The sequence below is a fragment of the Cytobacillus purgationiresistens genome, from assembly GCF_030813235.1.
Classification (GTDB): Bacteria; Bacillota; Bacilli; order Bacillales; family Cytobacillaceae; genus Cytobacillus; species Cytobacillus purgationiresistens.
Window position 1 is genome coordinate 1 of sequence record NZ_JAUSUB010000032.1, and the last position, 55,991, is coordinate 55,991.

Sequence of the window (55,991 nt, forward strand, 5' to 3'; positions counted from 1 at the left end):
ACACCCGTTCCCATACCGAACACGGAAGTTAAGCTTCTCAGCGCCGATGGTAGTTAGGGGCTGTCCCCTTGTGAGAGTAGGACGTTGCCGGGCAATATACCCCATTAAATTGGGGTTATTTTTTCATGATATTTTATAATGTGGCCCCTTGGTCAAGCGGTTAAGACACCGCCCTTTCACGGCGGTAACACGGGTTCGAATCCCGTAGGGGTCATCATTAGTGGAGGATTAGCTCAGCTGGGAGAGCATCTGCCTTACAAGCAGAGGGTCGGCGGTTCGATCCCGTCATCCTCCACCATCTTTATTTTTCATTAAGTTTTTCAGGCCGGGGTAGCTCAATTGGTAGAGCAACTGACTTGTAATCAGTAGGTTGGGGGTTCAAGTCCTCTCGCCGGCACCATCTTACTTATTTAGAGCCATTAGCTCAGTTGGTAGAGCATCTGACTTTTAATCAGAGGGTCGAAGGTTCGAGTCCTTCATGGCTCACCATATTTATATTTGCGGGTGTGGCGGAATTGGCAGACGCACTAGACTTAGGATCTAGCGCCGCAAGGCGTGGGGGTTCGACTCCCTTCACCCGCATCATATTTTTTTCGCGGAAGTAGTTCAGTGGTAGAACATCACCTTGCCAAGGTGGGGGTCGCGGGTTCGAATCCCGTCTTCCGCTCCAATAGTTTATGCGCCCGTAGCTCAATTGGATAGAGCGTTTGACTACGGATCAAAAGGTTAGGGGTTCGACTCCTCTCGGGCGCGCCATATAACGGGAAGTAGCTCAGCTTGGTAGAGCACTTGGTTTGGGACCAAGGGGTCGCAGGTTCGAATCCTGTCTTCCCGACCATTTCATTTATCCCATATTGGGGCCTTAGCTCAGCTGGGAGAGCGCCTGCTTTGCACGCAGGAGGTCAGCGGTTCGATCCCGCTAGGCTCCACCATAAGTTTTATAAATGAAGAAATTTTGGCGGTGTAGCTCAGCTGGCTAGAGCGTACGGTTCATACCCGTGAGGTCGGGGGTTCGATCCCCTCCGCCGCTATTGTTATATTGGAGGAATACCCAAGTCTGGCTGAAGGGATCGGTCTTGAAAACCGACAGGGGTGTAACAGCCCGCGGGGGTTCGAATCCCTCTTCCTCCTCCATTTTTTAAAACTATGCATGGAGCATAGACAAAACTCCATAAAATACTATTATCGCGGGGTGGAGCAACGAGCGAATCATCAGAGAATTTGCTGCGAGTTGTTTCGACGCATAAGCTTCCTTGAGGTACTTGCAGAGGAAGAAACAGTAATGCTATGCATGGAGCATAAACAAAACTCCATAAAATACTATTATCGCGGGGTGGAGCAACGAGCGAATCATCAGAAAATTTGCTGCGAGTTGTTTCGACGCATAAGCTTCCTTGAGGTACTTGCAGAGGAAGAAACAGTAATGCTATGCATGGAGCATAGACAAAACTCCATAAAATACTATTATCGCGGGGTGGAGCAGTCCGGTAGCTCGTCGGGCTCATAACCCGAAGGTCGCAGGTTCAAATCCTGCCCCCGCAATTTGGTCCGGTAGTTCAGTTGGTTAGAATGCCTGCCTGTCACGCAGGAGGTCGCGGGTTCGAGTCCCGTCCGGACCGCCATTTTATTTGCTTATGTATTATAGCATGTGGCTCAGTAGCTCAGTCGGTAGAGCAAAGGACTGAAAATCCTTGTGTCGGCGGTTCGATTCCGTCCTGAGCCACCATTTTAAATTAAACAGACTTTCTTTTATATATGGAGGGGTAGCGAAGTGGCTAAACGCGGCGGACTGTAAATCCGCTCCTTCGGGTTCGGCAGTTCGAATCTGCCCCCCTCCACCATTCTTAGGGGTATAGTTTAATGGTAAAACGAAGGTCTCCAAAACCTTTGATGTGGGTTCAATTCCTACTACCCCTGCCAATTTTATTATGGCGATTGTGGCGAAGTGGTTAACGCACCTGATTGTGGTTCAGGCATTCGTGGGTTCGATTCCCATCAGTCGCCCCATTTTAAGCTTTAATGGGCTATAGCCAAGTGGTAAGGCAACGGATTTTGATTCCGTCATTCGCAGGTTCGAACCCTGCTAGCCCAGTTAGCGGCAGCATAGCCAAGTGGTAAGGCAGAGGTCTGCAAAACCTTTATCCCCGGTTCAAATCCGGGTGTTGCCTTTTTTATGCCGGTGTGGCGGAATTGGCAGACGCGCACGACTCAAAATCGTGTTCCTCACGGAGTGTCGGTTCGACCCCGACCACCGGTATTTATTTTTACTTCGTTTCAAGCGAAGTAAAAATGGGAAACTTGATATTAAAGAAAAGCGGGTGTAGTTTAGTGGTAAAACCTCAGCCTTCCAAGCTGATGATGAGGGTTCGATTCCCTTCACCCGCTCCAGATAGTGGGCCTATAGCTCAGCTGGTTAGAGCGCACGCCTGATAAGCGTGAGGTCGATGGTTCGAGTCCATTTAGGCCCACCATTACTATTCCGCAGTAGCTCAGTGGTAGAGCATTCGGCTGTTAACCGAATGGTCGTAGGTTCGAGTCCTACCTGCGGAGCCATTTTTTTTAACATACATAACTTGCGCCTTTAGCTCAGCAGGATAGAGCAACAGCCTTCTAAGCTGTCGGTCAGAGGTTCGAATCCTCTAAGGCGCGTAAAAAAAGTCCCTAATCCTTTTTGGATTAGGGATCTTTTAATATATCAACTAAAATATAGACAAACTGATTTAAATATTTAGAAGTGGTAGGGAATTTCCGAAGCTTACTGATCGCTTTCAGTGGGGCGAGCGTCGAGCCGCTTTGCAGGGTCTCTCCTATCTTGCTTCTCCCGCAGGAGGCAGACGCTCCTCCAAATCCACTGAAGTTTGCTTATTTTTACTTTTGTCGACAATAAAAAGCTAGCAGCCTCTTGGCTGTTAGCTTTTTTTTAGCGTATATCTGCAAGGCCGCTAGAGACAGTTACGTTGACATTGTAAGTTCCTGCTCCCATTGTACCTTCTAATTTACCTTTTGACCCGCTCTCACTGCTTAATGGTAATTTAGATGTGATAAAGCCGCTCCCATATTTGCCTTTCAGAGTAAAGTCAGCATCATCAGGTAAATCAAGGTTCACAACACCGGAGCTAGCACTTACATTCACATCGGCTTTGAGCTTATCTATTTGAATATCTAATTTCCCTGAAGAAATTTCTGCGTTCATTCCTCCAGTAAAATGTTTGATCTTTCCCATTCCGGAACTGATCTCAATCTCACTTTTATTTGCTTTCATATGATCTATTGTGAGTATACCTGAAGAGCCATCATGATCATAAGAATCAGTCTCTATATTAGATAGTTTAACTGCCCCTGAGCTCATATCAACTTGAAGCTTATTGAGCTTAATGGGATTTTCTTTAGAAGCTCCTGCAAGAGTGATCGCTCCTGAACCTACATCAATAGACAAATCTTCATTATAATCCTCAGGTATATAAATTTTTACTTTGGCGGTGTTGTTGAAGAATGAAAAGCCGTCCATCCAATTGCGTGTATACTCAACATCGACTGCACTCCCGATTTTTTTTACATTCACACTGCCCTTGCCATCTACGGTCGCCTCAATATCATTCCTTTTTTCAGGGATGATTGTCGTGTTAGCTGAGGAGACATCAATATTAATTTGATCCACTTGATTGATCCCTGATGCACTGGAACCTTTATTGCCAAATGAGAACCAGCTTGCTGCATTGGTAAAAATAATATATAACCCAATCATTATGACAAATATGATTAAAATTCTTTTCACATCATTTACCTGCTTTCTATTGTTAAGTTATATTCATTGTATAAAAAATCCAAAGAATAAAGTATTGAGCTACAGAATGAATATGCTATAAGACCGCAGACCTAGTCACCTTATTTGATTATAATGGAAAAATACGGATGGAAAAGCTTTTTCTTTTAAAAACTTTTTCAGCTTCTGACAGTCTAATGATTATAGCTTACATGAAGGGGGGCATTGGATGGAAAAAATCAAACTAGTGAAAAAGGCGATATCAGGCAACGATGCTGCCTTTCTGAAAATTATTCATGAAGTGAAATTGGATTTATATAAGACAGCTTTTGCTTATTTGCGTAATGAAAATGATGCATTAGAGGCAGTTCAAGAAGTGACGTACCGGACTTATCAAAATATAAAAAAATTAAAAAAGCCAGCGTACTTTAAGACTTGGATTATTAGAATCATGATTAATTATTGCAATGATACATTAAAACAGCGAAATAAATTTGTATTGGGTGACCAGCTGCTTCAATTGGAGGGTTATTCAGAAAACCTTACGTTAATGGAGATAGAAGATGCATTGCAATCTTTAGATGAACGTTCACGAGAGGTTTTGACGATGAAGTACTTCAATGATTTAAAGATCAGTGAAATAGCCATTCTATTGGATTGTCCAGAAGGCACAGTAAAGACATGGCTGCATAAAGGATTGAAGTCATTAAGAGACAAACTCGCTGATGAAGGAGGAATCTCCAATGTTTGAAAAAGAAGAGAAGGACTTAACCAAATTAAATGAACACTATACAAATAGGCATCATCCAGTAGAAAAGATTGATGCAGCGATATTTGCTGGTTTTAATAAAGGAAAGGATGAGAAAAATAGACGTTCGTTGAAGAAATGGCTTACTTCAGGAATGGCCGTTGCTGTATTAGTGCTGTTGTTTGTCACTGGGATTAAGGTGTCTCCAGCTTTTGCCCAGTACGTTGCTGTGATTCCAGGCATGGAAAAAATAGTGGATATGATAAGACATGATAAAGGTTTGTTGGCAGCTGTTGAGAATGAATATGTACAGGAGATTAATGTGTCAGAGGAAAAGGGTGGGATGAAGGTTACTATAGATTCGGTCATTGCGGATGAGTATGGGATGATACTATTTTATACCATTGAGTCTGATAACGGTTTTGAAGAGAACCATCCTTTTATTAACTTGGAAAGTATTCAATTGAAAAGTGCATCAGGACCGAATCCGGTTATTAGTTCTTCAGGTTTTGACAACAATTTAGATCAAGATAAGAAAAAGTATACTTCTTCTATCGAGTTATTTTTTCAAGAACCCCTGCAATCAAATGATTTTATTATAGAAATGAACGTAAAAGCGAATAAGCGTCAGAATTTGTTTGAAATACCCTTTTCACTAAAACAATCTTATAAACCAAATAAGATTTATGAAATAAACGAAACAGTATCAGTAGAAGGGCAAAAAATCACTTTTGAGGAAATGAAGATTTATCCTTTACGTGCAGCGGTGAGGGTGAAATTTGATTTGCAAAACAGCAAGAAAATCTTCGAGTTTAACGATCTAAGACTGGTGGATGAACACGGAGAATCCTGGACGAAAATAACTAATGGAGTGACTGCAAGTCATATAAGCGACAATGAGTGGGTGGTTTATTTACAGAGCAATTATTTCAAAGAGCCTAAAGAGCTATATTTAACATTCAGCAAGCTACAAGCCTTAGATAAAGATGAATTGCAGGTTATTGTTGATACCGATAAAGAAGAGATAGTAAAACAGCCTAAGGGAAGTATTTTATCCTTTGCGCAATTAGAGGGATCGGAAATAGCAATTAGGATGAAAACAAAAGAATTTAGTTATTTTCCATTTGGTACTGTAATAGATGCGGACGGAGAGGAAATTCATATTGCTCATGGGATCTCCTCTACTGATGAAGAAGGGATTGGATTGATCGGATTGGGGATAGATAAAGCTCAATACAAAAATCCCCTAACGATAGAACTAAACTATTACCCATCCTGGATAGAAGAAGAAATAAAGATAAAACTGCAATAGAAACCGGCTATTAAGCCGGTTTTTTTGTAGTTATTGACCCTCTGTCTTATCCTTCTGATCCTTATTACGCTTGTTGCCTTTACTATTATCGCCGCTTACAATATCAGTTTGGTTTGCTGTAGGAGCGTTTTGATTTTTACTGCCGTGATTATTTTTTTTGGTCATGGTGATGTCTCCTTTCGATTTCTCATTTTATTTTGTCCGAGAACTCTAGGATTATGAAGTATATCATCTAGCAATTGTAGTTTTTTTCAAAAAAAAATGCTTCCAAAAGGAAGCGAATAAAAGGGGGATTTACACTTGTAAAATTAGTATCACCATGAATCATTCATATTATACATAAAGATTTTATTTTTTTAATAAGTCAGCTATTTGATAGACTGTGCCACTTTCAACCGGTTCATTCAAGCAAAGATGAATGAGGGCGGCAGCAACCGTTTCGGGATGTTTTAGCAGGCCAGTTTGCTTGTAATTTTTAAACTTTGCAAGGTCATAGAAATTTTCCTGTGAGGAGGAACGAATGGATTCCTGCATGCCAGTATCCATAATGCCTGGATTAAAGGCGATGATTTGATGGTTTGTACCAGCAGTTTTCTGTTCCAAGGCAACGGTTTTAGTAAACATATTAATTGCTGCCTTAGTACTATTATAAATGCTCCATCCTTGAATAGGCCTTTCTCCAGCACCAGAAGAAATATTGATGATTTGAATGTTAGTAAGAGTTAATTTCAGAAGCATATTAGTTATCATTACAGGGGCGTTGAAATTTATTTGCGTATGTTTTAAAAGTTCCGAATGGTCAATTGTTCCGATATTCCCAATAGGCGAAATGACAGCAGCATTATTAAAAACGTATAATTCTTCAGGATTAATCGTTATAATATCTTCAATCATTGTAATCATCGTTTGCTCAAGATCTGAAGCAGATGTGAGATCACAAGAGAAATGGCTATAGTTCACTTTTTTTTCAGAAGCCCTCAGGCGCAATTCCTTATTTTCTGTTCTGGATAGTGTTAGAATGCCAATGCCCTTGTTTAATAGGTTTTCAGCAATGGAAGCACCAAGCCCCTTCGATGCACCGGTAATGATCGCTAATTTCAAGGTGATTCATCTCCTTTTTTCATTCATTAAACCATAAAAAAAGGCTGAAACCTACCATTTTAATTCACTTTCGATGAAAAGAATAGATGAAAGTGTGACACCTGATAAGAAAGCAGCAATAGTTACAGGTGCTAAACCGTAAAGGTTAAATAATAATAACGTGCTGAAAAATGCCCACGCTACCCAGTAAATAGAAGTCCGTAAAAGTTTACTCATGACTCAGCTCTGCCCTTCTTAGAAAAATGAAATATCAAATCCATATATATGGAGAAATATAAGCGGCTAGAAGTTAAAGAAGGATAATGAGAACGGGATAAGGTAAAATGGTATGGGAAGGGATAACGATAGATTTTGTAAAATCTATTAAAAAATTTCATTGTTATATCACATTTTATAGGTACATTTAAGATAATAATAAAAAGGGAAGAGGGAGTCTTTTGAAAAAGTGGATGTTTGTTTTATTTATCAGCATGCTTGTTATTACGGGATGTAGTCAATCTGATGAGGAATCAGATTCAAATAATGGTGAAGTACCAGCAGCCCTAGAAGCGAGCCTTGAGGTGCCCGAGTCAGCTGAAAAGGATGAAGAGGTTCCTTTAACCGTAGTTGTTACTCAAGGTGACGAGGCAGTCGAAGATGCTAATGAAGTAAAGTTTGAAGTTTGGATGGAAGGTAAAAAGGAAGAGAGTGAAATAATCGAAGCAGAGCATGAATCAGATGGAAAGTATGTTGCTGCCAAAACGTTCACTGAAGACGGTGTGTACATGATTCAATCACATGTAACTGCAAGAAGCATGCATACAATGCCACAGCAGCAGTTAACAGTTGGACATGTTGAAGCAGAGCATGATCATGGTGATGAGGGATCTGACCATAGCCATGCAGAAGATGTTAAGATTGAGCTAATAACGTCTGAAGGTATCAAAGCTGAAGAGGAAACAGAAATGACAGTGCAGATCTTGAAAGAGGATAAAGCACTTGCAGATGCTAATGTAAGATTAGAAGTAGTTCAAGACTCAGATGAGCATAATATTGCATGGGTGGATATGGAAGAAGCTAAAGCTGGCGAATATGTGACTGCCCATACCTTTACAGCAAGTGGAAAATATATCGTTGTCGTCCATGTGGAAAATGATGAAGGCTTGCATGAGCATGTAGATGTTGAGTTGACAGTTGAATAAAAAGTAAAAGGCATCTGTGATATTTTCAGGTGCCTTTTTTCATTTATTTAAAAAAAGAAGAAATATCACATTCTTTTGCAGAAGAGCTTTATAATATAATATGTAAGTATAAAAATCGGGAGAGAAAATAATGTCAAATACTCATCTATTTTTTAATACAGGCATTGGAGTAAAAAAACCGAATAGTATTCGAAACAAAGAGCAAAAATGTCCCTTCTGCGATAGAGAAAAACTAACCAATATTCTTGCAGTAGAAGATTCAATCATATTGTTGAAAAATAAGTATCCAGTCTTAGAAAATGCTTATCAAACAGTGTTAATCGAAACCGACGATTGTGATGCGGAGTTATCCTCTTACTCGGAAGAGCATCTTGTCAAGTTGATGACTTTTGGATTGGAACAATGGCAAGAGATAGAGAAAACAGGCGATTTTGAATCGGTTATTTTCTTTAAAAACCATGGGCCATTTTCCGGAGGGAGCATTGCGCATCCCCATATGCAAATTGTTGGTTTGCATGATATTAATTATAAAGAAAAAGTAATTGATCGAGATTTTGAAGGTCTTGTCATTGATGAAAAGGATGGAGCTGTTTTCTCGCTTTCAACTTCTCCAAGAATTGGTTTTTATGAATTGAATGTGAAGCTAGGGGATATGAATCATGTAGCTGCTTTTGCAAAGTATGTTCAATTAGCAGCATATTATATATTAAATGATTTTCCTTTTAACTGTAATAGCTATAATTTGTTCTTTTACAAACAGGGAGAGGAAATATATACGAAAATTGTCCCTAGATATGTTACAACACCAATATACATCGGTTATGCCATTCCTCAAGTCCCAAATAATATTGAGTGGATGAGAGATGATATAATAAACCGCTACTTTAGTAAGAGGAACAAGTAACGAAAGAAGAATAAAGAAAATAATGAAAAATAATCCAATTTAATGTTAGAAGTTGTGATTTTTTCATATTAAAAATATAATGAAATATTGTACACAATCTAAATATAATAAAGTGATTGTTTGGATGAGAGATTTTTTTGGGTTTTTTTGTTTTGCATAGGAATCATAGAGCAATGGTTTACTGTGCCTTTTTATAAGGAGATTGGATAATGACTTCAAAAAGAACGACACCGCCAAAGTTGGATTATACGTTAGTTTTAATATTATTTCTTTTGTTAATTGTCAGTTGTATTTCAATTTACAGTGCTCAGACTACTGGTCAATATGGAGAAAACTTTTTAATTAAGCAAATTGTTTGGTATGTAGTGGGTATTGGTATCATTGGAGCTGTGATAACATTTGACTCCGATCAATTAAAGAAAATAGCATGGTTTGCCTATGGGTTTGGATTATTTCTTTTAGGTTTCCTTATCCTTGCACCTGATAGTATTGCTCCGGTAATCAATGGAGCGAAGGCATGGATACGAGTTCCGGGGATGGGGCAAATCCAGCCAGCAGAACTTGTAAAGGTTTTTATAATTCTCATCTTGGCCAAAACCATAGATGATCATCATCAAAAGCATTTGCTGAAAACGGTAAAGACTGATTTGCTGTTGTTGATGAAAATTCTTATTCTTACAGCACTCCCGCTTATGCTTATTATGCTGCAGCCAGATTTAGGGACAGCACTTGTGTTTATTTCGATTATGCTTGGAATGATTTTTATTTCTGGTATTTCATGGAAGATTCTTGCTCCAATTGTAGGTACAGGTACAGTGCTTGTTTCTACTATTTTTTATTTCGTTATTTGGCATCCGGAATTACTGGAGAAATACTTAGGTGTAAAGCAGTATCAACTAGGAAGAATTTATTCGTGGCTTGATCCTTATAATTATCAAAGTTCCACCGGGTTTCAGTTAACGAGATCATTGCTTGCGATTGGATCGGGAGAGACTACTGGCAAGGGCTACGGTACGCGAGAGGTGTACTTGCCAGAGAGTCATACCGACTTTATTTTTAGTATTATTGGAGAAGAATTCGGTTTTATTGGGGCCAGTGTGGTCATCAGTCTCTTTTTCTTATTAATCTACCACCTGACAAAAGTGGGCATGGATACGAAAAATCAATTCTATACATATATTTGTGTGGGTGTTATAAGTATGATTACGTTTCACGTATTTCAAAATATTGGAATGACGATTGGTGTTTTGCCGATAACCGGGATACCTCTCCCGTTCATCAGTTATGGGGGAAGCTCGTTAATGGGAAATATGCTTGCAATGGGCTTAATATTTTCTATTCGGTACCATTATAAAAAATATATGTTTTCAAATACAAATTAACAAGAAAAGCGGAAGGGCCTCGCTCATCCGCTCCAATCAACATTTTTATCGATGGTTTGTCTTGTCAAAACCTATGAAAAACAACGATCTTTTAGAAAAGAGCCTTATCTTATAAAAAAAGCAGTGACCTCTATTGGAAGAGAGGTCACTGCTTCAGCTTGTCGAAAAATTAAAGTAAGTCAACTTCCTTGGATTTGGAGATGTGTCCGCTCGTCGCTCGCCTCGCGGAAAGAGTCGGAAATCCCATACCACTCTTTTCCATCAATTGATATTGCTATGAGTTTGTCTATAGCTTCAAGCAGAGACCTCTATTTTTTTACATAATCAATAAATAGCACCTGTTTCGAGGATGGCTGCATCACAATTCACATCAACAGTTAAATCACCATATGATTCTTTCCATTTTTCAAAATCAAAGTGGCGAATTTTCGTTTTGTAAAAAGCGCCAAAGCCAACTGGATCTATATTTTCCTCTTTAAACTTTTCAACTAGTTCGTAACATTCTTTCTCAACTTTATTTTCTAATTCCTTACTGATTTCTTTAATCCTACTTGGCGACAATGAATGACCTGTGTATTCTTTTATATTTCCCTTTACTTTTATATTAATGGTTAAATGTGTTGGATCCTTTTTCTCAATCTTAAATTTATGTTTAGATATAATGCTGTGGATAGAAGCCTTCTCGCTATTATCTAAGGTGACTGTGAAATCTCCCTTACTGTATTGATCGACGAGCAGCTTGAAATAGAACAATTTCTCACTTGGGAGGACAAATAAGGCTTTTGCATCTTTAAATAACATCAAACCGGCTATATCAATATTCTGATCATCAATTTTTTTAAGATGAGGTAAGTAGACATCTTTTCCTTGCTGGTAATAATCATGTAAAAAAACGGCAAGGTTCGTCTTTGGAACATCACCTTGTCTAATATTATGTTCGATCATATCAGAAATAAAGGATCCGTTTCCTTGAAGTCCATAGTCTGCCTTTAGTGCATCTTCCGTCTTTCCTTCAGTTGTGGCAAAATAGATTCTTGTACCAATTGAAGCATCTCGCTGATACGTATCTACGTATTCGCCAAGGCCAGTCTCTGCTAATGATTTTTCATAAAGTGTTAAACGCATTCCGCCTACAACAACAGGTGCAGGGGATTGTTTGTGAGCATCAGAGAGCACTTCTCGGCGGAGATTACCTTCTGTTGTGATTGTTCGATTTTGCACGGACATATCTTTCATGAAATCTTGCATAAGGAAGGTTGTTTTAAATTTGTCTTTCTCATCACCTGAGTCAAAGCCAGCTGCAATAGCAATATTGATTTCGTCTACGATTTTTTTTTCAACACAACCGGTTAAACAAATGGAGGCAGCAATTAATAAAATTACAATCCTTTTTTTCACCTTTTTTTCACCCTTTTAGTAATCATTGTTGCAAAAAATAATAGAGGGATATACACGAAGGCAAACCCAAAAATTATTTTTTCAGTCAGGTCATTTAGCGCTTGGATTTCCTGTCCGGTATCAAAAAATTTAACGACGATTACAACAATAACTGAAATAAGTATCGTTCCTTTTCGTTGTCTTAGTTTGGTAGTCCTTTTGAGCAGACGGGAAGCAACCCAAAGTGAAATGACAATATTAGGGAGGAGGATGAGTATCCAATTGGCTACACCGATATATTCAAACCTTTCAACAAAAGGAAGCTGCACAATCTGCCACATCGATAAGGTGCCCCAAATCGTTTTCTGCAGCTGGGCTTCAGAAAAGTAGGCAAAGCTTATAAGAGCCAATAGAGTATAAAACACAGTTGTGGTCAATACAGCAAGGTGTGCCCACTTTTTGGACTTTTTAGGCTCTTTAATAAATGGATAAACAAATAGCAAAATCTCGAAGCCTACGACAGTGAGTGACATATAATAAGAGCCTTTAAGTAGATCAGTTATGGAATGCTCGGCAATAGGAAGGAGCTGAGTGAAATCAGTGTATCTAAAAGTAAATACGAATGTCAGAACTAAATACGCAGGTAAAACCAATCCAAAGAAGCTTGAACCAACAACTGTTCGAAAACCTCCAAATACTAGATATGTGCTGAGAATCATAAGAGCTAAAGAGAACCAAAATGTGCTTAAGTCAGGAAACATCCAGATTTGAATGACTTCGATAAAGTTTAACAGGACGATGATGATATAGAGCATAAAATAAAAAACAAGAAGAAAACTGACCACTTTTCCAGCCATGTTTCCAATTACGTATTGATGAACACTGATAATATCCCCCTCAGCAGTTTCGGCCATTTTAAACATCATCCACATAATAATATGAATAACGATGCCAATAATCACAATGGATATCCATCCGTCATGTCCAGCTTGTTTTGCGAGAATACGCTGATAACTTAGTACGCCAATGCCCACTTGTAATGAGATAATGACGTAATAGACGAGAAAAGGTGAAATCTTTGCACTATCTGGGACTACATGGCTTTCCATTTTCTTCTCACCTCCTGGTAATTATTTGGCTGATTCCTCATCAATATCATTGACCTTTTTAGCTTTCTTTTTGTTAAAACGCTTAGGGTTCTGAGTTCGCAAAACAGTTGGTCTGCTGCTCATATCCTGAAGCGGTGATCTTATAATAGAATCCTTCATATCTTTGATTCTTAAAGGATATATTGGGGCAAGAAAAGGCCTGCCAAGTGAAGTTAAACGCAGCAAATGTGCGGTTAAAATACAAAAGCAAAAGACAATCCCCAAAACGCCCCATAGCTGAGCAAATAGGAGAAACGGAAAACGCAGCAGTCTGATGGTATTACTCATTTTATAAACAGGAGTCGTAAAGGAGCCAAGTGCTCCTAAGGCAACAAAGATGAGGAGAACATTACTAGTCAGTCCCGCCTCAACAGATGCCGTTCCAATAACAATACCGCCAACGATACCAATTGTTTGTCCGACTTTAGTTGGCAGCCGCGCCCCGGCCTCTCTTAACAGCTCAATAGTAAGTTCCAGAAATAGAGCTTCAAGAATAGGAGGTAAAGGGATAGCTCTCCTGGATGTAACTAAAGTCCCTAAAAGGTCACTAGGGATGAGCTCAAAATGATAAGTAAGGGCTGCTACATAAATAGGTGTGACTAATATGGAAAAAATAACAGCAAATACCCTAACCAATCGGAAAAATGAAGCGACAATCCAGTTTAAAAAATAATCCTCGAATGCACTGAAGAATTCAATTAGCGTTGTCGGTGCGATTAACACATGCGGAGATCCATCTACAACAATTGCTACTTTCCCTTCAGAAAGGATTGCGGCGACCCGGTCAGGTCTTTCTGTATCCAGCAGCTGTGGAAATAGTGAATTAGAATTGTCACTGAGCAGTTCAACGATATAAGAACTGTCAGAAATGGAATCGATCTCGATATTAGTAAGGCGTTGCTTAACTGTTTCGACGTTTTCCGAGTTGGTGATTCCTTCAATATGCAAAACAGCTACCCGAGTTTTTGAAAGTGAACCAACAGTAAACTCTTCAGAAATTAATTCCTTAATTGGAAGTCTTTTTCTAATAAGATTGAGATTTTGCCCGATAGATTCAACGAATGCTTCTTTCGGTCCGATAACAGAGAATTCTATCTCAGGTTGGCTTAGTCCACGAACAATTTCCTTTTGCGCTGCAATAAAGCCATATCGATTTTTGTCTGAGTCAAGTGTAATTAAGACATAACCATTAAAAATCTTTTGTTCGATATCCGACGGGTCTTTTGATATTTGTACATCAGCGATGGGAACGATTTTTTTGATATCATCTAAAGTGTGTAATTCCTCATTCAATAAAGCAGGCAATGCACTTTCCTGGACAATTTGTTCATCGATTAACGTGGAAAAAAAGTGAAAGTCAAAGCGATTGTTTGTTTTGGTATTGATATAATAAGTAGACTGATAATCGGTTGACTGCTTTAACAGGGTTTGCCAATCATTGTTATTTTTTTTGAATTTATCCCAAATGCTCATAAGTATCACCATCAATTTAGAATGCAGGTATTTGTGTCGTATGTTACAGTGGCAGTAGGAATTCAATGCCTCAAGTACTAACCGCTGATGTTTCGATGTTTCACTTATTGTTTCCAACTTTGGTAAGGTTATGAATGGAAGTGGAAAATGACAGCGTGTTTTTAATTTAATCGAACTCATTGAATGATTGAGAAACACTAGAATTGGGGGGCGTATATCGATGGATAATAAATTAACTAAGCAAGTAGATGGTCTGCTTGAAAAATATACTGAGATTTTATTAGGCGAATCGAATCAGGAGCTAAAGGATAAGGTGCAATTGTGGGTAACCTATTCTTTTATTGCAAAACAAATGCCGCAACTAGTGAAGCATTGGAATGAGATGTATCCGGATGGAAAAGAAGATATAAAAGAAATTATTATGGAAATTAAACAATTAAATGAGGAAAATAGAGCGAATAAATAATGAAATGAAAGCCGTACCTAATAACTGGTACGGCTTTCATTTAGTTATTGGATTCCGCCGTTATTTCTATAAGGGAATTGACTCGAATAACCTTGGAATTTCTGGTATGACTGTTGCAAGCTTTGCTGGTCAGCTGCATCAAGTGAATACCAGCCTCTTTCAAACATTAAGTTATAGAGTTGGCGCTGTTCATTTTTTGTTTCGGTAAATATGGTTAAGAACTCTTCGTAAAGGTTTTGATTACTTGCCTCATTTAAGTAAATAGAGTAGGAATCACTCATGTACTTTTCCGTTGCAAGTAAATCATTTGTAAGATCCCTATCGTTCATTTGCGGTGTTTTTGCAATTGGTTTTTCAGGGTTTTGCACTTTTTTCTGATTTGAGCTCAAGAGATTTCCCCTCCTTATTTATTGTTGCATTCCAGTGAATTTTGGATTCTGTTCATTTAAATGCGAAAGAATACGTTCATAATGTCGTTGATGCATTTGACCGCAAGCATCAAAAGCAGCCTTTAATTGTGGGTCCTGACAATGCTCTGCATAAAAATGGGCTTTTTTCATAGCAAGTAAATTCCAGGAAAGCATATCATTAAAATATAGAGCATCTTTTGTAGATACCATGACAGGCGGCTGTTGCATAATCCCTTGCTGGTTTGTGAAATTCGTATTTTGCTGTTCCATAAGGAGCCTCCATTTCTATTGTTATATAATTTCGCAAATCCGGAAAGTGTGAAAATTAAATGGAAAAATGTGAAGATTATTTCTTGAATTGATTATTTTGGCTGTTCACTTTGTTATTGGTTTCTTCAACCCCTGGTCCTGCATTGCCTTTTACACTTGCTGCACTAACGCCAGCTTTTGAAGGATTCTTTTTCATTTTTGCCATTATTATTAATCACCTCCATTGATAGGATATCCAAACCATTTATTTTTACTGTTATTTTCTGTGAAAAGTAAAATTGAAAAAATTTAAAATTTTCGACTTAAATGATTGCTTAAAATTTTCAAATATTTTATTATTGTATATAACGACATTCATACTCATTCTAAATATTTTTTTGGAATAAAAATGAATGAGTATTCATTCAAAATCGAAGGAGGAAATAAAGTTGATCCAACAAATTAAAAAAGCTGCTGTCCTTGGGTCAGGAGTCATGGGCTCAGGCATTGCAGCTCATTTAGCTAATATTGGGATACCAACGCTACTACTAGATATTGTTCCTCGTGAATTAACAGATGCTGAAAAAGCAAAGGGTTTGACCCTTGAAGATAAGCAAATCAGAAATAAAATCAGTGAATCAGGCAAGCAAAAATTATTAAAGCAAAAACCAGCACCTCTTACATCTAAAAAGAATATTGCATTAATCGAGGCAGGAAACTTTGAAGATGACATGGTTCGCTTAAAAGAAGTGGATTGGGTTATCGAAGTAGTTGTTGAAAACCTTGATGTAAAGAAAGATGTATTTTTAAAAGTTGATCAATATCGCCGTCCAGGCAGTATTGTTAGTTCAAACACATCAGGTATATCAGTAGAGGCAATGGCTGAAGGAAGATCAGACGACTTCAGAAAGCATTTCCTTGGAACACACTTTTTCAACCCGCCACGCTATTTGAAGCTTTTGGAGGTAATACCAACATCAGCGACTGCTCCTGAAGTCCTTACATATATGAAGGAGTTCGGTGAGGACGTATTAGGCAAAGGTGTTGTTATCGCTGCGGATACACCGAACTTCATTGCAAACCGCATTGGCACATATGGGTTGCTTGTCACTGCACAAGAGATGATTAAGGGCGGCTACAGTGTTGGAGAGGTTGATTCAATCACTGGTCCATTAATTGGCAGGCCAAAAAGTGCGACATTCAGAACATTGGATGTAGTCGGCTTGGATACATTCGCTCATGTGGCAAATAACGTTTATGAGCAAGTGGAGGGAAAAGAGAAGGCAGTATTTGAAGTACCTGGCTTCATCAAGAAAATGCTTGATAAAGGCTGGCTTGGAAGCAAAACAGGCCAAGGATTCTTCCTCAAACAAGGAAAAGAAATTCTTGAATTAGATCCTGAAACATTTGAGTATGGTCCACGCAAAAAACTTAAAACACAAGCGGTAGAACTAGCTAAACAGCAAAAGGGTACAGCTAACAAAATGAAAGCGCTTGTATATGTTGATGACCGGGCAGGCTCGTTATTATGGAATGTTCTAAGTCCGGCATTGCTCTACTCAGCAGAATTGCTTGGAGAAATTGCAGACGACATTGTGGCGATTGATAAGGCTATGAAATGGGGCTTCGGATGGCAGATGGGTCCATTTGAGACTTGGGACGCTATCGGTGTAGAAAAGTCGGTTGAAAAGATGAAGGCTGAAGGAGCTGAGATTCCTGCATGGCTGCAAGACATGCTGGATAAAGGAGTAACATCATTCTATAAAGAAGAAGAGGGAAATCTTCATTTTTACGGCAATGGAGATTATCACTTAATTAAACAAAATCCAAAGGTAATAAATTTGAAGCAGCTGAAACAGCAAAAAGGTGTAATCAAGAAAAATACAGGTGCAAGCTTAATTGATCTAGGAGACGGAGTTGCCATTCTAGAGTTCCATTCTAAGAGCAATGCTATCGGCCTGGACATCATTCAAATGATCAACTTTGCTGTTGATGAAGTGGAAAAGAATTATAAAGGACTTGTCATCTCCAACCAAGGTAAAAACTTCTGTGTAGGAGCCAATTTAGGCATGATGCTTATGGAAGCACAGGATGACAATATTTATGAACTTGATATGGTTGTTCGCCATTTCCAAAATGCGATGATGAAAATTAAATATAGTCCAAAACCTGTCGTTGTCGCTCCGTTCGGCATGACACTTGGGGGAGGAGCAGAGGTGTGCTTAAGTGCTGCTCATATCCAAGCTTCCAGTGAAACTTATATGGGATTGGTTGAAGTAGGTGTTGGTTTAATCCCAGGAGGAGCAGGTAATAAGTCGCTTTACCTTAAGCATTTAGAAGGGCTTCCATCAGGTGTTAATTTTGATTTGCAGAACGTTGCAAACAAAGTATTTGAATCGATTGCGATGGCAAAGGTATCAACTTCCGGTGCAGAAGCGCGCGACAATAACTTCCTTGGGTTAGCTGATGGTATTAGTGTAAATGGAGACCACTTAATATATGATGCAAAACAAGCGGTTTTAGCTCTAGATGAAAAAGGATATAGAGCTCCAGCTAGAGTGAAATATCCTGTAGTCGGTGAAACAGGATATGCAACATTATTATTAGGTGCACAATCGATGTACTATTCCGGCTTTATTTCCGACCATGATTTAAAAATTGCAAAAGAGCTTGCATTCGTTATCGCAGGCGGAAAAGTACCATACGGAACAGAGGTTGATGAGCAATACTTGCTGGACCTTGAACGGGCAGCTTTCTTGAAGCTAATTGCCGAGCCAAAATCTCAGCAACGTATGCAGCACATGCTTTTAAAAGGAAAGCCACTCCGCAATTAATGGATTAATAGATTACTAACCAATAGAAGGAGAGGGAACAAGATGAGAGAAGCGGTAATCGTCGCAGGTGCCCGTACCCCGGTTGGCAAGGCGAAAAAAGGATCACTCGCTAACGTAAGACCGGATGATTTAGGTGCACTAGTTGTTAAAGAAACATTGAAACGAGCAGGTAATTACGGAGGAAATATCGATGATCTAATTATAGGCTGTGCAATGCCTGAAGCTGAGCAAGGCCTGAACATGGCGAGAAATATAGGGGCTTTAGCAGGACTTTCTCATACTGTCCCAGCCATCACAATTAATAGATATTGTTCATCTGGATTACAATCTATTGCCAATGCAGCAGAGAAAATTATGATTGGTCACGCAGATACAATCATTGCTGGCGGAGCCGAATCGATGAGCCTTGTGCCGATGATGGGCCATGTCGTCCGTCCAAATTCTAAATTAGCTGAAACAGCGCCTGAATACTATATGGGTATGGGGCATACAGCTGAAGAAGTAGCTAAGAAGTACGGTATTTCACGAGAAGATCAAGATGCATTCGCAGTTCGCAGCCATCAGAAAGCAGCAAAGGCTATCAGTGAAGGTAAATTTGCTGATGAAATCGTGCCAGTTGAGGTAACGATTAGAAAAGTTGGAGCAGATAACAAGATTTCCGAGAAAATGATCCAGTTCAGCCAGGATGAAGGTGTTCGAGCTGATTCTTCTGCTGAAACATTAGGAAAGCTTAGACCAGCATTCAATATTAAAGGATCTGTAACGGCAGGAAATTCTTCTCAGACAAGTGATGGAGCAGCAGCAGTATTGGTTATGGATAGAGAAAAGGCTGATGCCCAAGGATTAAAACCACTTGTGAAATTCAGGTCGTTTGCAGTCGGGGGAGTTCCACCTGAAATTATGGGAATTGGGCCAATCGTTGCGATTCCAAAAGCGCTAAAACTTGCTGGATTAGAGATTTCAGATATCGGATTATTTGAACTAAACGAAGCCTTTGCTTCCCAATCAATCCAAATCATTCGTGAGCTTGGCCTCGATGAAGAAAAGGTCAATGTTAATGGCGGCGCGATAGCTTTAGGTCATCCACTAGGATGTACTGGTTCAAAGTTAACATTATCACTCATTCATGAAATGAAACGTCAGAACCAACAGTTCGGTGTTGTAACTATGTGTATTGGCGGCGGAATGGGCGCAGCAGGCGTGTTTGAACTACTTTAATTATGGCTCTTGTTTCTATAAACCTCAGCCTTCCCAAAAGGTTTTACTAAGGAGGCAGCTGTGGTTAGTCTAATAAAATATTGGAGGAATGAAAGATGTCGAACCAAACAGATAACTTAATCAAAGGTGGAAGCTTTTTAATTGAAGATGTGACAAATGATCAAGTATTTACACCCGAAGATTATAATGACGAGCAAAAAATGATTGCCAAAACTACAGAGGACTTTGTTTCTAATGAAGTGCTTCCTCAAGTAGAATATCTTGAAAACCATGAGTTTGATCGCTCAGTTAAGCTATTGAAACAAGCAGGAGAGTTAGGGCTATTAGGAGCGGACGTTCCTGAAGAGTACGGCGGACTAGGTCTTGATAAAATTAGTTCAGCATTAATTTCAGAAAAAATGGCTCGTGCCGGCGGATTCTCAATCTCTCACGGTGCGCATGTAGGAATCGGTTCATTACCAATCGTGTTATTCGGAAATGAAGAACAAAAGCAAAAGTACTTACCAGTTCTAGCTACTGGTGAAAAGCTTGCAGCCTACGCTTTAACTGAGCCAAGTTCGGGCTCTGATGCACTTGGAGCAAAAACAACAGCGAAATTAAATGCTGAAGGTACACATTATGTATTAAACGGTGAAAAGCAATGGATTACAAATGCCGGCTTTGCTGATGTATTCGTTGTATATGCGAAAGTAGATGGAGATAAATTCACAGCATTCATCGTGGAAAGAGATTTCCCTGGCGTATCTGTTGGTGCCGAAGAAAAGAAAATGGGTATTAAGAGCTCTTCTACTCGTACATTAATCTTGGGAGATGCACTTGTTCCAAAAGAAAACCTGTTAGGTGAACTTGGCCGTGGTCACGTAATCGCCTTCAATATTCTTAACATCGGACGTTATAAATTAGGAGTAGGAGCGGTTGGAGCATCAAAACGCGGTTTAGAATTGGGCGTACAATATGCGAACCAGCGCCAACAATTTAAAACACCAATTTCTCAATTTAACTTAACAAAAGAAAAATTCGGTTCAATGGCATCAAAATTATATGCAGCTGAAGCTTCTGTTTATCGTACAGTTGGTTTATTCGAGGATCGTATGAGCAAACTGTCTGATGAAGAAGTAAAAGACGGAAAAGAAGTGGCGAAATCAATCGCAGAGTATGCTATTGAATGTTCACTCAATAAGTTCTTCGCATCAGAAGTACTCGATTATGTTGTGGATGAGGCAGTTCAGCTTCACGGTGGTTATGGTTTCATGGCTGAATATGAAGTGGAAAGAGCGTATCGTGATTCTCGTATCAACCGTATCTTTGAAGGAACAAATGAAATCAACCGTCTCTTAGTACCAAGCACATTCTTGCGTAAAGCTTTCAAAGGCGAATTGCCACTATTTGAAAAAGCACAAGCACTTCAAGAAGAACTAATGATGATGATGCCTGAAGAGCCAGGTGATGAGCCATTGGCACAAGAAAAATACTTGGTGAAAAACGCGAAGAAAATTGCGTTATTATCAGCGGGTCTAGGTGCGCAGAAATATGGTAAGGCACTTGAAAGCGAACAAGAGGTTCTTGTGAATATTGCTGATCTCGTATCAAATGCGTATGCAATGGAATCAGCAGTGCTACGTACAGAAAAAGCAATTGAAAAAGACGGAGTAGAAAAAGCAAACCAAAAACTCCTTTATACTCAAATCTTCTGTCAAGAGGCGTTCAATGAAATTGAACAAATTGCGAAAGAAACACTTGTAGCAGTTGAAGATGGTGATGGTCTGCGCATGATGATGTCAGCTCTTCGCAAATTCACTCGCCACACCCCAACTAATGTCATTGCGAAAAAACGCGAAGCATCAGTGAAACTCATTGATACAGAGCGGTATGTGCTGTAATTGAATGTTGAGTTAGAGCTCCCTTCACGATGAGGGGAGCTTTATCTGTTTAATGAAGATTGTCGGGGCTGAACAAGGCGTTTCCGCATTTCTAATTATTTTTGTTTTTATATAAGAATTATTATAATTATCATTATGAAAATGAAAGAAAATGTGGTATTCTAATTCAAGGTTATGGTATAAAAATATTAAGGTATGATAAGATAGGGTGGTGAAAACATGGCGCTAACTTTTTATTGGTATCCCAAATGCGGGACTTGTCGAAAAGCCAAAAAATGGCTCGATGAACATCAAATATCTTATGAAGAGATACATATTGTTGAAAATCCGCCATCTCGTGCTAAGTTAGAAGAGATGTACAAAAAAAGCGGATTGGATATAAAAAAATTCTTTAATACGAGTGGACAGAAGTATCGTGAGCTTGGATTAAAGGATAAGGTAAAAACGGCTTCTAATAAAGAGCTCCTTGACCTGCTTTCGTCTGATGGGATGTTGATTAAACGTCCGCTAATGTATGATGGAGAAAAGGTAACTGTAGGTTTTAAAGAAGAAGAGTTTGATCAAGTATGGAGCTCAAACTGACCACAGGCAGTTTATATTATAGGCTTTGTTGCGTCAAAAATTTGGGAAAGATCGATCATTCGATCATAAAATAAATAACCATCAATGGAGGGTATTATAATGAACACACCTAAAGAATTACGTTATTCAGAAGAGCATGAGTGGGTAAAAACAGAAGGAGAAAAAGTCCGTATTGGTATTACTGACTTTGCGCAATCTGAATTAGGAGACATCGTTTTCGTTGAGCTTCCTGAAGTAGGAGACGAAGTAACTGCTGACGAGCCATTTGGTAGTGTAGAATCTGTTAAAACCGTTTCTGAGCTTTACGCTCCAATCAGTGGTAAAATTGTAGAAATCAATGAAGAGTTAAGTGACAGCCCTGAGTTTGTTAACGAATCTCCTTATGAAAAAGCATGGATGATTGTTGTTGAGCCTTCGGATTCAAGTGAAATGGACAACCTTATGAGTGCTGAGAAATACGAAGAAATGGTTAAAGAAGACTAATTTGATATACCACGCCCTAGCCGAATTCGGTTAGGGTGTTTTTAATTTGTCTAAAAGGTATGCATTGAACAGCTACTTATCCACAATATAATGTTAAAATGAAAAACCATATTGTAGGAACTGTCCCCAGAATTTTAAGAATTGTGGGTATAGTTGTGCATAAATACATGCTGATTAGAGAATATCCTTATATTGTGGATAGAATATGTATTTAACCTCACTTTCTTTATGTCTATAACGAAGAGTGAGAAATGGTGCTAATATAGGGGTGAAGAAAATCAAACTGTAATGGGAATTAGTTGGCTCGTCTAGCATCTTAAACGAAGAGAATCAACTCGCTAAGAGAACTAGTTGGGTCAACTAATGCCCCAAACGAAGAGAATTATGCCGTTGGGGGAACTATTTAAAGTATTTAGTCCCCTGACGAAGAAACAATTCTAGGTATCTAACTCCATGAAAATCCATGCCCATACCTGTAGAGATCATGGAAATTTAAACGACTGAAAATCAGCTGCTTCAAAATCGAGAACTTGTGAATAACAGGGAAAAAAAGGCATGAAAGCCACCAGAAATCTTGTTAAAAAGGATCATGTATAAACATGATAGGTTTATACACAAGTTACCCACATATATGACAAGTACGAGTCTGCTTTTCTTTATCGTTTCTAAAAAAACGGGCAACCTAACTAGCATGATTAAGCAGGACTTCAACACGATTAAATCGAATACTGAATATAGTAAGATAAAGCATCTGGCATTGAAAAAAGCTGCAATGTGACACTATACTACACAGTTTTTAGGTGATGAAGATGAAGAGAGAATTGTTGGAGAAGGTAATAATTGTTGAAGGCAAGTCTGATAAACGGAAAGTGGAAAATATTATTAGAGAGCCGATTGAAATTATATGTACCAATGGTACGCTAGGCTTGTCGAAGTTAGACGAATTGATTGACATATTGATCGATAAGGATGTATATATATTGGTGGATGCAGATGCGGCTGGTGAAAAGCTCCGTCGACAGTTTAAGAGCGAACTTCCAGAAGCTGAGCATTTATACATTGATAAAATGTATAAAGAGGTTGCAACAGCTCCTGAGCATCATTTAGCAACTGTGTTAATTGGTGCAGATATTGATATTTACACTGAGTTTTTAGATAGAGGATGATTTCATGCAAGAGTGGTCACAAGAGGAACTGAATCGGATAATTAAGGAAGATCAAACAGTTTTATTCTATTTATACACACCCATGTGCGGAACCTGCCAAGTAGCTGGGAAAATGCTTACTATTACAGAGGAGTTGCTTCCCCACCTAAAGATTGGGAAAGCTGATTTAAACTACTTTCCTGAGTTAGCAGAACGTTGGGAAATTGAAAGTGTTCCCTGTTTAATCATGTTGAAAGATGGGATACCAATAGATAAAATCTATGCATTTCACTCTGTTCCTTACCTATTAGAACAAATAAAAATGAAGCAGTTTGTCTAGGTCAAAGAAAATCTTTGGCCTTTTTTGTTTGTGAATCGAATCTAGACAATCATCTAAAGGAAATGTTGAAGGTCTTAATCAGCCTCACCATAGGATAAACGGACATTTAATTACCCTTCCTCACTCTCATCTGCATATATATTGAACGTTATTTCCATCTTGTATCCAATGTGAAAAGAAATTTATTTTGAGGTTATTTTACATCAGAGAGTTACAATATCCGCTATATTTAAATAGCTACAGAACTCAAACTGACATATTTCTCGGGAAATGAAAAGAATGCTGGGGGAATCCTTCATATTTTCGTTCAGCTTTTAATTAAAAAGTCGAATGGATAGAAGAGGAAATTAAGGATATATTGAGAAATACTAAGGGGGTAATACTTTGTTTCTATAAAATTGTGGATAGTTATGTTGAAATGGAGTGGTGTAATGCTAAAGCTGGCTTCTGCTTTTAATGAAATATATATCGAAAGGGAACATAGTCATCTGCTTTTGAGAAATCCTGTTACCATCTATATTCAAATGGAAGAGGAATTCTCATTAAGGCTTACACCCGATAAACTAACGATTTTAAGAAATAGTCTGCAAGATTATGATATTTTGCTCTCGGGATCAAGAGAGATAATATCCGCTATTTTCAATGGTGAAAAAAGACTAAGAGAAGCACAAGCAAATGAAGAGTTAACCCTTCAATCTACCTTTAGAAATGCATTGCTTCTAGAATCCATCCTTTTTTTAAATAAACCAAATATAAATTTTGGAAAATTTAAAAATTATCTTGACGATTAAATAACTATTTGGTAATATCAGGTTGTAAATAAAAAATTTAATATTCTTATCCAGAGAGGTGGAGGGACTGGCCCTTTGAAGCCCGGCAACCGGTAATAACACGGTGCTAATTCCAGCAGAGCAATGCTCTGAAAGATAAGAAGAGATGATATAGCCCTCTTCTTGATGAAGAGGGCTTTTAAGTCTTTTCTTTTCAACTATTAGAAAGGAGAGATGTAAGATGTCAGAAAAACAGAAAAGTTTACGATTTGAAACAATTGGTGTTCATGGAGGGTTGAAGCCTGATCCAGTTACGGGAGCAAGGGCTGTACCTATCTATCAAAATAATGCTTATCAATTTAAAAACACCGAGCATGCAGCGAACCTATTTGGATTAAAAGAGGAAGGTTATATCTATTCCAGGATACATAACCCTACTGTGACGGTTTTTGAAGAAAGGGTTTCGTTGCTAGAAGGTGGTTCAGGTGCTTTAGCTGTTTCAAGCGGTCAGGCTGCCATTACCTTATCATTGTTAAATATCACCCAAGCAGGTGATGAAATAGTGGCTGCAGCCAATTTGTATGGAGGGACTTATAATCTTTTCACGGTGACACTTCCAAGGTATGGAATCGTTGTAAAGCTTGTAGATCCTAGTGATCCGAAGAATTTTGAAGAGGCAATAACTGAGAAAACCAAAGCCGTTTTCGCAGAAACAATTGGGAATCCGAGTTTAAAGGTATTGGATATTGAGGCAGTTGCAAAGGTAGCTCATAATCATGGGATACCATTAATAGTTGATAATACTTTTGCAACTCCATACTTGTGCCGACCAATTGAACATGGAGCAGATATTGTTGTTCACTCAGCTACAAAGTGGTTGTTAGGGAATGGAACAACAATGGGAGGTATTATTGTAGATGGTGGAAAGTTTGATTGGAAGTCACCAAAATTTCCAGGATTAAATGATCCGGATGCAAGCTATCATGATATCGTTTATAGCGAAGCGCTTGGTCCTGTTGCTTATATTACCAAGGCGCGTGTTCAATTGCTGAGAGACTTAGGTCCATCTTTAAGTGCTCAAAATGCATTTCAGTTTACCCTTGGATTAGAAACCTTGCATGTGAGAATGAAGGAACATATAGCAAATACGAAGAAAGTAGTTGAGTATCTAAAAGGTCATCCAGCAGTTGACTGGGTGTTATATCCTGGTGATGATCGCCATCCAGATAAAAACCTGGCAGATAAATATTTCCCTAAAGGTGCAGGAGCTGTTGTAGTATTTGGTATTGAAGGCGGCAGGGAGTCCGGAGCGAAGTTAATTAATCAAGTTGAACTTTGGGCCCATGTAGCGAATGTCGGTGATGCGAAAAGCTTAATTATTCACCCTGCTAGTACTACGCACCAGCAGCTTGATGAAGCGGGTTTAAAATCAGCGGGTGTTCCAGAAGATCTTATCCGCCTATCTGTTGGTATAGAAAATGTGGATGATTTAATAGAAGACCTTGAGCAAGCAATTGAAGCAGCGACTGGAAAGAACTCTTTAAAAGCGAGCGTGTAATAACAGCTGTTTTTATAAGTAAAAATGTAATTAGTATAATTGACACTTTCTTCTTATCCATGATAATATAGCACGAGTATATACAATTAAAATGAAATTAAATATAGATTTACTCTTATTAAGAGTGGTGGAGGGAAGTGCCCTATGAAGCCCGGCAACCGTCATTTATGAAATGGTGCCAATTCACTCAAAGCATAGCTTTGACAAATGAGAGAAAGGAATTAAGCATACATACCTTTCTGCTCATTGCAGAAAGGTATTTTTTGTTTTTTTGGAAACGCTAATGATAGCTATTCCGTTTTGTGCTTTATGGATAGAAGAGGTGAATAAGGAAATTGATTTCAATAAAAAATGTAAAGAAAATATTTTCAACTAAATCTGGTCAAGTCCGTGCGGTTGATGATGTCAACCTAGATATCGCTGAAGGCGAAATCTTCGGTGTGATTGGCTACAGCGGTGCAGGGAAAAGTACGCTCATCCGGATGTTAAATGGATTGGAGCTGCCGTCTGAAGGTCAAGTACTTGTTGCGGATAATGAAGTATCAAGTATTAAAGGAAGTAAACTGAGAAAGGCAAGGCAGGAAATTAGCATGATATTTCAGCATTTTAATCTGCTTTGGTCAAGAACAGTTCAAGAAAACATCTCATTTCCACTTGAAATAGCAGGAGTGGATAAAAGTGAAAGGCTTAAAAAGGTAAATGAATTAATTAAACTTGTTGGTTTGGATGGCAGGGAAGATGCCTACCCATCACAGTTGAGCGGAGGACAAAAGCAGCGTGTGGGTATTGCCAGAGCGCTTGCTAATAATCCTAAGGTGCTTTTATGTGATGAGGCGACATCTGCACTTGATCCGCAAACGACAGACTCTATTTTAGAGCTGCTTGTAGATATTAATGAAAGACTTGGCTTAACGATTGTACTAATCACCCACGAGATGCATGTGATTCGAAAAATTTGTCATCGTGTAGCAGTGATGGAGGATGGGAAGATCGTTGAATTGGGTAAAGTTCTGGATGTCTTTAAAAAGCCCCAAGCTGAGATTACGAAACGATTTGTCCAACAGGTTACAGAACCTGAGGAAACAAAAGAGACTGTTCAGCATTTAGTGGATTTATATCCGAACGGACAAATTGTGCAGCTTGCCTTTGTGGGAGACTCAGCAGAGCAGCCTCTTATTACTAATTTAATTCGAAATTATCAAGTCACTGTGAATGTATTGCAAGGGAAAATCTCGCAAACACATAGCGGTTCTTATGGGACATTGTTCATCCATGTGGATGGGGAAAAGGATGAGGTTGCTAAAGCAATTGAGTTTATCCATTCTGAGAATGTCGGAGTGGAGGTGATTTCCCATGATTAATGAATCGCTGCCAAATGTGAAGTGGGAGTCCATGTGGGAAGCGACTAGAGAAACACTTTATATGACAAGTATATCTGTTGTTGCTACCTTCATTTTAGGAATTATATTAGGTCTATTGCTTTTCTTGACATCAAAAGGTAATATATGGGAAAATCCGGTGATTAATAAAGTAATTGCCGCCTTTGTCAATGTATTTAGATCGATACCATTCTTAATTTTAATTGTTCTCTTAATTCCTTTTACTAAGCTTATAATGGGCACAATGATTGGACAAAATGCTGCATTGCCGGCTCTTATAATCGGAGCAGCACCGTTTTATGCGCGCATGGTGGAAATCGGCCTTCGTGAAATTGATAAAGGTGTCATTGAAGCAGCGAAATCGATGGGTGCAAGAACGAGTACAATCATTTGGAAGGTGCTTATTCCAGAATCGATGCCAGCACTTGTATCTGGTATTACAGTTACAGCCATTGCGCTAGTTGGCTACACGGCTATGGCTGGGGTCATTGGAGCGGGTGGACTCGGAAATCTTGCCTATCTCGAAGGTTTCCAAAGAAGCCGTAACGATGTCGTTTTAGTTGCAACAGTGATTATTCTTATCATCGTTTTTATCATTCAATTTATTGGAGACATTATCACATCAAAATTAGATAAAAGATAGGGGAGATTTATGATGAAAAAATGGTTATCAGCGCTTTTAATCGTAGCAGTAGCATTATTTATTGCAGCTTGCGGCACATCTGACGAGAATGACAATGGTAGTGGTGATGGAGAGGGATCATCTGAAACGACTACATTAAAAATTGGTGCTTCGAATGTTCCACATGCAGAAATTTTAAATGAAGCAAAGCCGCTTCTTGAAGAAAAAGGCATTGAACTTAATATCACTACATTCCAAGATTATGTATTGCCAAATCAAGCGCTTGAATCAAAAGATATCGATGCGAACTATTTCCAGCACATCCCTTACCTGGAGTCACAAAAGGCTGAACATGGATATGATTTCACCAATGCAGGCGGTATTCATATTGAACCAATCGGCGTATATTCAGAAAAATATGAGAGCTTAGACGATCTGCCAGAGGGCGCCACGATTATTATGAGTAATTCTATTCCAGACCACGGACGTATTTTAACAATGCTTGAAAAAGAAAAATTAATCACATTAAATCCGGATGTTGAAAAAACGGAAGCAACTTTAGAAGATATTAAAGACAATCCAAAGAAATTAAAATTTGATACAGAATATGAAGCTTCACTTCTTCCACAAATTTTCAATAATGGCGAAGGGGACGCTGTTCTAATCAATTCGAACTACGCAATTGATGCCGGGTTAAATCCACTTGAAGATGCTATTGCTATTGAAGCGGAAGAATCTCCATATGTAAATGTGATTGCCGTACGCAGTGGCGATGAAAATAAAGAAGAAATTAAAGCTTTATTGGAAGTGCTGCATTCTAAAGAAATACAAGATTTCATTCTTGAGCAATATAAAGGTGCGGTAGTGCCAGTTAACAAATAAGGTTTAGAAGACTCCTCCGAATAAAGGAAGAGTCTTTTTTTTTAAGTATTCTGTCCAAGTACAATGATTAAAATCAGAATATTTATTCAAATTGTGAGCATCACTGAATAAACAAGAGGATGCAGGCTGAATTGTAAGAATGGCAGAGCAGCAATCGATATGTGAATGGAGTTGCTTATATAAGGATGGAAATGAGGTTTTATCGATGTTGTTTAGGGTATATTCCTAATGATACGATTATTAACGTATTAAATACTTCGCAGAAAGCGAAAAATTTGAAAGGATTGGTTCATTATTAGTCAGCTACAGCTGAATTACACAAGTGAAATGGAAAAGGCTATGCACGGTGCTTATGGAGTAGGTTATGAAACGTATAGTCGGAAACAAGATGTGAGGATGCGAGTAGAGCAAAAGCGTGAAGAGGATTATTTGAAAAGTCAACGAATGGTTGCTGATCTAGACAGAAAGGTACATTCATAAATATTGAAAATGAATAAAGGTAATTGGCCAATACAGGCCGATTGCCTTTTTTAATTTTACTACTGTGCTCCATTACATAAATTGGCATTTTAAGGGAAGAAATAATTAAGTGCTGATATCAAGAACAAGTACAGAAAAAAGGGTTATAATATATAAGGAATGCAGTTTACAACATTGTCATAGTGGAAATATAGTCTAATGTGGTTAAAGAGTTGATATCACTTTTAATTTGTTATAAGATTGTAATGAGAATAAAGTGAGAATAAAACTAAGAAATAGAGACTTTTCGGCATATGCTGATGGATACAAATCTTTTTTATTGACGGAGGTATTATGATATGGCATCAACACTAACAATTAAAGACCTTCATGTAGCAATCGAAGGTAAAGAGATTTTAAAAGGTGTAAACCTTGAAATAAAAGGTGGAGAGATCCACGCAATCATGGGTCCTAACGGAACGGGTAAATCAACTTTATCTTCCGCTATTATGGGCCACCCTAAGTATGAAGTAACTCAAGGAAGCGTTACTTTAGACGGCAAAGATGTGCTTGAAATGGAAGTCGACGAACGTGCTCGTGCGGGTCTATTCCTAGCTATGCAATATCCAAGTGAAATCAGTGGCGTGACCAATGCCGACTTTTTGCGTTCGGCTATTAACAGCCGCCGTGAAGAAGGTGAAGAGATTTCACTTATGAAGTTCATTCGTAAAATGGACAGCAAAATGGAATATCTTGAAATGGACCTAAATATGGCTCAACGTTATTTAAACGAAGGATTCTCTGGCGGAGAGAAAAAACGCAATGAAATCCTGCAAATGATGATGATTGAACCAAAATTCGCTATCCTAGATGAAATTGACTCAGGTTTAGATATTGATGCACTAAAAGTTGTTTCAAAAGGAATCAATGAAATGCGCGGAGAAGAGTTCGGCTGCTTAATCATCACTCACTATCAACGCCTGCTTAACTATATTACTCCTGACCATGTGCATGTTATGATGCAAGGTCGCGTTGTAAAATCTGGCGGTCCAGAATTAGCTCAGCGATTAGAAGCTGAAGGATATGACTGGATTAAACAAGAACTTGGTATTGAAGACGAAACAGTTGGGCAAGAAGCGTAAGCGTTAGGAGGATCACTATGTCAACAGAAACGAAGTTACCATTTGACAAGGAATATGTAAATTCCTTCTCAAAAGAAATGGGCGAGCCGGCATGGATGACTGAGCTCCGTGTAAATGCACTTGATCAAGCGGAAAGCTTACCGATGCCTAGGCCGGATAAAACAAATATAACAAAGTGGAATTTCACGAAATTTGAAAAGCATATCGTTGCAAGCGATGATTATGCTTCATTAAATGACCTTCCAGAAGATGTGAGAAATTTAGTTAATCTTGAATCAGCAGATCAAAACTTATATATTCAGCGTAATAACCGACCAGCTTATATATCTTTATCTAAGGAAGTAATGGATAAAGGGGGTGTTTTCACTGATATTTTCACAGCAGCAAGAGATCATGGAGAACTACTGCAAAAATATTATATGAAAGATGGCGTGAAGGTAGACGAGAATAAATTGACTGCTTTACATGCTGCTTTAGTAAATGGTGGAGTGTTTCTATATGTACCTAAAAATGTGGAAATTACTGAACCTATTCAAGCCGTATTCATTCATGATGATAAAGAAACAAACCTTTTCAATCATGTCCTAGTGGTTGCTGAAGACAATAGCGCGGTCACATATGTTGAAAACTATGTATCAACAGTCGATGAAGCAGAGGGCATTTTCAACATCGTAACTGAGGTAATCGCTAATGCAAATGCGAAAGTGGTTTACGGAGCAGTAGATACCTTAGCAATAGGAACGACAGTCTATGTTAACCGTCGTGGTGTAGCTGGTAGAGACGCACGCATTGAATGGGCACTCGGTTTAATGAACGATGGTAATACAGTTTCAGATAATTTAACAAATCTCGTTGGAGATGGTTCATACGGCGATATTAAAACTGTAGTTGTAGGTCGCGGCAAGCAAACACAAAACTTTACAACAACCGTTGTTCATTTCGGCAAGAACTCTGAGGGTTATATCTTAAAGCATGGTGTAATGAAAGAAGCGGCAACTTCCATCTTCAATGGTATTGGGAAGATTGAGCACGGTGCTTCTAAATCTAATGCTGAACAGGAATCACGCGTACTTATGTTAAGTGAAAAAGCACGCGGAGATGCAAATCCAATTCTTCTTATTGATGAAGATGATGTAACAGCAGGTCACGCCGCTTCAGTCGGTCGTGTAGATCCGCTTCAGCTGTATTACCTAATGAGCCGCGGGGTTTCCCAACAAGAGGCGGAGCGTTTGGTTATTCACGGATTCTTGGCACCAGTGGTAAATGCACTTCCAATCGAAGGCGTTAAAAAGCAATTAACTGCTGTGATTGAAAGGAAAGTAAGATAATGAATGCTCGGGAGATTCGCCAACTGTTTCCAATCCTAGATCAAGAAGTCAATGGCCATCCATTAGTATATTTAGACAGTGGAGCAACCTCTCAAAAACCTAGACAGGTAATTGAGGCAATTGAAAAGTATTATCGTGAGGATAATTCAAATGTCCACAGAGGTGTGCATACACTGGGTACAAGGGCTACTGACGGCTATGAAGGCGCCAGGGAAAAAGTCCGTAAATTTATTAATGCGAAATCAACCGAAGAAATTATCTTTACTAGAGGTACAACTACTAGTCTTAACACAGTGGCTGCAAGCTATGGTAAAGCTAATCTCCATGAAGGGGATGAAATAGTCATCTCCTATATGGAGCACCACAGCAATATCATCCCATGGCAGCAACTGGCTAAGCAAACGGGTGCAACTTTAAAATATTTACCACTTCAAGAGGATGGGACCATTTCTCTTGAGGATGTAAAAGCTACTGTTACGGGTCAAACAAAGATTGTATCAGTAACATTAGTCTCAAATGTACTTGGAGTGATTAATCCGATTAAGGATATCGCTGCAATCGCTCATCAAAATGGCGCCATTATGGTAGTTGACGGCGCACAAGGAACGCCTCACATGAAAGTGGATGTCCAGGATTTAGACTGTGACTTCCTCGGGTTTTCAGGGCATAAGATGTGCGGACCAACCGGCATCGGCGTATTATATGGAAAAAAACAACTGTTAGAAAACATGGAGCCAATTGAGTTCGGCGGAGAAATGATTGATTTTGTCGGATTATATGAATCTACCTGGAAGGAACTTCCTTGGAAATTTGAGGGCGGGACTCCAATTATTGCAAGTGCCATTGGGTTAGGCGCTGCAATTGACTTTTTAGAGGAAATTGGCCTTAATGAAATAGAAGCGCATGAGCATAAGCTTGCTGCTTATGCCATGGAAAGACTATCTGAAGTAGAAGGCATGACAATTTTCGGGCCGAAGACGGCTAACAATCGTGCGGGCATAGTTACATTTAACCTTGATGATGTTCACCCACACGATGTAGCAACCGTCCTAGACGCTGAAGGAATTGCCGTTCGTGCAGGCCATCACTGCGCTCAGCCATTAATGAAATGGTTGAAGCAGTCGGCTACAGCAAGAGCAAGCTTCTACTTATATAACACGGAAGAAGATATAGATAAGCTTACACAAGGGCTTATTAAAACAAAGGAGTATTTCAGCGATGTCTTTTAATAATCTAGATACCCTTTATCGTCAAGTCATCATGGATCATTACAAGAACCCTAGAAATAAAGGGGTTCTTGAGGATGATAGTCTAACAATCAATATGAATAATCCCACTTGTGGTGATCGCATTCAATTGACGTTACAGCTTGAAGATGGTAAGGTCGCTGATGCCAAGTTCGAAGGAGAAGGCTGTTCTATTTCCATGTCTTCGGCTTCAATGATGACTCAAGCAATAAAAGGTAAAAGTACAGAAGATGCATTAAAAATGGGACATATTTTTTCTGACATGATGCAGGGTAAAGAATATGAGGATGATATTGACCTGGGTGATATCGAAGCACTTCAAGGCGTCTCTCAGTTCCCAGCGAGAATAAAATGTGCAACATTAGCCTGGAAAGCGATGGAAAAAGGCATAAACGAAGGATAAAAGAAGATTTTGCTCGATCTACTTGAGATATAAAATAAATTGATTAGTTGTCTTAATTACTAATCATAAGAATGGAGGAATACGACGATGGCAAAGAAGATGCCTGAAATCGGCGATTATAAATATGGATTTGCCGATAAAGACGTTTCCATTTTCCGCTCAAAACGTGGTTTGACGAAAGAAATAGTTGAAGAAATTTCAAAAATGAAGGAAGAACCGCAATGGATGCTTGACTTCCGTTTGAAATCTTTAGAGCATTTCTATAAGATGCCGATGCCACAATGGGGCGGAGATTTAGCGTCATTAAACTTTGATGAAATTACTTACTATGTAAAGCCTTCTGAAAAAACTGAGCGCTCTTGGGATGAAGTGCCTGAAGAAATTAAACAAACGTTTGATAAATTAGGTATTCCTGAAGCAGAGCAAAAATATTTAGCCGGTGTATCAGCTCAATATGAATCAGAGGTTGTTTACCATAATATGCAGGAAGACCTTGAAGCACAAGGAATCATTTTTAAAGATACTGATTCTGCGCTTCGCGAAAATGAAGATATTTTCCGCGAGCACTGGGCTAAGGTAATTCCTCCAACAGATAACAAATTTTCAGCATTAAACTCTGCGGTTTGGTCTGGTGGATCTTTCATCTATGTACCAAAAGGTATAAAAGTTGATACGCCTTTACAAGCATATTTCCGTATTAACTCTGAGAATATGGGACAATTCGAGCGTACATTAATCATTGTTGATGAAGGGGCACATGTACACTATGTTGAAGGATGTACAGCGCCGGTGTATACAACAAACTCACTTCATAGTGCAGTTGTTGAAATCATCATCAAGAAGGATGCTTATTGCCGTTACACTACTATCCAAAACTGGGCGAACAATGTTTACAACCTAGTTACCAAACGCGCGGTATGTGATGCTAACGCGACTATGGAGTGGATTGACGGTAATATCGGTTCTAAATTAACAATGAAATATCCAGCCGTTATCTTAAAAGGAGAAGGCGCACGTGGTATGACCCTTTCAATTGCATTAGCTGGTAAAGGTCAGCATCAGGATGCAGGTGCAAAAATGCTTCATTTAGCACCAAACACTTCTTCCACAATTGTATCAAAATCAATCTCTAAGCACGGTGGTAAAGTTACTTACCGCGGTATCGTGCAATTCGGACGCAAAGCTGATGGAGCACGTTCAAATATCGAATGTGATACATTAATTATGGATAACCAGTCTACTTCTGATACGATTCCTTACAATGAAATCATGAATGACAATATTTCATTAGAGCACGAAGCAAAGGTATCTAAGGTATCTGAAGAACAATTATTCTACCTCATGAGCCGTGGGATTTCTGAAGAAGAAGCGACAGAAATGATCGTAATGGGCTTCATTGAGCCATTCACAAAAGAACTTCCAATGGAATATGCAGTAGAAATGAACCGTCTAATCAAGTTCGAGATGGAAGGTTCAATCGGGTAATAAGCTAAAACCTTCATTTGTAACGGGTTTTGGATAGAATTATATATGAGGATTTTGAAGCGTGCCGATTTTGTGCCGATTTAGATTACCTTTTAGTGTAGGAGGCGAACTTTTCTAGTTCGTCTTCTTCTATTTTATTAGTAACATCTAAGTAGGTGCTAGAAGTAATGTCTGTTGATTTATGTCCTAGCCATTTGGATACATATAATAAGCTTGCACCCGCTTCTAATAGTAATACTGCATGAGTATGTCTAAATCCATGAGTACCTTTATTTGAAACACCTGCACTTGTACAGTGACCTTTTATGACTTCTCTAACCACAGATGGCGTTAAGTAGTTACCCAAAGGGTTTTGAAAAATGATATTATCATCGCTCGGCTTAAATGTATGGTACTTTGAAATTAATTTATACTGTAATGATTTAAACTGATCTAATTCTTCAACTAGGTCAGGGTTCTTACCTATTGAATACAATGTGTGTCGTTACCAATGAGGACTAAAGAAAATGGCCCCGGTACAATACGGGACACCTATTAGCTGTTTAGGCACTTTTTTATACTGTCCGAAGAATGGGGCATAGTTCATTTTAAAGCTTTGGTACTTATTTATTTGTATCAATAAAACTTCATTTCAACGATAGGATTTATGGGTACCGTGGACATTGCTACATTATAACCTTACCTTTTTAAAAAGATTAATTTTATTTTCATGTGAATTTATATTTATATTATAATAAAAGGCTTCAGCTTCATTCAAATAAAAAACCCGACTACTTTGTCTACAACAATTCTAGTCGGGTTTATATAAATAGACTATTGTTTTACGAAAGCATGCTTTTTGTTAGAGGTGACGATAACAATCGCTAAAATGGTAAGTATAAAAATAGCTAGTGGGAAAGAATTGCTTCCAAATGAGTCTAATAAAATACCTCCTATAATACCTCCACCTGCAATAGCTGCATTCCAAACGGTGGTATTCATGGACATTGCGATGTCTACATTATTTTCTCCTACTGATTGAGCTAGCGCAGTTTGCAATAAAGTTGCAGCACCACCAAATGTTATTCCCCATAGTGCAATACCAACGAAAATACTGGCTGGATATCCACCCATGAATTGGAATAACAAAGTAGTCAATGAGAAACCAATTAGACTTAATAAGATAAGTAGTCGAAGCTTTTTATCAATAAGAACTCCAGTAATCCATATACCAATAAGTGAAAGACCACCGAAGATAAATAATGAGATACCCACTTTTGAACCTAAGTTCATTTCTACAAGAAATGGTGCAATATATGTGTATAAGATGTTATGAGCAATCATCCATAGGAGAACAACAGATAAAATAGGACGTACTCCAGAAATGGTGAACACTTTATAAATACTTACCCGATTTCCACTTGAATTACCAGGGAAGTCAGGAACTTTAGCTATAATCCATATGATTAAGATAAAAGCTAATATCGACATTATTATAAAAACAGGTCTCCAACCTAAGGATTCTCCTAAAATAGTACCAATCGGTACCCCTAAACTAAGAGCTATAGGTGTTCCCACCATAGCTATTGCTGTAGCTCGACCTTTTAATTCTTGGGGAACCATCCTTCTTGCATATCCAGTTAGCATGCTCCAGACAATTCCAGCTCCTACACCTGCAAAAAAGCGAGCAACTAAAGTTAAAGTGTAATTTGAAGATAAGGCTGTAACAGTATTAAATATAAAAAACAGTCCAATTGCAAAAAGAAGTAGTGGTTTTCTCTTCCAGCTTTGGGTTGCAAATGTGACCGGTATAGCGGCTACAAGTGATCCAATTGCATATAAGGTAACTAACTGTCCTGCAAGTGAAGTAGAAACACTTAATCCATTACTAATGTGAGGAAGTAAACCGGCTGGAACAGTCTCAGTCATTATACAGATAAAACCAGCCATTGAAAGTGCCAATAAACTAAGCCATGGCAATTTAGGGTTAGAATCTTGAGTGTGGCTAATAACAGACATTCTAATAGATCTCCTTTTTGTAATTTTATGTTTTTAGTCTAAGGCTCCTTTCAATATATATGGATTGATCAATCCATATATTATTCTATTTTTTTATGGTTGTCAATTATTTATGGATCAATTAGTATATAAGTAAGCATTCAAGGAGGTGGGCGTATGGCTCGAACAGGACGACCACGTGTATTTGACAAAGAATTAGCAATTTCTAAAGCGATGGTTTTATATTGGGAGCAAGGTTTTGAATCTACGTCTCTTACACAGCTTAAAGAAGCGATGGGCATATCATCAGCAAGTTTTTATGCAGCATTCGGTTCTAAAGAGAACCTGTTCAAAGAAGTTATTGATCGTTATAACACTTCTTATGGTAAAGTGACTGATTGTTTAGCTGACACGTCGATTAAATCTAAAGTAGCAATAGAAAAAGCTTTAAGACAGACAGCCAAAATGCAGACAGATTCTAGCCATCCTTCTGGTTGTATGTTGGTATTATCAGCAAATGTTTGTTCAGAAAAAAATAATCATGTACGTGATATTGTCTTTAAAGAACGTTCCTTAGTTAGGATCAATTTAGAAGATTGTATAATAAGAGGGCAAGAAAACGGAGAGATAACTAGAGAAATAAGGTCAGATGTTTTGTGCACGATGATAGAAGCTTTTATGTATGGAATTTCTACACAGGCAAGAGATGGAATAAGTTATATATCAATTGACCAAGCTATAACACAAATTATGAAAACTTGTGAAATTTAATTAAGTGGGTTTTATTACCAGTCGACTTCACGGAGGAACGAATAATTTTGTATGTATTCTAGATAATATTCTTGTTTTATAGTAGGGTTAAATTCATAAAAGGTCTCAGAGTGGTGAAGTAAATGGTATGTTGAGGTTCACCATATCTTCACCACGCGTTTTATTAGTGACTGATATTGAGTGAAGAACGTGTAACTGTTTGCAACGAAAACAAGTGATTGTTAGTTTTAACACCGATCCACGGAATTGAGGGCTTAGTGAGGTTAAACTCGTGGAGGTTCGAATTCTCTCAATCGTAATTATTTGACACGGATATTCATAAAAAATACAATTTGTTTGTGCCGACTAAAGTTAATAAACTATCATATATTTTGAAGTGAGTATAATGATTCCCCTGAAAGAATAAGAATTTCAGATAATTTTGATACACTCTGAAATCCCAATTTATTAAGTTCGAGATGGAAGGTTCAATCGGTTAATAGATACGAAAGAGACGAACTATAAAGGTTCGTCTCTTTTTTTGTTTTTTCAAGTCAAATTGAATTAGAAGGAAAAAAGGTTCGATTAAAGATTAGGCGAGACCAGTAACACATATAATCCAGGATAGAGCAGAACTTGAATAGTTAGCCATTGCGGCTCTAAGTATTTTTAGAGGACGTGCCATCCACCTGCCTAATAAGAGTAGGGTCAGTGCATTCCCTTTTAAATCATTCATCTTGTGAAAATTGTTGAAATACTGACCGCTCAGGAATAGGGTATATCGTCTTCCCTGCCAATGAGTTAATGATCTTTTGATTCCTCAATACTGACAAACCTAAATTTGTTGCACTGGCGCCATGAGTGTGCTCGAGGTTAGTGAGCGTATAAATGCGATTTTTTTGTTCCTTTTTAAAAGCAATATAATAATCCTCTGTTACCTTGAAACGTTTTTCAGCCTCCCAAATAATATCGTCAGCGAATCGAGATATCCACTCTGGAATCGCGGGTTTATATCCCGTAGCCAAGACGATTTTGTCTGAGATATGCTTAAACTCTTTATCCATCTGCCACTGGCGCAAGCTTAATTGATATCCGTCATCGTGCTTTGTAACGTGATTCGCCTCGGTTAGTGGCTGGATGGTCACTGATAGCTCTTCGCTTGGAATGGAACGATGGTATAATAGCTCGTAAATTTTCTTCAGCATTTCTGGATCAATCCCATTTCTCACCTGGTGCAGTCCATCTAAAGCCTCAAGTCGGTTGGGGAAATCAAGTTGATGGAAGTAATCAATGTATTCTGGAGAAAAGAATTCCCGACCTAATTTGGCATCTTCTTTTTGGAATATGCCAGTGGAGCGGGTAAACCATGATAATGAGTAGCCACGCTTTTTTTGATCCTGTAATAAATCATAAAATATTTCAGCTGCACTTTGCCCTGATCCAATTACAGTCACTGATTTTCCGTCTTTAATTGCCACTTCTTGATCTAAATACATGCTTGTGTGAACCACATCGCTTTTCGGCCAGTCATGATCGAGATCGGATGGTATCATAGGAACACTGCCTGTTCCGAGGATAATATGTTTTGAGTGGAAAATTGAGGTTTCATCATTATCCAATGACCTTACCTTCACCTCAAATGTCCCATCTTTCAATTGTTTAACATCTTCGACTCTTTTACTAAAATGACATGAGGATAGTTGTTGAGAAGCCCAGTGGCAATAATCACTATATTCGCGTCTTGGAATGGCAAAGCGATTAAAAAAATAAAAAGCATACAACCGTTCATGCTTATGTAAGTAATTTAAAAAAGTAAAAGGGCTTGTGGGGTCAGCAAATGTTACTAAATCAGCAAGGAAGGGTGACTGCAAATCAGTTCCTTCAATAAGCATCCCTGGATGCCATATGAATTTTTCTTCCTGTTCAAAAAAGATTCCATTAATAGAATCGATCGGGTCAGCCAGTGCTGCAAGACTTAGATTAAATGGACCAATTCCGATACCGATAAAGTCGTATACTTTCATTTTAGTCATTTTGATTTTTCCCTTCTAAAAATAATCCTCTAGTATTTTTCTTTTAATCTTTTTAATTTCCCGTATCCGATGGGTTTCTAAACATCCATTCGAGTAAAGTAACTGATACTAAAAATGTCAGTCTTAAGAACGGGTTTACGTTCCTTTTATTAAGGGTATCTAAAAGTATCACATAAATAAATAAAAAAATTCATGATAGAAAGGAACATGATTATGTTATGGTCGATTATCGGAGTTCTTATTATCCTGTGGATTTTAGGGTTTAGCTTTGAAATAGCAGGCGGACTTGTACATCTTTTATTAGTGATTGCCTTAGTCGTATTTATATTCCAATTGGTAGCAGGGCGCAGAACGAAATAGCTAAACATTACTTATATTTAATAAAAGTGACTCAGAATGTGACCATTAAGTTACTTTCTGAGTCATTTTTTGGTTGTCCAAGAAAACTTTACGAAACAATCAAACAGCTTGCTAAAAAAAATAGCAGTGACTCTGATTAAAATAGAAGTTGGCTTCATTTATCCTGCAGAGAAAGAAAGCACCTCCCTACAATAATTGTTAGAGCTATAATATAATGTTTTTAATATATTTTTTTTAGTAAAGGTGGGAGGTGAGGACAATGATTACCATTGGTTTAACAGGATGGGGAGATCATGATCGGTTATATACAACACCGGTTTCTCCGCGTGATAAATTACAGGAGTATGCAGCACATTTTCCTACTGTAGAAGTAGACTCGGCATTTTACGCTGTCCAGCCTCAGCGAAATGCGCTTCGATGGGTAAATGATACACCTGAAGGCTTTCGTTTTATCGTTAAAGCCTATCAGGGAATGACAGGCCATCAAAGGGGAGAGATTCCATTTGAATCGAAGGAGGAAATGTTCCATGCTTTCATTGAATCATTACAACCGTATATAGAAACAAAAAAGTTAGGAATGGTTCTCTTTCAATTCCCTCCATGGTTTGATTGCAAAAAGGAAAATGTGAACTATTTGCGCTGGTGTAAAGTTCAGATGGGGGATATCCCCTGTGCCTTAGAGTTCCGTCATCAATCATGGTATCGAACTGGTTTTCGTGAAGGTACCATACAATTCATGAAAGAGGAAGGATGGATACATAGTATCTGTGATGAACCGCAGTCCGGGGAGGGTTCTGTGCCTATCGTCCTTGATTCAGCAGGTTCTGATACCGTACTAGTCAGATTTCATGGACGCAATATTCACGGCTGGCAAAAGAGGAATCATGCGAATTGGCGTGAGGTCAGATATTTATATCGTTATAACGAAGCGGAACTGCGCGAGTGGGCAGGCTTTTTGAAGGACCTTGAAAAGTCAAGCAAGCATGTTTACGCTGTGTTTAACAATAATTCTGGCGGAGATGCCGCTGATAACGCTAAGCAAATGATTCAGTTATTAGGGATTGAGTATGAAGGCTTAGCCCCTCGCCAGCTTGGTCTATTTTAATAAGGAAGAACACGCTTCCCCTTTTCTCTACATAAATTGTAAGGAGAGAAGGAGGCGTTAGATTTATGGTTGATTTAAAACCAATAGACATAGAAGGACATACCTTTTTAGCCGTTTCAGTTGAGCTGCCCAAGACAAATTTGCTAGTGGTTACCAATGATAAAGGCTATATTATGTGCGGCGCACTTGATGTCGCTTTGCTGAATGAGAAATTGAAGGACCGGAAAGTGATTGCGGGCAGAGCAGTAGGTGTAAAAACGATACAACAGCTGATTGATGCTCCACTGGAATCCGTAACATTCGAAGCAGAAGAATGGGGTATTACAGAGGGAATGATAGGTCGTGAGGCACTTTTAAAAATGGTATAGGCCCATTTGTATATTAGCAAGAGATAACATTGAGTATTTTTGTTGTCCAAAATACTATCCTTATATGAACTGAAGTTCTTAATGTATGATCAACCTTATATGAAGTTTCTTGCTCGGGTTTTGTTATTTTGGTATAATATATGTTAATTAAATAAAACCTTATCATATCCGATGGGGTAGAGGAGCAGATATTCATTAGTAAGCTATGTGAGGATGACAACGAAGATCATAGCTGGAAGGGAAATCTGCCGAAGTAAAATAAATATGTCAGTGTTTATTTTGCTGGGGTTACTTTGAAAAAGAGTAACACTGTCATTATGAGGTATATCTTTTTATGAAAATATACTTGCATAATGGGGAGCTACAGTTCGTGATGGAGAACCTGTATTACTTATAAAGAGTAATGATAGAATCTTCTTCTCTATCATTACTCTTTTTTTATTGTTTAGCTGCTATGGCTTAGGTCACAGAGGCTATTCGATCCTTCATCATTGTCCTAGTTCCTGTAAAAAATATACGGAGGGACAATTTACATGACGAATACGATTATTGCTTTGCTGCCTCCCTTGGTAGCGATTATCCTGGTTGTTTTAACAAGAAGGGTGATTCTATCGCTGGGAGCAGGGAGTGTGACTGCAGCAATTATTCTTGCTGATTTTAATATAAAAGAAACATTCTCTATTATTTATGAAACAGTTAAGGGTGTATTTTTTGCAGATGGAGCATGGAATGCAGGGAATATTTATATCCTGCTTTTCCTGCTTATACTCGGCGTTATTACTGCCTTTATCTCACTTTCAGGCGGAAGCCGTGCTTTTGGTGAGTGGGCGATGAAACGAGTGAAAACCCGTGTAGGTGCACAATTATTAACGGTTGTACTAGGAATTATTATTTTCATTGATGATTATTTTAACGCACTTACCGTTGGACAAATTTCCCGTCCGGTAACAGATAGGCAAAAGGTTTCTCGCGTAAAGCTTGCCTACCTGATTGATTCTACTTCAGCTCCAATCTGTGTTGTTGCACCGATTTCAAGCTGGGGCGCATCTATTATTGCAATTATCGGATCTATACTCGCAACTCATAACATCACTGAATACTCTGCGTTTTCCGCATTTATGCAAATCATTCCGATGAACTTTTACGTATGGGCGACTTTAGCAGTTGTGCTTATTGTTGCAATGGGAAAGCTGGATATCGGCCCTATGAAAAAGCATGAAAGCCTAGCTATAAATGAGGGTATTCTCTTTGATCCTGACAAATCAATGGCAGGTGAGCTGCAAGACGATTTACCAACAAGTGAAAAAGGGTCAGTCGGCGACTTAGTTTGGCCGATTGTTGTGCTTTTTGTTGGAACAATAGGTGCTATGTTCTTGACAGGCTATACTGCGACAGAAGGAAACGTGACGATTTTCTCTATTTTTGAAAATACAGATGTTTCATTATCATTATTTATTGGTGGTGTTCTTGGATTAGTCGTAGCCTTTGCGTTATTTATTAAACAGATTGTTTCTCATAATCATATGCCTAAAAGCTTGATCATGAAAGGGACTGCTGCAGGGATCAAATCAATGCTGCCTGCAGTGTTAATTCTAATCTTTGCATGGATACTTGCCGATTTAATTGGAATGGTTGGGACAGGTAATTATTTAGCAAGCGTGATAGACAATTCAAGTTTAAATACAGCACTCATTCCGTTTCTCTTATTTGTTATCGCTGCCGTGATGGCATTTAGTACGGGAACATCTTGGGGTTCGTTTGGAATACTGCTCCCGATCGCGGGCGATATTGCTGTTTCTACCGATATTAGTCTATTAATTCCGGCAATGGCTGCAGTATTGGCAGGAGCTGTTTTTGGCGATCATGCTTCACCTATTTCAGACACCTCCATTCTTTCTGCAACTGGAGCAGGAAGTAATTTGATAGATCATGTACTGACTCAATTACCCTATGCATTGATTTCTGCGGTGATCGCAGCAGCAGGATTCTTGGTCATTGGGTTTACTGGAAGTACAATGCTTGCTCTCATAACAATAGCTGTTTTATTACTTTTACTTCTGCTTATAGGAAGAGCAATTTCAAATAAATAAATGTATTTGTAGGGAAGCCTGAGAAGGCTTTCCTTTTATTTTTTTATTCCCCTAGTTTTTATTATTTTACTAAAATAGTTGAATATTGCTTTAGTAGTTTAATTCTTTAGAACTCTACCTGAATAATATTTATTAGAATATTGATATTATTCACAAAAGATTGTTTTGACAGATTAATCAAATAGTACTATACTATTTTTAGATTTGATTGAATTTTTAGAGAATATATTCAATTTCTTAGGAAATTCGTCAGATTAGTAAGGGTATGAAAAAGAGTTTTCAAAAGTGGGGTCAAAATAGATAGCTCTTAGCATATCTTTAATTGTTAGAATAGTCAAAAAAAGGGGGATCTTATATGTTTTTTAAAAAGAGATTTACAGCGGTATTGTTAGCATCGACTTTAGCTGCTGGTTTTCTTGCAGGCTGTGGAAGTGAAGGTGCGGGTGGAGATTCTAAGGATAGCGACGTGATTAAAATTGGTGCGAACTTGGAGCTTTCAGGTCCAGTTGCATCCTATGGTCAAGGTATTGCTGAAGGGATGGAACTTGCTGTTGATGAAATCAACAAAGCAGGTGGAGTCGATGGGAAAGAGATTAAGATTACTAAAGTTGATAATAAATCAGACGGCCCAGAAGCAACAAATGCGGCTATTAAATTAACTGAGAATGATAAAGTAACAGCAATAATCGGTTCTGCAACAAGCGGAAATACAGTTGCTCAGGCTCAAGTGGCAAATGGGGCTAAAACAATCTTGCTTTCTCCATCAGGTACGAGCCCAAATGTGACAGTAAATGATGATGGAAGCGTCAATGAATACGTGTTCCGTACATCCTTTATTGACCCATTCCAAGGTAGAGTTGCTGCCAACTTTGCAATAGATGAACTATCTGCAAAAAATGTAGCCATTTATGCAGATAACGCAAGTGATTATGCTAAAGGATTAGCTGCTTCATTCAAAGAAACAGTTGAAAAAGCAGGCGGAAAAGTTGTAGCAGAAGAGTCTTATGTAGCAAAGGATACAGATTTCCGTTCTACACTGACTCGCATCAAGTCAGCTAAACCAGAATTTATCTTTATTCCTGGCTATTACGAAGAAGTAGGATTAATCGTAAAGCAAGCACGTGAAATGGGCATTGATGTTCCATTAATGGGTGCTGACGGTTGGGATTCTCCTAAACTTGTTGAACTTGCAGGTGCAGATGCACTAAATAATACATTCATCACGAACCACTATTCTGCTGGCGATCCAGATGAAAAGATCCAAACATTTGTTACAAAATTTGGAGAGAAATATAGCGGGAAGTCACCAGATGCCTTCAATGCATTAGGCTATGATTCCGTATATTTATTAGTGGATGCAATGAAGCGTGCAGGTGATACAAGTGATGCTACAAAAATTAAAGATGCCCTTGCTGAAACAAAAGACTTATCCCTTGTAACAGGTATCGTAACAGTAGATGAAGATCATAACCCAATTAAATCAGCGACTGTTTTAGAATATAAAGATGGGGAGCAAGTCTTTAAGTCTAAGGTTAATCCTTAAAAAGCAGGCTGTCGAAATGGGGGGATTCTTCTTATCCTTCCATTTCTTTTTTTACTTAAGGACATTTAGTGGCATCAATTGTATCGGTGCAACAAGCCTTTCGTCTTCGTCTTTTTGAAGTTCGTCAAGGCAAGATCTGTGGGATTCAGGGGGAGTGAGAATTCATGGAATGGGTTCAGCAGTTAGTAAATGGTATTTCATTAGGAAGTATCTATGCGCTCATCGCTTTAGGCTACACAATGGTGTATGGAATCATTAAATTGATTAACTTTGCCCATGGTGAAATATTTATGATCGGGGCGTTTGTAGGGTTTTATGCAATATCAGGCTGGGGTCTTGGTTTCTTCCCCGCTTTATTATTAGCGATGACAGTTTGTGCACTCTTTGGTGTCATCATTGAACGTGTTGCCTATCGGAGATTGCGAAATGCAACGAGAATCGCTGCACTTATTACAGCGATAGGGATATCTCTTCTCATTCAATATGTTGTCATCTATTTTAGAGGGGCTCAACCGGAAGCGTATCCCAATGTACTTTCTAATAGGAGTTTTGACTTTTTTGGCGCGCAAATTAGCAGTCAATCATTAATGATTCTCTGTACCTCTATTGCTCTTATGATTTTATTACAATTTATCGTTCATAAAACAAAAATTGGAAAAGCAATGCGAGCGGTTTCACATGATATGGATGCTGCAAGATTGATGGGTATTAACGTAAATACGACGATTTCTGCAACCTTTGCAATTGGGTCAGCACTTGCTGGAGCGGCTGGCGTATTTTTTGGTGTTTACTATACGAAAATTGAGCCGCTTATGGGCGTCATTCCAGGTTTAAAAGCATTCGTAGCTGCCGTACTTGGCGGTATTGGCATTATTCCAGGTGCGATGGTTGGTGGTCTCTTGCTTGGTGTAGTAGAAACCGTGGTCAGTGCGTTAGGCTATTCTCTTTGGAGAGATGCAGCTGCATTCATTATTTTAATCTTAATTCTATTGTTTAAGCCGTCGGGAATCTTCGGTAAAAATGCTAGAGAGAAAGTGTAGGTGAGGATGACTGATGAAAAAGTTTAAAGGGTTTTGGCTGTTTTTAATCTTATCCGTCATTGTATATGGAACAGTTCAGGTTCTGATGAATACCGGAATCTTAAACAATTTTTATTCCAATACGCTCATCTTTATCAGCATTAACATTATATTGGCAGTAAGTCTTCATTTAGTTATTGGAATCACTGGTCAATTTTCTATCGGACATGCTGGCTTTTTAGCTGTAGGAGCATATATATCCGCAATTGTCACAATGAAATTACAGCTTCCATTTCCAATCGCTTTATTAGCTGGTGGAATTTGTGCTGCTCTTGCTGGTCTAGTGGTCGGGATTCCAACCTTGCGTCTGCGTGGAGATTACCTTGCGATTGCGACATTGGGATTTGCGGAGATTATCAGAATTGTCTTCCTTAATATCGATGCTGTTGGAGGAGCCGCAGGGATGCAGGTCTCAAAATTAACGACTTGGACCTATACCTTTATCTGTTTATTCATAACAATCGCTGTCATCACGAACTTTACCAAATCGAGACATGGTAGGGCTTGTATATCTATCAGGGAAAATGAAATCGCTGCGGATGCGATGGGAATCAATACAACTTATTATAAAGTCATGGCGTTTGCCATCGGTTCTTTTTTTGCTGGGATTGCTGGCGGGTTATACGCCCATAATTTTTATATTATCCAACCAGCTCAGTTTGGCTTCTTGAAGTCATTTGATATATTAATTTTCGTAGTATTAGGAGGGCTTGGAAGTCTCTCAGGAGCAGTCATTTCGGCGATCCTTTTAACAGTCGTTTCGACTTTCCTTCAAGGCTATCCTGAAACACGAATGATCATTTATAGTCTAGTATTAGTACTCGTCATGCTTTATCGTCCACAAGGACTTATGGGCACGCGGGAAATTACTGACCTCTTTAAACGTAAAAGTGTAAAAGGAGGGAACTAACATGGAAGCACAGCCATTGTTACAAGTAAAAGGAGCAGGCATTCAGTTTGGCGGACTTAAAGCTGTTTCTGGATTTAGCATGGAAGTTAACCGCGGGGAGCTAGTTGGTCTAATTGGTCCAAATGGAGCGGGAAAAACGACAAGCTTTAACTTGCTTACAGGAGTGTATGTACCTACCGAAGGCGAGATTTTACTAGAGGGCGAGCGTCTGAATGGCTTAGCACCTTACCAAGTAACAAGAAGAGGAATTAGCCGTACCTTTCAAAATATCCGTCTATTCAATGAATTATCGGTATTGGACAATGTAAAGGTTGCCAATCATTCTAAAGCAAAGCACTCTGTTATCAGTTCCATTCTGCGTTTACCCTCTCATTTTACAGGGGAACAGGAAATGGAGACAAAATCTCTAGAGTTGCTGGAAATCTTCCAGCTGCATAAATTGAAAGATGAAGTCGCAAAAAATTTGCCGTACGGTCAACAGCGCAGATTAGAAATAGCCAGGGCATTAGCTGCGGGTCCTAAACTATTACTGCTTGATGAGCCTGCGGCAGGAATGAATCCACAAGAAACACATGAATTAATGAATTTAATTGCCTTTATTCGAGAGAAGTTTAATTTAACGATACTATTAATTGAACATGATATGAATTTAGTTATGGGAATTTGTGAGAGAATATATGTTTTGGACCATGGACAGCTCATAGCGGATGGATTGCCGGAAGACATACGCAATAATCCTAAGGTCATTGAAGCTTACCTTGGAGAGGAGGTTCCTAAGGATGCTTAAAGTTGATGGAATTGATGTATTCTACGGTAATATCCATGCACTAAAAGGGGTCTCCATAGAAGTGCTGGAAGGCGAAATTGTTACCTTGATTGGTGCAAATGGAGCGGGGAAGAGCACGCTTTTAAAAACATTATCTGGCTTATTAAAACCTAAAAACGGCAGTATTCAATACGAAAATAAATCAATAGCAGGCAAGGCAGCGCAAACGATTGTGAAGACAGGAATTTCCCATGTTCCAGAAGGTCGAAGAGTGTTCGCTAATATGACAGTCGAAGAAAATCTCGAGCTGGGTGCCTATGTTAGAAAAGATAAACAAATCCAAAAGGATATTCAGAAGGTATATGAAACCTTCCCGAGATTGCATGAGCGCCGTAAACAGCTGTCAGGAACCTTGTCAGGGGGGGAACAGCAAATGCTTGCAATGGGCAGGGCAATCATGGCAAAGCCTAAGCTGCTCTTGCTGGACGAACCTTCAATGGGCCTGGCCCCAATCATGGTAAAAACCATCTTCGAGATTATTGAAGACATTAACAAAAACGGTACAACCATTTTACTAGTAGAACAAAATGCGCATATGGCACTATCCGTAGCTAAACGAGGCTATGTAATCGAAACAGGCAGAGTCGTACTAACTGGTTCTGCAAAAGATCTCCAAGCAAGCGAAGAAATTAAAAGTGCTTATCTGGGTGGTTAATAAATAAGCAGAGGGGGATGTAATCTCTCTCTGCTTATTTTTGTTGTGACGAATTTGAGTTTAGTGTGAGAAGGTTGCTAATGATGCACAAGGTGACAACACATGCGTGATAAACATCAAAAAAATCAGATGAAAAACAAATCACTTCAAAAGCAAACCCAGTAAATAAATGAAAGCATAGCAATCAATCAGTGATCTGCCATGCTTTCCTCCAAGGTTTATTTTCTCGCCCGCTCTTGTCTTTCCCAAAGCTTTAAGTGCGGGTAAGGGTCATAGGACCATTCTGTGTATCCGTTGTCCTTATACATGCCGTAATGCAGATGTGGAGGGAACTTTCCTGAGGTACCAGGAGGACCGTATCCAGAACTACCGACACCTCCGATGACCATCCCTGGTTCGACAATCTGTCCAACTTTTAAATCCTTGGAAAAGGCGCTTAGATGCGCAAAGTAGTGATAGTTATTATTGATATCGCGAATACCAATTCTCCAGCCGCCGAATTTATTCCAACCCTTCATCTCGACAATGCCATAACTGGTTGCTCGTACAGGAAGACTATAGTCAGCGAAGATATCTGTGCCTTCATGCATTCTTCTTCCACCCCAGCCACGTGCACTCCCCCATGTACTGCGGTAGCTATAATGGGTACCTAATGGAACAGGGAAAGCATGTTCATCTAGGTTTATCCGACCAAAATGTTCGTATACCTTTGCTTTACCGACTATAATGCTTACTGCTTTATCTCTTTTATAATAATTCCAAAGACCAATTTTTAAATTATCATGGTCTGTGCCATATTTGAGAAGAAAGTTAGCGAACGCATGCATGACATCTTCATCATTATGAAGACTGGCTTTTCCGTCTCCATCTCCATCCATTCCAATCCCTTGGAAAAATTGGATAGTAGCAGGATTTTCATCATCTAAATCAGGGTTTAAAAGTCCAACCCATTCTTCCTGCTTAAAATAGATGCCGGTCGTCCCTTCTGCTTTTGGTAAATCTCTGCGCGACTGGCGTACATTTCTTTCGTATTGGTCAATGGCAGCAAGGTAGTACCATGGGATATTGGTAACCGCTTCTACTCGCTTATATAGAGTCAGTCTTTTTGCATAAACATCCTCGGCTTGGTTTTCAGCATATGCAGTCAATTGTAAGGAGCTGATTAATAAAATGAACGTGAAAAAGCCAATGATGATTCGCACGATAACCCTCCCTTCAACTTTGTCTACTTCATTAGTTTGTGAAAAATATAAAATAAAATAGATATAAAATTATGGTAATGAATATTGTGTCAGTTCTTGTCCTAGACACTTTCATATGTTAAAGTTGCATCAGTGAGGTTTCAGTTTATAATGATTATAAAAACTTCCTATGGATTTACAGGATGGAGTGATAATTATGAGCGAAAAAAGTGAGTATATGCGCAAACCGGAATGGTTAAAAATAAAGCTAAACACGAATGAAAACTATACCGGCTTAAAAAAGATGATGAGAGAAAAAGGTCTTCACACTGTATGTGAAGAAGCGAAATGTCCAAACATTCATGAGTGTTGGGCTGTAAGAAGAACAGCTACTTTCATGATTCTTGGATCTATCTGTACAAGGGCTTGCCGATTCTGTGCGGTTAAGACAGGACTTCCAACAGAATTAGATTTAGAAGAGCCGGAAAGAGTGGCAGACTCTGTTGCATTAATGAATCTTAAGCATGTTGTTATTACTGTAGTGGCTCGCGATGATTTAAAAGATGGCGGCTCAAGTGTACTAGCTGAGACGATTAGAGCAATCAGAAGAAAAAGCCCATTTACAAGTGTAGAAGTACTGCCTTCTGACATGGGCGGAGTTTACGAAAACCTAAAAACAGTGATGGATGCGAAACCTGATATCCTCAACCATAATATTGAAACGGTAGAGAGATTGACGAAAAGAGTAAGAGCGCGCGCTACATATGCTCGTTCCTTGGAATTCTTAAAACGAGCAAAAGAAATGCAACCTGAAATCCCGACTAAATCCAGCTTAATGATTGGTCTTGGTGAAACAAAGGAAGAAATCATCGCTACAATGGATGACCTTCGTGCAAATGATGTAGACATCATGACAATTGGTCAATATCTGCAGCCTTCCAAAAAGCATATTAAAGTTGTGAAATACTACCACCCAGATGAATTTAATGAATTAAGAAAAATTGCTATGAAGAAAGGCTTCAGCCATTGTGAAGCTGGTCCTCTAGTACGTTCGTCTTACCATGCTGATGAACAAGTGAATGCCGCAGCGAAGCAAAAGCAGTTAATGGGAGAAACAAACGTTCAAGAAGCTTAATTTTGAATAAAAAGAGTTCAGCTAATTGAAGCTGAACTTTTTTTATTCGGCTGTTTAACTACATTAAAGATTGTTTTCATTTGTTGTGGGTTCTTGAGGCTGCCCACTTCTATTCGGAGCTGAGCTCTGAATTTCTTTAATCAGCTGGTCGATCCCATCATGTACGTTTAAGCTATCTGAATCTGTTGTAGCGTAGCTTTCAACAAATTTTCTTAAATGCGTATCATCTGTCGTATAAATGTTATACCAGCTTGGAACAACGGATTCTGCCATTTTTTCTACCTGTTTAGCTGTACTTTCTGGATTTTCAGAATCTGTATCATATACAATGATCACTTCTTTATCCGTAACGAGAGTGGATACATCATCCACATCCGGCACCTCAGTACAGTATTTTCCAATAATGTCTGCCACTTTTTCACGATCAATGGAAGCATAGTGGTCAGTTCCTACTTGATCACCCTGAATCGGACTTCTTTGATGACGTACGTAACCGAAGTCCTCGCTTGAATGTCCTGTGTTTTGATTATAAATATCTGCACGTTCGTCATTTACATTAATGGTGTTACCGCTTTTGGGGTAGATATCTCCTCTTGCGTTGTCAGTTTGACCTTGACAGCCAGTTAATGCCGCCATTCCGCAGACCCCGATGATTATAAAAGTCTTTTTCATCATTTACACCTCCTCAGTTATATATTTTCCTGCTAACTGGTTTTTTTTCTTAGTAATTGATGGGGAATAAGTTATAATTTAATTATGGACATTGTATTGAATATGAAATTTATCATATAATTTTGATTAAATAAGCTTGTATTAGAAGAGGTGAAATCAATTGATTTGTATACAGAGCTCATGCTACGAAGTGATAGAAGATCGCCGAGAAGGCTTTAATGAAGAAGCATTCCGCGGAAGATTTAGCGATATATTGATGCGATATGATTATATTGTTGGTGATTGGGGTTATGGTCAGCTTCGATTAAGAGGTTTTTTTGACGATCAAAACCAAAAAGCAACGTATGATACAAAAATAAGCACATTGACAGAGTACCTATATGAATTTTGTAATTTTGGCTGCCCATATTTTGTTGTGCGGAAGGTTCATAAGTAAGTTTATTTTTTGATCAATAGAAAGAGAGTGACCATAATCAGTCACTCTCAAATGACGATTAGTCGTCTTCCGCGTGCGGAGGGTGGGCTCCGTCCATTTGTCTTGGTTTATTGTGGTGTAATTCTTTATTTTCGTAATTAAATGCGCTGGATTGGCGCTGACCTTCTTGCCATGGTGAGCTTTTATTTTCAACAGGTTTATACTTTCCGACAGGAGACCCATAAGGTCCTTCAGGAAGGTCTTCAACAGCGAGATCATTTTTCTGTGACTCGACATTACTGAAGTCTGAATAAGCTTGTTCTTTTTCATCCATGCAGGCGGTCACCCCTTCGTATTCGTCACTTAAAAAAGAGAGCCAAATGGCTCTCTTTTACTATTTGCTAAGGCGAATCATTTTATCCTATATCACTTCATATAAGAAGGATCTTAGCTCAGCTGCATTTTCTTCAGACAGCTGAAAGGCATGCTCTAGATATCCTTCTTCATCAAGATCATCTGTGCCAATAATCGCAAATCGGCTGCCTTGAATATCAAGTACAAGCTGTTTTCCATAATAGCGATCAGAGCGGACAAGAGCGAGATCAAAGCGTTGGTTCTCACCCATAAAGCTAATGAATCTGGTTTTTGTATCCACTAAATCATCGTATAAAAAGAATCTTTCTGACATTATTTTTCCCCTTTCAGCAAAATGGCTTTTTCCGCTAAAAACTGCTTCCTCTATCTTATCAGAACCCACTCTTGTTCAAAACGATTTTGGACAAACTTTCGTCTATTGTTCGAATGAGCTACAATAGAAAAGGATGAAAAGTGTATAATAAAGAAAAACCACTTAGATTGAAAAAGTGAAAGGTGAGATAGATGTATTTTGTTGATCGTGAAAAAATTGAAGAGACACTTGTGTATTTAGAAAAGCAACTGAACCTTTTTGAACAGCAGGAAACCTTTGAATCACCCCTTGAAAAGATGGCGCTTGAACGCATGGCGCAAATGATGATTGAATCCATTTTGGATGTTGGGAATGCAATGATTGATGGCTTTATTATGAGAGATCCCGGTAGTTATGAAGACATCATCGATATTTTGGATGATGAAAAGGTGATTGATCAAGAAATGAGCATTAGCTTTAAAGGTATTATCGATTATCGTAAAACGCTTGTACAGGCATATACAGGGATTAATCATGAGCATTTAAATCAAGTATTTAAAGAACATCTGCCAATGCTGTTAAAGTTTCCGGCGAATGTAAGAGATTATTTGACAAAAGAGCTTGGCCCTGTTTCCGCTTTTAGAAAATAATCATTTGAGGATCGGGAAACCGGTCTTTTTATTTAGTGTGGCGACCCGCATTTGTTTGGATTGTCCTGTAGAATATATACATAAAGCTGGAGTGATGAAGATTTGAATAAATATAAAGGCTACTTAATCGATTTGGATGGCACAATGTATAAAGGAACAGAATTGATTGCAGAAGCAGTTGGTTTCGTTAATCAATTAACACAGCTTGGAATCCCTTATTTGTTTGTGACTAACAATTCCTCTAGAACGCCAAACCAAGTCGCTGATAAACTGAAGGACTTTGGTATAGCGGCAGAAGAAGAGCAAGTGTTTACAACTAGTATGGCAACGGCCAATTATATTTATGAGAAGAAAAGCGATGCATCCGTTTATGTTATTGGCGAAGAAGGAATACAATCGGCTCTGAAGGAAAAAGGGCTTTCATTTGCTGGTGAGAATGCTGATTATGTAGTAACTGGGATTGACCGATCCATCACATATGAAAAATTGGCGCAGGCTTGTTTAGCCGTAAGAAACGGAGCCGTTTTTATATCTACAAATGGGGATATTGCGATACCAACTGAGCGGGGTCTGCTTCCAGGTAACGGATCGTTAACATCAGTTATCACAGTATCTACACAAACCAGCCCTATTTTCATTGGGAAGCCTGAATCTATTATTATGGAGCAGGCGTTAAAGGTGCTGGGGACAAGTAAAGACGAGACGTTAATGGTTGGGGACAATTATGATACAGATATCATGGCGGGTATGAATGCTGGGATAGACACATTGCTCGTTCACACGGGAGTGACATCCAAAATACTTCTTGAAGGATACGAACAAAAACCAACTTATAAGGTTGATACCCTCGATCAATGGGATTTTAAATAAAAGGCTCCTTTTCTAAAAAATTGTTGTTTATTCATAGGTTTTGATAAGACAAACCATTGATAACAAAGTTGATTAGAGCGGATGTGTGTGACTCCTGCGGGACAGGTGAGACCACGCAGGAGTGAAGCGGACGAGGAGGCCACCGCCCGCCCCGCGGATAGCGAGCACCTGGAGAGGAAATCAACCACTGCTGTGAAAAGCAACCAAGTATACGAAGAAGCCAAATAAAAAAACAAACGCAAGAAAACCGCTCTTTGAGCAGTTTTCTTGCGTTTTATTTTGTGTTATTTGCTCTATGTGCAAGGCGGCTTGAAGCAGCAGCAGCAATGGCACCAACAATATCATCAAGAAATGTATGGCATCTATCAGAGTTTTTATCATTCAACGCCTTTAAGATTCCAGGCTTTAATTTATCCACATAACCAAAATTTGTAAAACCGATGGATCCATATACATTGACGATTGATAATGCGAGCACTTCATCTACTCCATATAATCCTTCATCAACTTCTACAACGGATTGCAGCGGCTCCAGTAATTTTTTTTCTTCAGCAAGGATATCGAGCTGTATGCCAGTTAATATTGCGTTTTGAACTTCTCTTTTTGATAATACGCGTTCAACGTTTTCGATGCAGACCTCGATTTTTAAATCAGGATGGTATCTTTCCTGAAGAAAATACACTAAATCGGCGATATCACGAATTTCTACGCCTCTTTCATGCAGCCATCTGCGTGCGGTTTGTTCTGTTAAATTCACTACTTTTTCTTCGCTCATGTCTTCACCTTTTCTATTTAGGATTCAGTCAATCACTTTGCTCTCTATAATATATGATGATCACTTTAGCTTGCGAACTTTCACTGCATCATATCCTCATGAAAGTAATCAACAAGTTTTTTATAGTAAATTCATATATATCCCATAAGAGGTTTCATGGAGGAGGGTCAAAATGATCAGAAGGTTATTAAAGGATAAATATGGAATTAATGCAGATGAGGAATTTAGACTTGGCAACTATAATGCATGCAAGAAACAAGATGAAGTTTATATTTTAGTGCCTGCAGGACATATGGGGGAGGGAGAGATAGAGGAGCTTGATCGAATTGCGGAGCATTTAAAAACAAGCGGCGACAGAAATATAGCACATTTTTTAAAAACGACAGAAGGAAAACCTTTTAGCGAGTGGGAGGATGCGCGTTATGCAGTGTTAAACAATGAACGGTTACAGCTGAGAAAAAATGAACAAATTGGCAGGAAGCTGGCAAAATTTCATTATCGCGGCAGAAGTGTATCATTTGCCGTTGAAAAGACGAGCCGGATTGGACAATGGAAAAAGTTATGGGAAACGCGATTGGATCAAATGGAAAGAGTATGGAATGAAATGCTGTTTCAATTCGATGGGGAGAACGACTTTGATCGGCTGTTTTTAGAATCCT

At 38.7% G+C, this 55,991-nt stretch carries 58 protein-coding genes, 24 tRNA genes, 1 rRNA gene and 3 riboswitches (1 of these 86 running past the window's edge); of the genes, 65 read left to right on the top strand and 18 right to left on the bottom strand.

The annotated features are described in order from the left end of the window. From rrf to J2S17_RS23765, 25 genes are all read left to right on the top strand, one after another. Positions 1-93, top strand: a 5S ribosomal RNA gene (rrf, locus tag J2S17_RS23645); the annotation flags it as partial. Between the two features lie 49 nt (positions 94-142). Continuing rightward, a tRNA-Glu gene (locus J2S17_RS23650) sits at positions 143-214 on the top strand. Between the two features lie 8 nt (positions 215-222). Beyond that, positions 223-298: transfer RNA gene (locus J2S17_RS23655), tRNA-Val, on the top strand. A gap of 26 nt (positions 299-324) precedes the next feature. Continuing rightward, a tRNA-Thr gene (locus J2S17_RS23660) sits at positions 325-400 on the top strand. A 13-nt stretch (positions 401-413) separates the two neighbouring features. Further along, positions 414-489: transfer RNA gene (locus J2S17_RS23665), tRNA-Lys, on the top strand. Positions 490-500: 11 nt separating this feature from the next. Further along, positions 501-582, top strand: a tRNA-Leu gene (locus J2S17_RS23670). 13 nt (positions 583-595) lie between these two features. Continuing rightward, positions 596-670, top strand: a tRNA-Gly gene (locus tag J2S17_RS23675). Positions 671-679: 9 nt separating this feature from the next. Then, positions 680-756, top strand: a tRNA-Arg gene (locus J2S17_RS23680). Positions 757-761: 5 nt separating this feature from the next. Beyond that, a tRNA-Pro gene (locus tag J2S17_RS23685) sits at positions 762-838 on the top strand. 18 nt (positions 839-856) lie between these two features. Further along, positions 857-932 (top strand) — tRNA-Ala (locus tag J2S17_RS23690). A gap of 25 nt (positions 933-957) precedes the next feature. Further along, positions 958-1,031: transfer RNA gene (locus J2S17_RS23695), tRNA-Met, on the top strand. Positions 1,032-1,041: 10 nt separating this feature from the next. Further along, positions 1,042-1,134 (top strand) — tRNA-Ser (locus J2S17_RS23700). Positions 1,135-1,468: 334 nt separating this feature from the next. Next, a tRNA-Met gene (locus J2S17_RS23705) sits at positions 1,469-1,542 on the top strand. A gap of 3 nt (positions 1,543-1,545) precedes the next feature. Further along, a tRNA-Asp gene (locus tag J2S17_RS23710) sits at positions 1,546-1,622 on the top strand. Positions 1,623-1,650: 28 nt separating this feature from the next. Further along, a tRNA-Phe gene (locus tag J2S17_RS23715) sits at positions 1,651-1,726 on the top strand. A 31-nt stretch (positions 1,727-1,757) separates the two neighbouring features. Next, positions 1,758-1,841 (top strand) — tRNA-Tyr (locus J2S17_RS23720). A 5-nt stretch (positions 1,842-1,846) separates the two neighbouring features. After that, a tRNA-Trp gene (locus J2S17_RS23725) sits at positions 1,847-1,920 on the top strand. Positions 1,921-1,931: 11 nt separating this feature from the next. After that, positions 1,932-2,007: transfer RNA gene (locus J2S17_RS23730), tRNA-His, on the top strand. Between the two features lie 13 nt (positions 2,008-2,020). Then, positions 2,021-2,092, top strand: a tRNA-Gln gene (locus J2S17_RS23735). 5 nt (positions 2,093-2,097) lie between these two features. Further along, positions 2,098-2,168: transfer RNA gene (locus J2S17_RS23740), tRNA-Cys, on the top strand. Between the two features lie 7 nt (positions 2,169-2,175). Further along, positions 2,176-2,257, top strand: a tRNA-Leu gene (locus J2S17_RS23745). A gap of 57 nt (positions 2,258-2,314) precedes the next feature. Then, positions 2,315-2,388: transfer RNA gene (locus tag J2S17_RS23750), tRNA-Gly, on the top strand. Positions 2,389-2,394: 6 nt separating this feature from the next. After that, positions 2,395-2,471: transfer RNA gene (locus J2S17_RS23755), tRNA-Ile, on the top strand. A gap of 7 nt (positions 2,472-2,478) precedes the next feature. After that, positions 2,479-2,553 (top strand) — tRNA-Asn (locus J2S17_RS23760). A gap of 22 nt (positions 2,554-2,575) precedes the next feature. Further along, positions 2,576-2,649 (top strand) — tRNA-Arg (locus J2S17_RS23765). 271 nt (positions 2,650-2,920) lie between these two features. On the opposite strand, the gene J2S17_RS23770 is transcribed toward J2S17_RS23765, so the two are convergent. After that, entirely contained in the window at positions 2,921-3,775 is an 855-nt protein-coding gene (locus J2S17_RS23770) for a DUF4097 family beta strand repeat-containing protein (protein ID WP_307478542.1), read from the bottom strand. A 217-nt stretch (positions 3,776-3,992) separates the two neighbouring features. On the opposite strand from J2S17_RS23770, the gene J2S17_RS23775 reads away from it, so the two are divergent. Further along, a complete protein-coding gene (locus tag J2S17_RS23775) occupies positions 3,993-4,514 on the top strand; it encodes a sigma-70 family RNA polymerase sigma factor (RefSeq protein ID WP_307478543.1) in 522 nt (173 codons plus the stop codon). Further along, positions 4,507-5,823: a DUF4179 domain-containing protein gene (locus J2S17_RS23780; RefSeq protein ID WP_307478544.1), complete on the top strand. Its 1,317-nt coding sequence runs from the start codon at positions 4,507-4,509 to the stop codon at positions 5,821-5,823. The genes J2S17_RS23775 and J2S17_RS23780 overlap by 8 nt, the downstream gene beginning before the upstream one ends. 30 nt (positions 5,824-5,853) lie before the next feature. Here J2S17_RS23780 and J2S17_RS23785 read toward each other — a convergent pair whose 3' ends face one another. From J2S17_RS23785 to J2S17_RS23795, 3 genes are all read right to left on the bottom strand, one after another. Continuing rightward, positions 5,854-5,988 carry a hypothetical protein gene (locus J2S17_RS23785; RefSeq protein WP_307478546.1) on the bottom strand — a complete coding sequence of 45 codons (135 nt, stop codon included), beginning with the start codon at positions 5,986-5,988 and terminating at the stop codon, positions 5,854-5,856. Between the two features lie 183 nt (positions 5,989-6,171). Beyond that, the gene (locus J2S17_RS23790) at positions 6,172-6,924 is read right to left on the bottom strand and encodes an SDR family NAD(P)-dependent oxidoreductase (protein ID WP_307478548.1); all 753 of its coding nucleotides are present in this window, start codon (positions 6,922-6,924) and stop codon (positions 6,172-6,174) included. A 51-nt stretch (positions 6,925-6,975) separates the two neighbouring features. After that, positions 6,976-7,140 carry a hypothetical protein gene (locus J2S17_RS23795; RefSeq protein ID WP_307478549.1) on the bottom strand — a complete coding sequence of 55 codons (165 nt, stop codon included), beginning with the start codon at positions 7,138-7,140 and terminating at the stop codon, positions 6,976-6,978. 221 nt (positions 7,141-7,361) lie between these two features. On the opposite strand from J2S17_RS23795, the gene J2S17_RS23800 reads away from it, so the two are divergent. From J2S17_RS23800 to rodA, 3 genes are all read left to right on the top strand, one after another. Continuing rightward, positions 7,362-8,105 carry a FixH family protein gene (locus J2S17_RS23800; RefSeq protein WP_307478551.1) on the top strand — a complete coding sequence of 248 codons (744 nt, stop codon included), beginning with the start codon at positions 7,362-7,364 and terminating at the stop codon, positions 8,103-8,105. A gap of 130 nt (positions 8,106-8,235) precedes the next feature. After that, positions 8,236-9,009 carry a DUF4931 domain-containing protein gene (locus J2S17_RS23805; RefSeq protein ID WP_307478553.1) on the top strand — a complete coding sequence of 258 codons (774 nt, stop codon included), beginning with the start codon at positions 8,236-8,238 and terminating at the stop codon, positions 9,007-9,009. 209 nt (positions 9,010-9,218) lie between these two features. Continuing rightward, entirely contained in the window at positions 9,219-10,391 is a 1,173-nt protein-coding gene (gene rodA / locus J2S17_RS23810) for a rod shape-determining protein RodA (protein ID WP_307478555.1), read from the top strand. Positions 10,392-10,715: 324 nt separating this feature from the next. Here rodA and J2S17_RS23815 read toward each other — a convergent pair whose 3' ends face one another. Genes J2S17_RS23815 through J2S17_RS23825 form a run of 3 tightly spaced genes read right to left on the bottom strand, consistent with a single transcriptional unit; the run spans position 10,716 to position 14,389 of the window. Further along, positions 10,716-11,789: a Ger(x)C family spore germination protein gene (locus tag J2S17_RS23815; RefSeq protein ID WP_307478557.1), complete on the bottom strand. Its 1,074-nt coding sequence runs from the start codon at positions 11,787-11,789 to the stop codon at positions 10,716-10,718. Next, positions 11,786-12,877 carry a GerAB/ArcD/ProY family transporter gene (locus J2S17_RS23820; protein ID WP_307478559.1) on the bottom strand — a complete coding sequence of 364 codons (1,092 nt, stop codon included), beginning with the start codon at positions 12,875-12,877 and terminating at the stop codon, positions 11,786-11,788. Before J2S17_RS23820 ends, J2S17_RS23815 begins: the two co-directional genes overlap by 4 nt. A 21-nt stretch (positions 12,878-12,898) precedes the next feature. Further along, positions 12,899-14,389 carry a spore germination protein gene (locus J2S17_RS23825; protein WP_307478562.1) on the bottom strand — a complete coding sequence of 497 codons (1,491 nt, stop codon included), beginning with the start codon at positions 14,387-14,389 and terminating at the stop codon, positions 12,899-12,901. 220 nt (positions 14,390-14,609) lie between these two features. Between J2S17_RS23825 and J2S17_RS23830 the strand changes: the two genes are divergently transcribed. Next, on the top strand, positions 14,610-14,855 hold the full coding sequence (locus J2S17_RS23830) for a DUF2573 family protein (RefSeq protein ID WP_307478565.1): 246 nt from the start codon (positions 14,610-14,612) through the stop codon (positions 14,853-14,855). A gap of 44 nt (positions 14,856-14,899) precedes the next feature. On the opposite strand, the gene J2S17_RS23835 is transcribed toward J2S17_RS23830, so the two are convergent. The 3 genes from J2S17_RS23835 to J2S17_RS23845 form a co-directional block, all read right to left on the bottom strand. Next, positions 14,900-15,184: a spore coat protein gene (locus tag J2S17_RS23835; RefSeq protein WP_307478688.1), complete on the bottom strand. Its 285-nt coding sequence runs from the start codon at positions 15,182-15,184 to the stop codon at positions 14,900-14,902. A gap of 78 nt (positions 15,185-15,262) precedes the next feature. Next, a complete protein-coding gene (locus J2S17_RS23840; RefSeq protein ID WP_307478567.1) occupies positions 15,263-15,535 on the bottom strand; it encodes a hypothetical protein in 273 nt (90 codons plus the stop codon). A gap of 76 nt (positions 15,536-15,611) precedes the next feature. Continuing rightward, positions 15,612-15,740, bottom strand: a complete 129-nt coding sequence (locus J2S17_RS23845) for a YuzL family protein (RefSeq protein WP_307478569.1) — start codon at positions 15,738-15,740, stop codon at positions 15,612-15,614. A 226-nt stretch (positions 15,741-15,966) separates the two neighbouring features. Between J2S17_RS23845 and J2S17_RS23850 the strand changes: the two genes are divergently transcribed. From J2S17_RS23850 to sufB, 19 genes are all read left to right on the top strand, one after another. Continuing rightward, positions 15,967-18,348, top strand: coding sequence for a 3-hydroxyacyl-CoA dehydrogenase/enoyl-CoA hydratase family protein (locus tag J2S17_RS23850; protein WP_307478691.1), 2,382 nt, complete (start codon positions 15,967-15,969; stop codon positions 18,346-18,348). A gap of 42 nt (positions 18,349-18,390) precedes the next feature. Next, positions 18,391-19,566, top strand: coding sequence for an acetyl-CoA C-acetyltransferase (locus J2S17_RS23855; protein WP_307478572.1), 1,176 nt, complete (start codon positions 18,391-18,393; stop codon positions 19,564-19,566). A gap of 95 nt (positions 19,567-19,661) precedes the next feature. Beyond that, positions 19,662-21,446 carry an acyl-CoA dehydrogenase FadE gene (locus tag J2S17_RS23860; protein ID WP_307478575.1) on the top strand — a complete coding sequence of 595 codons (1,785 nt, stop codon included), beginning with the start codon at positions 19,662-19,664 and terminating at the stop codon, positions 21,444-21,446. Positions 21,447-21,665: 219 nt separating this feature from the next. Next, on the top strand, positions 21,666-22,028 hold the full coding sequence (locus tag J2S17_RS23865; protein ID WP_307478578.1) for an arsenate reductase family protein: 363 nt from the start codon (positions 21,666-21,668) through the stop codon (positions 22,026-22,028). A 99-nt stretch (positions 22,029-22,127) separates the two neighbouring features. Further along, positions 22,128-22,511 (top strand): glycine cleavage system protein GcvH, encoded by a 384-nt coding sequence (gcvH, locus tag J2S17_RS23870; RefSeq protein WP_307478580.1) that lies wholly within the window; start codon positions 22,128-22,130, stop codon positions 22,509-22,511. Between the two features lie 631 nt (positions 22,512-23,142). After that, positions 23,143-23,289, top strand: coding sequence for a hypothetical protein (locus J2S17_RS23875; protein WP_307478582.1), 147 nt, complete (start codon positions 23,143-23,145; stop codon positions 23,287-23,289). A gap of 31 nt (positions 23,290-23,320) precedes the next feature. Continuing rightward, the gene (locus J2S17_RS23880; RefSeq protein WP_307478584.1) at positions 23,321-23,677 is read left to right on the top strand and encodes a ribonuclease M5; all 357 of its coding nucleotides are present in this window, start codon (positions 23,321-23,323) and stop codon (positions 23,675-23,677) included. Between the two features lie 4 nt (positions 23,678-23,681). Continuing rightward, a complete protein-coding gene (locus J2S17_RS23885; protein WP_307478588.1) occupies positions 23,682-23,996 on the top strand; it encodes a thioredoxin family protein in 315 nt (104 codons plus the stop codon). Between the two features lie 524 nt (positions 23,997-24,520). Further along, a complete protein-coding gene (locus J2S17_RS23890; protein WP_307478590.1) occupies positions 24,521-24,787 on the top strand; it encodes a hypothetical protein in 267 nt (88 codons plus the stop codon). 43 nt (positions 24,788-24,830) lie between these two features. Beyond that, positions 24,831-24,929: riboswitch (SAM riboswitch) on the top strand. A gap of 78 nt (positions 24,930-25,007) precedes the next feature. Beyond that, positions 25,008-26,324 (top strand): O-acetylhomoserine aminocarboxypropyltransferase/cysteine synthase family protein, encoded by a 1,317-nt coding sequence (locus tag J2S17_RS23895; protein ID WP_307478592.1) that lies wholly within the window; start codon positions 25,008-25,010, stop codon positions 26,322-26,324. A 112-nt stretch (positions 26,325-26,436) separates the two neighbouring features. Next, a riboswitch (SAM riboswitch) is annotated at positions 26,437-26,538 on the top strand. A gap of 121 nt (positions 26,539-26,659) precedes the next feature. Next, a complete protein-coding gene (locus J2S17_RS23900; protein WP_307478595.1) occupies positions 26,660-27,685 on the top strand; it encodes a methionine ABC transporter ATP-binding protein in 1,026 nt (341 codons plus the stop codon). Beyond that, a complete protein-coding gene (locus J2S17_RS23905) occupies positions 27,678-28,346 on the top strand; it encodes a methionine ABC transporter permease (RefSeq protein ID WP_307478598.1) in 669 nt (222 codons plus the stop codon). Before J2S17_RS23900 ends, J2S17_RS23905 begins: the two co-directional genes overlap by 8 nt. Before the next feature lie 12 nt (positions 28,347-28,358). Beyond that, positions 28,359-29,207, top strand: coding sequence for a MetQ/NlpA family ABC transporter substrate-binding protein (locus J2S17_RS23910; protein ID WP_307478601.1), 849 nt, complete (start codon positions 28,359-28,361; stop codon positions 29,205-29,207). Between the two features lie 327 nt (positions 29,208-29,534). Beyond that, on the top strand, positions 29,535-29,687 hold the full coding sequence (locus tag J2S17_RS23915) for a YuzK family famiily protein (RefSeq protein ID WP_307478604.1): 153 nt from the start codon (positions 29,535-29,537) through the stop codon (positions 29,685-29,687). Between the two features lie 338 nt (positions 29,688-30,025). Next, on the top strand, positions 30,026-30,808 hold the full coding sequence (sufC, locus tag J2S17_RS23920) for a Fe-S cluster assembly ATPase SufC (RefSeq protein WP_307478607.1): 783 nt from the start codon (positions 30,026-30,028) through the stop codon (positions 30,806-30,808). Positions 30,809-30,825: 17 nt separating this feature from the next. Next, the gene (gene sufD, locus J2S17_RS23925; RefSeq protein ID WP_307478610.1) at positions 30,826-32,136 is read left to right on the top strand and encodes a Fe-S cluster assembly protein SufD; all 1,311 of its coding nucleotides are present in this window, start codon (positions 30,826-30,828) and stop codon (positions 32,134-32,136) included. After that, positions 32,136-33,365: a cysteine desulfurase gene (locus J2S17_RS23930; RefSeq protein ID WP_307478612.1), complete on the top strand. Its 1,230-nt coding sequence runs from the start codon at positions 32,136-32,138 to the stop codon at positions 33,363-33,365. Before sufD ends, J2S17_RS23930 begins: the two co-directional genes overlap by 1 nt. Continuing rightward, positions 33,355-33,786 carry a Fe-S cluster assembly sulfur transfer protein SufU gene (sufU, locus tag J2S17_RS23935; RefSeq protein ID WP_307478615.1) on the top strand — a complete coding sequence of 144 codons (432 nt, stop codon included), beginning with the start codon at positions 33,355-33,357 and terminating at the stop codon, positions 33,784-33,786. Before J2S17_RS23930 ends, sufU begins: the two co-directional genes overlap by 11 nt. Positions 33,787-33,873: 87 nt before the next feature. After that, the gene (gene sufB, locus J2S17_RS23940) at positions 33,874-35,271 is read left to right on the top strand and encodes a Fe-S cluster assembly protein SufB (RefSeq protein WP_307478617.1); all 1,398 of its coding nucleotides are present in this window, start codon (positions 33,874-33,876) and stop codon (positions 35,269-35,271) included. Between the two features lie 85 nt (positions 35,272-35,356). On the opposite strand, the gene J2S17_RS23945 is transcribed toward sufB, so the two are convergent. Together J2S17_RS23945 and J2S17_RS23950 are read right to left on the bottom strand one after the other, a co-directional pair. Beyond that, positions 35,357-35,746 (bottom strand): tyrosine-type recombinase/integrase, encoded by a 390-nt coding sequence (locus tag J2S17_RS23945; protein ID WP_307478620.1) that lies wholly within the window; start codon positions 35,744-35,746, stop codon positions 35,357-35,359. Positions 35,747-36,084: 338 nt separating this feature from the next. Beyond that, positions 36,085-37,269 carry an MFS transporter gene (locus J2S17_RS23950; RefSeq protein WP_307478622.1) on the bottom strand — a complete coding sequence of 395 codons (1,185 nt, stop codon included), beginning with the start codon at positions 37,267-37,269 and terminating at the stop codon, positions 36,085-36,087. A gap of 156 nt (positions 37,270-37,425) precedes the next feature. Between J2S17_RS23950 and J2S17_RS23955 the strand changes: the two genes are divergently transcribed. After that, positions 37,426-38,019: a TetR/AcrR family transcriptional regulator gene (locus J2S17_RS23955; RefSeq protein WP_307478624.1), complete on the top strand. Its 594-nt coding sequence runs from the start codon at positions 37,426-37,428 to the stop codon at positions 38,017-38,019. A 707-nt stretch (positions 38,020-38,726) separates the two neighbouring features. Here the strand turns inward: J2S17_RS23955 and J2S17_RS23960 are convergent. Next, positions 38,727-40,031, bottom strand: a complete 1,305-nt coding sequence (locus tag J2S17_RS23960) for a lysine N(6)-hydroxylase/L-ornithine N(5)-oxygenase family protein (protein ID WP_307478626.1) — start codon at positions 40,029-40,031, stop codon at positions 38,727-38,729. A 213-nt stretch (positions 40,032-40,244) separates the two neighbouring features. On the opposite strand from J2S17_RS23960, the gene J2S17_RS23965 reads away from it, so the two are divergent. The 9 genes from J2S17_RS23965 to J2S17_RS24005 all read left to right on the top strand — a co-directional run bounded on the left by J2S17_RS23965 (position 40,245) and on the right by J2S17_RS24005 (position 48,967). Continuing rightward, a complete protein-coding gene (locus J2S17_RS23965; protein ID WP_307478629.1) occupies positions 40,245-40,391 on the top strand; it encodes a lmo0937 family membrane protein in 147 nt (48 codons plus the stop codon). A 259-nt stretch (positions 40,392-40,650) separates the two neighbouring features. Further along, positions 40,651-41,496 carry a DUF72 domain-containing protein gene (locus J2S17_RS23970; protein ID WP_307478631.1) on the top strand — a complete coding sequence of 282 codons (846 nt, stop codon included), beginning with the start codon at positions 40,651-40,653 and terminating at the stop codon, positions 41,494-41,496. 65 nt (positions 41,497-41,561) lie between these two features. Next, positions 41,562-41,864, top strand: coding sequence for a YunC family protein (locus J2S17_RS23975; RefSeq protein ID WP_307478633.1), 303 nt, complete (start codon positions 41,562-41,564; stop codon positions 41,862-41,864). A 169-nt stretch (positions 41,865-42,033) separates the two neighbouring features. Beyond that, positions 42,034-42,236: riboswitch (Lysine riboswitch) on the top strand. 161 nt (positions 42,237-42,397) lie between these two features. Then, the gene (locus J2S17_RS23980) at positions 42,398-43,954 is read left to right on the top strand and encodes a Na+/H+ antiporter NhaC family protein (RefSeq protein WP_307478636.1); all 1,557 of its coding nucleotides are present in this window, start codon (positions 42,398-42,400) and stop codon (positions 43,952-43,954) included. Positions 43,955-44,309: 355 nt separating this feature from the next. Continuing rightward, positions 44,310-45,497, top strand: a complete 1,188-nt coding sequence (locus tag J2S17_RS23985; RefSeq protein WP_307478639.1) for an ABC transporter substrate-binding protein — start codon at positions 44,310-44,312, stop codon at positions 45,495-45,497. A 164-nt stretch (positions 45,498-45,661) separates the two neighbouring features. Beyond that, positions 45,662-46,537, top strand: coding sequence for a branched-chain amino acid ABC transporter permease (locus J2S17_RS23990; RefSeq protein WP_307478642.1), 876 nt, complete (start codon positions 45,662-45,664; stop codon positions 46,535-46,537). A 13-nt stretch (positions 46,538-46,550) separates the two neighbouring features. Next, positions 46,551-47,486 (top strand): branched-chain amino acid ABC transporter permease, encoded by a 936-nt coding sequence (locus J2S17_RS23995; RefSeq protein WP_307478645.1) that lies wholly within the window; start codon positions 46,551-46,553, stop codon positions 47,484-47,486. Position 47,487: 1 nt separating this feature from the next. Beyond that, positions 47,488-48,273 (top strand): ABC transporter ATP-binding protein, encoded by a 786-nt coding sequence (locus J2S17_RS24000; protein ID WP_307478647.1) that lies wholly within the window; start codon positions 47,488-47,490, stop codon positions 48,271-48,273. Then, entirely contained in the window at positions 48,266-48,967 is a 702-nt protein-coding gene (locus tag J2S17_RS24005) for an ABC transporter ATP-binding protein (protein WP_307478650.1), read from the top strand. Before J2S17_RS24000 ends, J2S17_RS24005 begins: the two co-directional genes overlap by 8 nt. A gap of 218 nt (positions 48,968-49,185) precedes the next feature. On the opposite strand, the gene J2S17_RS24010 is transcribed toward J2S17_RS24005, so the two are convergent. Continuing rightward, entirely contained in the window at positions 49,186-50,163 is a 978-nt protein-coding gene (locus J2S17_RS24010) for a M23 family metallopeptidase (protein ID WP_370875115.1), read from the bottom strand. Between the two features lie 202 nt (positions 50,164-50,365). Here J2S17_RS24010 and lipA point away from each other — a divergent pair, with 202 nt between their 5' ends. Then, complete coding sequence (gene lipA, locus J2S17_RS24015) at positions 50,366-51,283, top strand: lipoyl synthase (RefSeq protein ID WP_307478653.1); 918 nt, start codon at positions 50,366-50,368, stop codon at positions 51,281-51,283. 63 nt (positions 51,284-51,346) lie between these two features. On the opposite strand, the gene J2S17_RS24020 is transcribed toward lipA, so the two are convergent. Continuing rightward, the gene (locus J2S17_RS24020) at positions 51,347-51,955 is read right to left on the bottom strand and encodes a YhcN/YlaJ family sporulation lipoprotein (protein ID WP_307478656.1); all 609 of its coding nucleotides are present in this window, start codon (positions 51,953-51,955) and stop codon (positions 51,347-51,349) included. A gap of 160 nt (positions 51,956-52,115) precedes the next feature. On the opposite strand from J2S17_RS24020, the gene J2S17_RS24025 reads away from it, so the two are divergent. Beyond that, positions 52,116-52,391, top strand: coding sequence for a YutD family protein (locus tag J2S17_RS24025; protein ID WP_307478659.1), 276 nt, complete (start codon positions 52,116-52,118; stop codon positions 52,389-52,391). A gap of 58 nt (positions 52,392-52,449) precedes the next feature. Here the strand turns inward: J2S17_RS24025 and J2S17_RS24030 are convergent, their stop codons facing one another. Beyond that, a complete protein-coding gene (locus J2S17_RS24030; protein WP_307478662.1) occupies positions 52,450-52,704 on the bottom strand; it encodes a cytosolic protein in 255 nt (84 codons plus the stop codon). Positions 52,705-52,791: 87 nt separating this feature from the next. Beyond that, on the bottom strand, positions 52,792-53,058 hold the full coding sequence (locus J2S17_RS24035) for a DUF3055 domain-containing protein (RefSeq protein WP_307478665.1): 267 nt from the start codon (positions 53,056-53,058) through the stop codon (positions 52,792-52,794). A 191-nt stretch (positions 53,059-53,249) separates the two neighbouring features. Here J2S17_RS24035 and J2S17_RS24040 point away from each other — a divergent pair, with 191 nt between their 5' ends. Next, on the top strand, positions 53,250-53,687 hold the full coding sequence (locus J2S17_RS24040) for a DUF86 domain-containing protein (RefSeq protein WP_307478667.1): 438 nt from the start codon (positions 53,250-53,252) through the stop codon (positions 53,685-53,687). Between the two features lie 102 nt (positions 53,688-53,789). Beyond that, entirely contained in the window at positions 53,790-54,557 is a 768-nt protein-coding gene (gene nucF, locus J2S17_RS24045) for a 5' nucleotidase NucF (protein ID WP_307478670.1), read from the top strand. Positions 54,558-54,831: 274 nt separating this feature from the next. On the opposite strand, the gene J2S17_RS24050 is transcribed toward nucF, so the two are convergent. Further along, entirely contained in the window at positions 54,832-55,332 is a 501-nt protein-coding gene (locus tag J2S17_RS24050; RefSeq protein ID WP_307478673.1) for a phosphatidylglycerophosphatase A family protein, read from the bottom strand. 172 nt (positions 55,333-55,504) lie between these two features. On the opposite strand from J2S17_RS24050, the gene yutH reads away from it, so the two are divergent. After that, a protein-coding gene (gene yutH / locus J2S17_RS24055; protein WP_307478676.1) for a spore coat putative kinase YutH crosses the window boundary here: on the top strand, positions 55,505-55,991 show its start. It continues 527 nt past the right edge of the window; the window shows 487 of its 1,014 coding nt (coding positions 1-487); it begins with the start codon at positions 55,505-55,507; the stop codon falls past the right edge of the window.

Excerpts from the sequence above, each read along its gene's own strand:
- J2S17_RS23775 (WP_307478543.1), top strand. The coding sequence starts at position 3,993 with ATGGAAAAAATCAAACTAGTGAAAAAGGCGATATCAGGCAACGATGCT.
- J2S17_RS23780 (WP_307478544.1), top strand. The coding sequence starts at position 4,507 with ATGTTTGAAAAAGAAGAGAAGGACTTAACCAAATTAAATGAACACTAT.
- J2S17_RS23785 (WP_307478546.1), bottom strand. The coding sequence starts at position 5,988 with ATGACCAAAAAAAATAATCACGGCAGTAAAAATCAAAACGCTCCTACA.
- J2S17_RS23795 (WP_307478549.1), bottom strand. The coding sequence starts at position 7,140 with ATGAGTAAACTTTTACGGACTTCTATTTACTGGGTAGCGTGGGCATTT.
- J2S17_RS23805 (WP_307478553.1), top strand. The coding sequence starts at position 8,236 with ATGTCAAATACTCATCTATTTTTTAATACAGGCATTGGAGTAAAAAAA.
- rodA (WP_307478555.1), top strand. The coding sequence starts at position 9,219 with ATGACTTCAAAAAGAACGACACCGCCAAAGTTGGATTATACGTTAGTT.
- J2S17_RS23820 (WP_307478559.1), bottom strand. The coding sequence starts at position 12,877 with ATGGAAAGCCATGTAGTCCCAGATAGTGCAAAGATTTCACCTTTTCTC.
- J2S17_RS23825 (WP_307478562.1), bottom strand. The coding sequence starts at position 14,389 with ATGAGCATTTGGGATAAATTCAAAAAAAATAACAATGATTGGCAAACC.
- J2S17_RS23830 (WP_307478565.1), top strand. The coding sequence starts at position 14,610 with ATGGATAATAAATTAACTAAGCAAGTAGATGGTCTGCTTGAAAAATAT.
- J2S17_RS23835 (WP_307478688.1), bottom strand. The coding sequence starts at position 15,184 with ATGAACGATAGGGATCTTACAAATGATTTACTTGCAACGGAAAAGTAC.
- J2S17_RS23840 (WP_307478567.1), bottom strand. The coding sequence starts at position 15,535 with ATGGAACAGCAAAATACGAATTTCACAAACCAGCAAGGGATTATGCAA.
- J2S17_RS23845 (WP_307478569.1), bottom strand. The coding sequence starts at position 15,740 with ATGGCAAAAATGAAAAAGAATCCTTCAAAAGCTGGCGTTAGTGCAGCA.
- J2S17_RS23855 (WP_307478572.1), top strand. The coding sequence starts at position 18,391 with ATGAGAGAAGCGGTAATCGTCGCAGGTGCCCGTACCCCGGTTGGCAAG.
- J2S17_RS23860 (WP_307478575.1), top strand. The coding sequence starts at position 19,662 with ATGTCGAACCAAACAGATAACTTAATCAAAGGTGGAAGCTTTTTAATT.
- J2S17_RS23865 (WP_307478578.1), top strand. The coding sequence starts at position 21,666 with ATGGCGCTAACTTTTTATTGGTATCCCAAATGCGGGACTTGTCGAAAA.
- gcvH (WP_307478580.1), top strand. The coding sequence starts at position 22,128 with ATGAACACACCTAAAGAATTACGTTATTCAGAAGAGCATGAGTGGGTA.
- J2S17_RS23875 (WP_307478582.1), top strand. The coding sequence starts at position 23,143 with ATGACAAGTACGAGTCTGCTTTTCTTTATCGTTTCTAAAAAAACGGGC.
- J2S17_RS23880 (WP_307478584.1), top strand. The coding sequence starts at position 23,321 with ATGAAGAGAGAATTGTTGGAGAAGGTAATAATTGTTGAAGGCAAGTCT.
- J2S17_RS23885 (WP_307478588.1), top strand. The coding sequence starts at position 23,682 with ATGCAAGAGTGGTCACAAGAGGAACTGAATCGGATAATTAAGGAAGAT.
- J2S17_RS23890 (WP_307478590.1), top strand. The coding sequence starts at position 24,521 with ATGGAAGAGGAATTCTCATTAAGGCTTACACCCGATAAACTAACGATT.
- J2S17_RS23895 (WP_307478592.1), top strand. The coding sequence starts at position 25,008 with ATGTCAGAAAAACAGAAAAGTTTACGATTTGAAACAATTGGTGTTCAT.
- J2S17_RS23905 (WP_307478598.1), top strand. The coding sequence starts at position 27,678 with ATGATTAATGAATCGCTGCCAAATGTGAAGTGGGAGTCCATGTGGGAA.
- J2S17_RS23910 (WP_307478601.1), top strand. The coding sequence starts at position 28,359 with ATGAAAAAATGGTTATCAGCGCTTTTAATCGTAGCAGTAGCATTATTT.
- J2S17_RS23915 (WP_307478604.1), top strand. The coding sequence starts at position 29,535 with ATGGAAAAGGCTATGCACGGTGCTTATGGAGTAGGTTATGAAACGTAT.
- sufC (WP_307478607.1), top strand. The coding sequence starts at position 30,026 with ATGGCATCAACACTAACAATTAAAGACCTTCATGTAGCAATCGAAGGT.
- sufD (WP_307478610.1), top strand. The coding sequence starts at position 30,826 with ATGTCAACAGAAACGAAGTTACCATTTGACAAGGAATATGTAAATTCC.
- J2S17_RS23930 (WP_307478612.1), top strand. The coding sequence starts at position 32,136 with ATGAATGCTCGGGAGATTCGCCAACTGTTTCCAATCCTAGATCAAGAA.
- sufU (WP_307478615.1), top strand. The coding sequence starts at position 33,355 with ATGTCTTTTAATAATCTAGATACCCTTTATCGTCAAGTCATCATGGAT.
- sufB (WP_307478617.1), top strand. The coding sequence starts at position 33,874 with ATGGCAAAGAAGATGCCTGAAATCGGCGATTATAAATATGGATTTGCC.
- J2S17_RS23950 (WP_307478622.1), bottom strand. The coding sequence starts at position 37,269 with ATGTCTGTTATTAGCCACACTCAAGATTCTAACCCTAAATTGCCATGG.
- J2S17_RS23955 (WP_307478624.1), top strand. The coding sequence starts at position 37,426 with ATGGCTCGAACAGGACGACCACGTGTATTTGACAAAGAATTAGCAATT.
- J2S17_RS23960 (WP_307478626.1), bottom strand. The coding sequence starts at position 40,031 with ATGACTAAAATGAAAGTATACGACTTTATCGGTATCGGAATTGGTCCA.
- J2S17_RS23965 (WP_307478629.1), top strand. The coding sequence starts at position 40,245 with ATGTTATGGTCGATTATCGGAGTTCTTATTATCCTGTGGATTTTAGGG.
- J2S17_RS23970 (WP_307478631.1), top strand. The coding sequence starts at position 40,651 with ATGATTACCATTGGTTTAACAGGATGGGGAGATCATGATCGGTTATAT.
- J2S17_RS23975 (WP_307478633.1), top strand. The coding sequence starts at position 41,562 with ATGGTTGATTTAAAACCAATAGACATAGAAGGACATACCTTTTTAGCC.
- J2S17_RS23980 (WP_307478636.1), top strand. The coding sequence starts at position 42,398 with ATGACGAATACGATTATTGCTTTGCTGCCTCCCTTGGTAGCGATTATC.
- J2S17_RS23985 (WP_307478639.1), top strand. The coding sequence starts at position 44,310 with ATGTTTTTTAAAAAGAGATTTACAGCGGTATTGTTAGCATCGACTTTA.
- J2S17_RS23990 (WP_307478642.1), top strand. The coding sequence starts at position 45,662 with ATGGAATGGGTTCAGCAGTTAGTAAATGGTATTTCATTAGGAAGTATC.
- J2S17_RS23995 (WP_307478645.1), top strand. The coding sequence starts at position 46,551 with ATGAAAAAGTTTAAAGGGTTTTGGCTGTTTTTAATCTTATCCGTCATT.
- J2S17_RS24000 (WP_307478647.1), top strand. The coding sequence starts at position 47,488 with ATGGAAGCACAGCCATTGTTACAAGTAAAAGGAGCAGGCATTCAGTTT.
- J2S17_RS24005 (WP_307478650.1), top strand. The coding sequence starts at position 48,266 with ATGCTTAAAGTTGATGGAATTGATGTATTCTACGGTAATATCCATGCA.
- lipA (WP_307478653.1), top strand. The coding sequence starts at position 50,366 with ATGAGCGAAAAAAGTGAGTATATGCGCAAACCGGAATGGTTAAAAATA.
- J2S17_RS24020 (WP_307478656.1), bottom strand. The coding sequence starts at position 51,955 with ATGAAAAAGACTTTTATAATCATCGGGGTCTGCGGAATGGCGGCATTA.
- J2S17_RS24030 (WP_307478662.1), bottom strand. The coding sequence starts at position 52,704 with ATGGATGAAAAAGAACAAGCTTATTCAGACTTCAGTAATGTCGAGTCA.
- J2S17_RS24035 (WP_307478665.1), bottom strand. The coding sequence starts at position 53,058 with ATGTCAGAAAGATTCTTTTTATACGATGATTTAGTGGATACAAAAACC.
- J2S17_RS24040 (WP_307478667.1), top strand. The coding sequence starts at position 53,250 with ATGTATTTTGTTGATCGTGAAAAAATTGAAGAGACACTTGTGTATTTA.
- J2S17_RS24050 (WP_307478673.1), bottom strand. The coding sequence starts at position 55,332 with ATGAGCGAAGAAAAAGTAGTGAATTTAACAGAACAAACCGCACGCAGA.